The organism is Peribacillus sp. P4_B1 (genome assembly GCF_056402395.1).
On sequence record NZ_JBFUHM010000020.1, the window covers coordinates 1 to 57,671 of the forward strand.

General features: G+C 40.4%; 50 protein-coding genes, 4 tRNA genes and 1 pseudogene (1 of these 55 running past the window's edge). 7 read left to right on the plus strand and 48 right to left on the minus strand.

Going from position 1 to position 57,671, the window contains the following annotated elements; all coding sequences use genetic code 11:
• The 4 genes from AC1DVK_RS13345 to AC1DVK_RS13360 form a co-directional block, all read right to left on the minus strand.
• Positions 1–150, minus strand: a 150-nt coding sequence (locus AC1DVK_RS13345; protein ID WP_477626697.1) for a transposase, incomplete at its 3' end; no start/stop codon positions are given.
• A gap of 170 nt (positions 151–320) precedes the next feature.
• Entirely contained in the window at positions 321–770 is a 450-nt protein-coding gene (locus AC1DVK_RS13350) for a threonine/serine exporter family protein (RefSeq protein WP_176431972.1), read from the minus strand.
• 16 nt (positions 771–786) lie between these two features.
• Positions 787–1,542: a threonine/serine exporter family protein gene (locus AC1DVK_RS13355; RefSeq protein ID WP_477626662.1), complete on the minus strand. Its 756-nt coding sequence runs from the start codon at positions 1,540–1,542 to the stop codon at positions 787–789.
• A gap of 302 nt (positions 1,543–1,844) precedes the next feature.
• Positions 1,845–2,651 (minus strand): alpha/beta fold hydrolase, encoded by an 807-nt coding sequence (locus AC1DVK_RS13360; protein WP_089363730.1) that lies wholly within the window; start codon positions 2,649–2,651, stop codon positions 1,845–1,847.
• Positions 2,652–2,812: 161 nt separating this feature from the next.
• On the opposite strand from AC1DVK_RS13360, the gene AC1DVK_RS13365 reads away from it, so the two are divergent.
• Positions 2,813–4,081 carry a dicarboxylate/amino acid:cation symporter gene (locus AC1DVK_RS13365; RefSeq protein WP_410863829.1) on the plus strand — a complete coding sequence of 423 codons (1,269 nt, stop codon included), beginning with the start codon at positions 2,813–2,815 and terminating at the stop codon, positions 4,079–4,081.
• Between the two features lie 466 nt (positions 4,082–4,547).
• Here AC1DVK_RS13365 and AC1DVK_RS13370 read toward each other — a convergent pair whose 3' ends face one another.
• The 3 genes from AC1DVK_RS13370 to AC1DVK_RS13380 are packed head-to-tail and all read right to left on the minus strand — an operon-like array spanning position 4,548 to position 8,141.
• Positions 4,548–5,204: a hypothetical protein gene (locus AC1DVK_RS13370; RefSeq protein WP_477626663.1), complete on the minus strand. Its 657-nt coding sequence runs from the start codon at positions 5,202–5,204 to the stop codon at positions 4,548–4,550.
• Complete coding sequence (locus AC1DVK_RS13375) at positions 5,201–6,055, minus strand: ABC transporter ATP-binding protein (protein WP_477626664.1); 855 nt, start codon at positions 6,053–6,055, stop codon at positions 5,201–5,203. The genes AC1DVK_RS13370 and AC1DVK_RS13375 overlap by 4 nt, the downstream gene beginning before the upstream one ends.
• 10 nt (positions 6,056–6,065) lie before the next feature.
• On the minus strand, positions 6,066–8,141 hold the full coding sequence (locus AC1DVK_RS13380) for a hypothetical protein (RefSeq protein ID WP_477626665.1): 2,076 nt from the start codon (positions 8,139–8,141) through the stop codon (positions 6,066–6,068).
• A gap of 304 nt (positions 8,142–8,445) precedes the next feature.
• On the opposite strand from AC1DVK_RS13380, the gene AC1DVK_RS13385 reads away from it, so the two are divergent.
• Positions 8,446–8,682 carry a hypothetical protein gene (locus AC1DVK_RS13385; RefSeq protein WP_477626666.1) on the plus strand — a complete coding sequence of 79 codons (237 nt, stop codon included), beginning with the start codon at positions 8,446–8,448 and terminating at the stop codon, positions 8,680–8,682.
• Between the two features lie 587 nt (positions 8,683–9,269).
• Here the strand turns inward: AC1DVK_RS13385 and AC1DVK_RS13390 are convergent.
• The 4 genes from AC1DVK_RS13390 to gltC form a co-directional block, all read right to left on the minus strand.
• Positions 9,270–9,413 carry a hypothetical protein gene (locus AC1DVK_RS13390; RefSeq protein WP_477626667.1) on the minus strand — a complete coding sequence of 48 codons (144 nt, stop codon included), beginning with the start codon at positions 9,411–9,413 and terminating at the stop codon, positions 9,270–9,272.
• 122 nt (positions 9,414–9,535) lie between these two features.
• Positions 9,536–10,735 (minus strand): class I SAM-dependent rRNA methyltransferase, encoded by a 1,200-nt coding sequence (locus AC1DVK_RS13395; RefSeq protein ID WP_477626668.1) that lies wholly within the window; start codon positions 10,733–10,735, stop codon positions 9,536–9,538.
• Between the two features lie 110 nt (positions 10,736–10,845).
• Entirely contained in the window at positions 10,846–11,838 is a 993-nt protein-coding gene (locus AC1DVK_RS13400) for a PTS sugar transporter subunit IIC (RefSeq protein WP_089363738.1), read from the minus strand.
• 596 nt (positions 11,839–12,434) lie between these two features.
• Entirely contained in the window at positions 12,435–13,337 is a 903-nt protein-coding gene (gene gltC / locus AC1DVK_RS13405) for a glutamate biosynthesis transcriptional regulator GltC (protein ID WP_410863824.1), read from the minus strand.
• A 155-nt stretch (positions 13,338–13,492) separates the two neighbouring features.
• Here gltC and gdhA point away from each other — a divergent pair, with 155 nt between their 5' ends.
• Entirely contained in the window at positions 13,493–14,875 is a 1,383-nt protein-coding gene (gdhA, locus tag AC1DVK_RS13410; protein WP_317778326.1) for an NADP-specific glutamate dehydrogenase, read from the plus strand.
• Positions 14,876–15,146: 271 nt separating this feature from the next.
• Here the strand turns inward: gdhA and rbsB are convergent, their stop codons facing one another.
• From rbsB to AC1DVK_RS13470, 12 genes are all read right to left on the minus strand, one after another.
• Positions 15,147–16,067, minus strand: coding sequence for a ribose ABC transporter substrate-binding protein RbsB (rbsB, locus tag AC1DVK_RS13415; RefSeq protein ID WP_477626669.1), 921 nt, complete (start codon positions 16,065–16,067; stop codon positions 15,147–15,149).
• Between the two features lie 15 nt (positions 16,068–16,082).
• A complete protein-coding gene (locus AC1DVK_RS13420) occupies positions 16,083–17,027 on the minus strand; it encodes an ABC transporter permease (protein WP_477626670.1) in 945 nt (314 codons plus the stop codon).
• A gap of 1 nt (position 17,028) precedes the next feature.
• Positions 17,029–18,510, minus strand: a complete 1,482-nt coding sequence (locus AC1DVK_RS13425; RefSeq protein ID WP_477626671.1) for a sugar ABC transporter ATP-binding protein — start codon at positions 18,508–18,510, stop codon at positions 17,029–17,031.
• 18 nt (positions 18,511–18,528) lie between these two features.
• On the minus strand, positions 18,529–18,921 hold the full coding sequence (gene rbsD, locus AC1DVK_RS13430; protein WP_477626672.1) for a D-ribose pyranase: 393 nt from the start codon (positions 18,919–18,921) through the stop codon (positions 18,529–18,531).
• Positions 18,918–19,799 carry a ribokinase gene (rbsK, locus tag AC1DVK_RS13435; protein ID WP_477626673.1) on the minus strand — a complete coding sequence of 294 codons (882 nt, stop codon included), beginning with the start codon at positions 19,797–19,799 and terminating at the stop codon, positions 18,918–18,920. Before rbsK ends, rbsD begins: the two co-directional genes overlap by 4 nt.
• Positions 19,796–20,782, minus strand: a complete 987-nt coding sequence (locus tag AC1DVK_RS13440; RefSeq protein ID WP_477626674.1) for a LacI family DNA-binding transcriptional regulator — start codon at positions 20,780–20,782, stop codon at positions 19,796–19,798. The genes rbsK and AC1DVK_RS13440 overlap by 4 nt, the downstream gene beginning before the upstream one ends.
• A gap of 381 nt (positions 20,783–21,163) precedes the next feature.
• Positions 21,164–22,975: an IucA/IucC family protein gene (locus tag AC1DVK_RS13445; RefSeq protein WP_477626675.1), complete on the minus strand. Its 1,812-nt coding sequence runs from the start codon at positions 22,973–22,975 to the stop codon at positions 21,164–21,166.
• Between the two features lie 22 nt (positions 22,976–22,997).
• Positions 22,998–24,326 carry a lysine N(6)-hydroxylase/L-ornithine N(5)-oxygenase family protein gene (locus tag AC1DVK_RS13450; RefSeq protein WP_477626676.1) on the minus strand — a complete coding sequence of 443 codons (1,329 nt, stop codon included), beginning with the start codon at positions 24,324–24,326 and terminating at the stop codon, positions 22,998–23,000.
• A complete protein-coding gene (locus tag AC1DVK_RS13455; protein WP_477626677.1) occupies positions 24,301–24,885 on the minus strand; it encodes a GNAT family N-acetyltransferase in 585 nt (194 codons plus the stop codon). Before AC1DVK_RS13455 ends, AC1DVK_RS13450 begins: the two co-directional genes overlap by 26 nt.
• Complete coding sequence (locus tag AC1DVK_RS13460) at positions 24,875–26,677, minus strand: IucA/IucC family protein (protein WP_477626678.1); 1,803 nt, start codon at positions 26,675–26,677, stop codon at positions 24,875–24,877. Before AC1DVK_RS13460 ends, AC1DVK_RS13455 begins: the two co-directional genes overlap by 11 nt.
• A gap of 2 nt (positions 26,678–26,679) precedes the next feature.
• Positions 26,680–28,200, minus strand: coding sequence for a pyridoxal phosphate-dependent decarboxylase family protein (locus AC1DVK_RS13465; RefSeq protein WP_477626679.1), 1,521 nt, complete (start codon positions 28,198–28,200; stop codon positions 26,680–26,682).
• 7 nt (positions 28,201–28,207) lie between these two features.
• On the minus strand, positions 28,208–29,560 hold the full coding sequence (locus AC1DVK_RS13470; RefSeq protein ID WP_410863810.1) for an aspartate aminotransferase family protein: 1,353 nt from the start codon (positions 29,558–29,560) through the stop codon (positions 28,208–28,210).
• A 129-nt stretch (positions 29,561–29,689) separates the two neighbouring features.
• Between AC1DVK_RS13470 and AC1DVK_RS13475 the strand changes: the two genes are divergently transcribed.
• From AC1DVK_RS13475 to pepT, 3 genes are all read left to right on the plus strand, one after another.
• A complete protein-coding gene (locus tag AC1DVK_RS13475) occupies positions 29,690–29,869 on the plus strand; it encodes a hypothetical protein (protein ID WP_477626680.1) in 180 nt (59 codons plus the stop codon).
• Between the two features lie 463 nt (positions 29,870–30,332).
• Positions 30,333–31,814: an alpha-amylase gene (locus tag AC1DVK_RS13480; RefSeq protein WP_477626681.1), complete on the plus strand. Its 1,482-nt coding sequence runs from the start codon at positions 30,333–30,335 to the stop codon at positions 31,812–31,814.
• 179 nt (positions 31,815–31,993) lie between these two features.
• Positions 31,994–33,229 (plus strand): peptidase T, encoded by a 1,236-nt coding sequence (gene pepT / locus AC1DVK_RS13485; RefSeq protein WP_089363714.1) that lies wholly within the window; start codon positions 31,994–31,996, stop codon positions 33,227–33,229.
• Positions 33,230–33,294: 65 nt separating this feature from the next.
• On the opposite strand, the gene AC1DVK_RS13490 is transcribed toward pepT, so the two are convergent.
• Positions 33,295–35,364, minus strand: coding sequence for a catalase (locus AC1DVK_RS13490; protein WP_477626682.1), 2,070 nt, complete (start codon positions 35,362–35,364; stop codon positions 33,295–33,297).
• 296 nt (positions 35,365–35,660) lie between these two features.
• Positions 35,661–37,109, minus strand: a complete 1,449-nt coding sequence (locus AC1DVK_RS13495; RefSeq protein WP_477626683.1) for a DEAD/DEAH box helicase — start codon at positions 37,107–37,109, stop codon at positions 35,661–35,663.
• Between the two features lie 295 nt (positions 37,110–37,404).
• Here AC1DVK_RS13495 and AC1DVK_RS13500 point away from each other — a divergent pair, with 295 nt between their 5' ends.
• The gene (locus tag AC1DVK_RS13500) at positions 37,405–37,737 is read left to right on the plus strand and encodes a heme oxygenase (protein ID WP_061465896.1); all 333 of its coding nucleotides are present in this window, start codon (positions 37,405–37,407) and stop codon (positions 37,735–37,737) included.
• A 144-nt stretch (positions 37,738–37,881) separates the two neighbouring features.
• Here the strand turns inward: AC1DVK_RS13500 and AC1DVK_RS13505 are convergent, their stop codons facing one another.
• The 23 genes and pseudogenes from AC1DVK_RS13505 to rpsR form a co-directional block, all read right to left on the minus strand.
• Positions 37,882–38,175, minus strand: coding sequence for a hypothetical protein (locus AC1DVK_RS13505; RefSeq protein ID WP_477626698.1), 294 nt, complete (start codon positions 38,173–38,175; stop codon positions 37,882–37,884).
• Positions 38,117–38,411 (minus strand): annotated as a pseudogene (locus AC1DVK_RS13510) (transposase); the annotation flags it as partial. The pseudogene AC1DVK_RS13510 and the gene AC1DVK_RS13505, both read right to left, overlap by 59 nt.
• A 169-nt stretch (positions 38,412–38,580) precedes the next feature.
• A complete protein-coding gene (rlmN, locus tag AC1DVK_RS13515; protein WP_477626684.1) occupies positions 38,581–39,648 on the minus strand; it encodes a dual-specificity RNA methyltransferase RlmN in 1,068 nt (355 codons plus the stop codon).
• A gap of 60 nt (positions 39,649–39,708) precedes the next feature.
• A complete protein-coding gene (rlmH, locus tag AC1DVK_RS13520) occupies positions 39,709–40,188 on the minus strand; it encodes a 23S rRNA (pseudouridine(1915)-N(3))-methyltransferase RlmH (protein WP_089363710.1) in 480 nt (159 codons plus the stop codon).
• 212 nt (positions 40,189–40,400) lie between these two features.
• Entirely contained in the window at positions 40,401–40,526 is a 126-nt protein-coding gene (locus AC1DVK_RS13525; protein WP_477626685.1) for a hypothetical protein, read from the minus strand.
• A 258-nt stretch (positions 40,527–40,784) separates the two neighbouring features.
• Positions 40,785–40,946 (minus strand): CxxH/CxxC protein, encoded by a 162-nt coding sequence (locus tag AC1DVK_RS13530; RefSeq protein WP_089363709.1) that lies wholly within the window; start codon positions 40,944–40,946, stop codon positions 40,785–40,787.
• Positions 40,947–41,118: 172 nt separating this feature from the next.
• Positions 41,119–42,330, minus strand: a complete 1,212-nt coding sequence (locus AC1DVK_RS13535) for a trypsin-like peptidase domain-containing protein (RefSeq protein ID WP_477626686.1) — start codon at positions 42,328–42,330, stop codon at positions 41,119–41,121.
• A 270-nt stretch (positions 42,331–42,600) separates the two neighbouring features.
• Positions 42,601–43,395 carry an MBL fold metallo-hydrolase gene (locus AC1DVK_RS13540; protein WP_089363707.1) on the minus strand — a complete coding sequence of 265 codons (795 nt, stop codon included), beginning with the start codon at positions 43,393–43,395 and terminating at the stop codon, positions 42,601–42,603.
• Positions 43,396–43,401: 6 nt separating this feature from the next.
• A complete protein-coding gene (locus AC1DVK_RS13545) occupies positions 43,402–44,196 on the minus strand; it encodes a two-component system regulatory protein YycI (RefSeq protein ID WP_427088298.1) in 795 nt (264 codons plus the stop codon).
• Positions 44,183–45,514 (minus strand): YycH family regulatory protein, encoded by a 1,332-nt coding sequence (locus tag AC1DVK_RS13550; protein ID WP_477626687.1) that lies wholly within the window; start codon positions 45,512–45,514, stop codon positions 44,183–44,185. Before AC1DVK_RS13550 ends, AC1DVK_RS13545 begins: the two co-directional genes overlap by 14 nt.
• On the minus strand, positions 45,511–47,343 hold the full coding sequence (walK, locus tag AC1DVK_RS13555; protein WP_477626688.1) for a cell wall metabolism sensor histidine kinase WalK: 1,833 nt from the start codon (positions 47,341–47,343) through the stop codon (positions 45,511–45,513). Before walK ends, AC1DVK_RS13550 begins: the two co-directional genes overlap by 4 nt.
• Before the next feature lie 5 nt (positions 47,344–47,348).
• Complete coding sequence (yycF, locus tag AC1DVK_RS13560) at positions 47,349–48,056, minus strand: response regulator YycF (RefSeq protein WP_034316131.1); 708 nt, start codon at positions 48,054–48,056, stop codon at positions 47,349–47,351.
• 279 nt (positions 48,057–48,335) lie between these two features.
• The gene (locus AC1DVK_RS13565) at positions 48,336–49,754 is read right to left on the minus strand and encodes a peptidoglycan DD-metalloendopeptidase family protein (RefSeq protein ID WP_289319278.1); all 1,419 of its coding nucleotides are present in this window, start codon (positions 49,752–49,754) and stop codon (positions 48,336–48,338) included.
• 411 nt (positions 49,755–50,165) lie between these two features.
• Positions 50,166–50,238 (minus strand) — tRNA-Phe (locus tag AC1DVK_RS13570).
• A gap of 31 nt (positions 50,239–50,269) precedes the next feature.
• A tRNA-Asp gene (locus AC1DVK_RS13575) sits at positions 50,270–50,345 on the minus strand.
• A 22-nt stretch (positions 50,346–50,367) separates the two neighbouring features.
• A tRNA-Glu gene (locus AC1DVK_RS13580) sits at positions 50,368–50,439 on the minus strand.
• An 8-nt stretch (positions 50,440–50,447) separates the two neighbouring features.
• Positions 50,448–50,523: transfer RNA gene (locus AC1DVK_RS13585), tRNA-Lys, on the minus strand.
• 290 nt (positions 50,524–50,813) lie between these two features.
• Positions 50,814–52,106 (minus strand): adenylosuccinate synthase, encoded by a 1,293-nt coding sequence (locus AC1DVK_RS13590; RefSeq protein WP_061465905.1) that lies wholly within the window; start codon positions 52,104–52,106, stop codon positions 50,814–50,816.
• A 288-nt stretch (positions 52,107–52,394) separates the two neighbouring features.
• Positions 52,395–53,759 (minus strand): replicative DNA helicase, encoded by a 1,365-nt coding sequence (dnaB, locus tag AC1DVK_RS13595; protein WP_477626689.1) that lies wholly within the window; start codon positions 53,757–53,759, stop codon positions 52,395–52,397.
• A gap of 141 nt (positions 53,760–53,900) precedes the next feature.
• Positions 53,901–54,350 (minus strand): 50S ribosomal protein L9, encoded by a 450-nt coding sequence (gene rplI, locus AC1DVK_RS13600; protein ID WP_061465907.1) that lies wholly within the window; start codon positions 54,348–54,350, stop codon positions 53,901–53,903.
• Positions 54,347–56,317, minus strand: a complete 1,971-nt coding sequence (locus tag AC1DVK_RS13605) for a DHH family phosphoesterase (RefSeq protein WP_089363701.1) — start codon at positions 56,315–56,317, stop codon at positions 54,347–54,349. Before AC1DVK_RS13605 ends, rplI begins: the two co-directional genes overlap by 4 nt.
• Before the next feature lie 38 nt (positions 56,318–56,355).
• Positions 56,356–57,303 (minus strand): YybS family protein, encoded by a 948-nt coding sequence (locus tag AC1DVK_RS13610; RefSeq protein ID WP_477626690.1) that lies wholly within the window; start codon positions 57,301–57,303, stop codon positions 56,356–56,358.
• Positions 57,304–57,539: 236 nt separating this feature from the next.
• On the minus strand, positions 57,540–57,671 hold the 3' portion of the coding sequence (rpsR, locus tag AC1DVK_RS13615; RefSeq protein WP_053348323.1) for a 30S ribosomal protein S18. The gene runs 108 nt beyond the window's last position; 132 of the gene's 240 nt are visible here — the last part of the coding sequence; the start codon falls outside the window, past its right edge; the stop codon is at positions 57,540–57,542.

Genomic DNA, 57,671 nt, shown 5'->3' on the forward strand with positions numbered 1-57,671 from the left:
CTTTACCCAATTCGCTATTTGTGCATCACTTTTGATACCAAATCGCTCACGAAGCCGACGATATGACCAGCCTTCCTCCAACTTCAAACGAACAACTTCTCGCTTTAATTCTTCTGTATATGTTTGAAACGTTTGCCCCTTTTTTGCCATAGAAAAATCCCCTCTCAGATAGACTGTTAAGAACATTTTATCATGCTCTCTTTTTACTCTGTCTACCTGTAGGGGATAATACCATTCACCTGTTCTCCTTTCTCTTTTATTTAGGTTGAAAATTTTCAAAATCAGTAAGGAAAATAAAAGTAGATTCCTTTACAATTCATCTAACTTCTCAATCTTATCTTCCTTCTATTGTATTTCGTTACTAGCTGGTTCATGACTTCTGCAAAGATCAGCCCCATTGCTATCGCACCAGCCAGCATGAAAGCCTTGGCGGCCAATTGAACGGCGACATTAAAATCATTTACGACAAAATGCTTCATCGCATCATATGACAAGCCTCCTGGCACGAGGGGGATGATTCCCGATACATTAAAAATTGTGATCGGGGTTTTATACCTTTTAGCAAAATACTGGCTGATAACCGCAACGATAAATGCAGCCGCTAATGTTGCCATAATGCTGTTTATCTCATTTTTAACCAAAAAGAAGTATAAGACCCACCCTAACATCCCTACGCAACCACATTGAAACAATGAATTTTTCGGTACATTGAAGATCACTCCAAAGGCGGCTGAGGCAATGAAACTTGTAATAAGCTGTGCAAACATCATTCTTCCCCCTCTAAAATCATAAGAAAACAAACGCAGCCGATATTCCTGCCCCAATGGCTAATGCAGTCAAACCTGCATCCGCACCCTTGGATAGACCCGAAACTAAATGCCCTGCAATTAAATCCCTGGCTGCATTAGTAATTAACAGCCCTGGCACAAGCGGCATCACCGCTCCAATGATTATCGTGTCCAAATGACTTCCAACCCCAATATGGACAAAGAACATAGCCACTAAACCTACAACTAAAGAAGCTATAAATTCAGCAAAAAAACGAACTTCCAGTAACCAGTGCAAATAAAGCAGGCAAGAGAATCCCATTCCTCCAGCTATACAGGACCAGATGAAATCATTCCACTGTCCTTGGAACATGATTAAAAAACAGCCGCTCGCTATAAATGCAGCAAAAACCTGACCCCACATGGGATACCCCATCCCGGCCTTTTCGATTTCCTTTAACCGTAAATAGGCTTCCCCTGGTGACATTTCCTTGCTGGAAATGCTTCGGGATATACTGTTAACAAGCGTTACCTTATGTAAATCTGTAGATCGTTGGGAAACTCGAATTAATTTGGAGGCTGGGTGCATTCCATCCAGCGAAAAAATAATTCCTGTGGGGGTTGAAAAACTGTGGGAGTCACCGCATCCATACGCTGCAGCAATTCTAACCATCGTATCTTCCACCCTTGATGTTTCCGCTCCGTTCTGAAGCATGATTTTTCCCGCTAGTAAACATACATCTATAATTTCATTGTACGGTAACTGATCTTCCATTTTATCCTCTCCATCACTTTCTGCGTAATAACAGATAAACGATCTTACCAGTTTAAATCCACCTCATAATAGCCCAATTCCTCTGAAAAGGATATAAAAATATTACCAATTTAATTTATCAACACCATCTAATTGCGGTACATACAACCTTAGTACCATTATTCCCTTTATTTCTTGCTGAAACCGCTTGGTTAATAGAAAAATGCAATAGTATGTGAAGTATTTATAATAAAAAATGAATGCAGACACGGGGCCTGCATCCCTTTATAATATACTGTAATCATCCAATATATCCTGTACCTTCACACTCCTTTTTGTATAAAGCCATCTACGGTTTCATTAAACAAGTCGCTTTCTTCAATGAATGGACAATGGCAACTATCTTCAAAGATTACTAGTTCGGAATTCGGAATGTTTTTATGCAAATGTTCCCCTGCAGCTACCGGGATGACTTTTTCAAGCCTTCCAAAACAGAGAAGTGTGGGAACATTGATTTTTGGCAAGAATTCACGATAGTCGACAATCGATTGATCAAATAGAATGGCACTGGCAATGGATTCTGGCATTTTGGTCACTTCCCCGAGCATCCAGCTTGCATCCGCTACAGATAATTCATTTTTAAACATGGAGGCAAGGAAGCTTTGTAAAAATGGGGAACGGTTCGTTTGAATTTCAGTCATGAAGGCAATCAACGTGTCCATATCAAATGCGCCAATATTAAAGTCGGGCCACTTAAAATCAGAGGCCAATTCATCGACAATCACAGTTGAATGAATATTTCCCTCACCGAATTGCTTGAGATAATCCCAGACGACAAAAGCCCCCATGGACCAGCCTACGAGTATGACATCCTGTAATCCCAGTTTACCAATGAACGCATGAAGATCTTTTGCATAAGCGGAGACTGTATTCCCGTAATGAACATGATTTGACTGGCCATGGCTTCTTAAATCAAGTAAGATCGTTCTATACTTTTCTGAAAAGTACGGAACTTGCCTTCTAAAGAACCGGCTGCTCATCCACACACCATGGATAAAAATAATTGGTCTCCCCTGGCCCTTTTCTTCATAAAACAACCGAACGCCTTCTTCCACCTCAATAAATGCCATTCCATCCCTCCTTCACGATATTTTCAAATCCATTCCCTATTATTTATTGCGTTTCATCTTTTAACATTCCTTCCTATAAAAATATATTGTCAAACATCATCTTAGAGTTGATAATGAAGTATATTTTTATTGTATCTTCATCCTGAAAGGACGGAATTTTTATGAAGAGTTTTATCAAAAACTATCGATCCTCCTTAATACTGCTCACTGCCATTATTATCGGTGGGATAGCGGGCGTCGTTTTCGGTGAGAAAACCTCGGTCATACAGCCGCTAGGGGACTTATTTCTAAATCTTATGTTTACGATCATCGTGCCATTGGTATTTTTCAGCATTGCTTCAGCGATTGCCAATATGAGCGGAATGAAGCGTCTCGGGAAAATCATGGGCAGTATCGTTGTCGTCTTCCTGACAACTGCCGCTTTAGCTGCCGTCATTGGGTTTATTGGGACAACCATCATCAATCCCTTGGAAGGCACAGATACGACAGCCATTAAAGAACTGATGGAAAACAGTTCCTCTGAAGAGCACATCGAGAAAGTTTCTTTCTTCAGTCAACTGGTCAACACAGTAACCGTATCTGATTTCCCAGAACTGTTATCCAGAAGCAATATGCTTCAGCTTATCGTTTTCTCAGTATTAATCGGACTTTCCACTGCATTGGTCGGTGAGAAGGCAAGACCGATTACTGAGTTTTTGACAGCGGGTACAGCTGTCATGATGAAAGTCGTTAAAATCGTCATGTACTATGCTCCAATTGGACTTGGTGCTTATTTTGCTGCGATCATCGGGCAGCTTGGGCCGCAGATTTTAGAAGGCTATGCTCGCACTTTCATTCTTTATCTAGTTTTAGCTTTGATTTATTATTTTGGCTTCTTCACTTTGTATGCCTTTATCGCAGGTGGGAAAGATGGAGTTAACCTATTTTGGAAAAATGCCCTGGCACCTTCCATTACAGCCATCGCAACTTGTTCCAGTGCCGCGTCCATTCCAGTCAATCTGGAATCGGTCAAGAAAATGGGCGTGCCAAGGGATATAGCGGAGACTGTCATCCCACTCGGAGCCAACACTCATAAAGATGGTTCTGTATTCGGAGGGGTATTGAAAATCGTTTTCCTATTCAGCTTATTTGGAAAGGATATGACAAGCATTTCAAGCATTTTAAGTATACTTGCTGTTGCCTTTTTGGTTGGAGCCGTTATGGGCGCCATTCCTGGGGGCGGCATGATTGGGGAAATGCTGATTCTTAGTGTATTCGGCTTTCCTGTTGAAGTTCTGCCGATCATTGCGGTTATATCCACGATTATCGATGCTCCTGCTACACTGCTTAACTCAACAGGAAACACGGTTTGTGCCATGCTTGTCACGCGGCTTGTTGAAGGGAAAAACTGGTTGAAACGAGCATTCATTAAAGAAAATTCGGCGGTATGATTTTAAGATATAAGAACTGACTCCTGGTTAACCAAGAGTCAGTTTTTTCATTTTTTCTCTTTATAATGAAATTAGAATAAAAATCGTACATTCCAATCGTTGGTACACAAGGTTTTTGAATCCGGATTTTTGAATAGAAGTGAATGAAGATAACGCAGCCAAAAGATGTTACAACCGATCCGTAATCAGCAGCAGTTAGACGATATGAAATGGGCGTTGAGCGCCATTGTTCGGAGCGCGCAATTACATCCTGTTTGTCGTAGGCTGCGAGATCGGCCTGCGTTTAGGGGACATACTCAAGCTCACCAAGAAGCAGATCCTGGACCTTAACAACACAAGATTCCCCGGGTCAAGGAAGGGAAAACGCAAAAAATCCGCGATATATATATCGCCATATAGAAAAAGAACGAACCTTGTGGTATTAAAGTGTTCGTTCTTTTTTCTACATATATTCTAAAGTGAGAACTTATATCTTACGTTTAAATAGGATAACATGTCCTATAGTAGCTAGAATGATACCTATCACAATATTTTGTATAGATAAGCTAGTTATTTTGGAAGATACTTCCATATCAAAAGAGAAAGACATGACATTATATACTGGGAATAGATTACTTCCCAGTGTCCAATACTTCATTGCTATATACCCTACTATCAATAGTAAAGGGAAAATGATATTTCTAGACAACACCATGAGAGTGAAACCTAAGTAACTATATAATATAGTTTGGGGTATATATATAATGGATATATCCATTAGAGAAATATCTGGATACTGTAATGTAATAGTAACGAGAAGTATAAAGAACCCTATTAGAAAGAAAATAAAAAAGCTTGTTACTCTTATGATTCCGTGAAAGAACGATGATAGTGGATAGCTAAAGAGCACCTCAGATGCTCGATCTTCATAATAATCGAAGAATAAATACATAGACCACCATGCTGCAAAGGGACAAATAACAAATTCAATTATATTTGACGTGTGTCTAATCACATCTACACTTGAAGAGAAGCTAACGTAGATAATCCCCAATAAGATAACAAATAAAGGTGCATAAAAAGATACACCCATAGATTTAATTTCAAACTGCAGATCTAACTTTTTAGCAGAGTTCACTGTCATTCCCCTCTCCTAGTGAGATACAAGTAAGCATCTTCAATAGTAGGGGAAACTTCCGTTTGTTCCTCCTGTTCTTCTATAAAGTAGCGTACAAGGCACTTATCGTCTTGTTGCTTAAGAGAAATTACTTGATTCTGAATAGAATCTGCCTCTTCCATAGTTAGAAGCTCTTCCTTAATTTTCCCTTTAACTATTGCCTTTAAGTCTTCTTTTTTTCCTGTAAAGATGATTTCTCCCTGTTTTAAGATTCCGATATAGTCACATGTCATTTCTACATCTTCAACTATATGAGTAGAGATTAATATAGTTCGATTTCTCCCTAATTTTCTTAATAAATTTCGAAAACGTACACGTTCTTCGATGTCTAGTCCTACAGTAGGCTCATCAACAATTAATAGGGGAGGGTTTCCGAGTAAAGCTTGAGCAATTCCGACACGCCTAAGCATTCCTCCGGAGAGTTGCTTAATTTTCTTTTTCTTATGCTCTTGTAGATTCACTTCTTGAAGGAGTAAATCAATCTCTTTTTTTGCTTTTGATTTTTCGATCCCCTTTAGGACAGCTAAGTGGAGTAAGCACTCCACTACTGTTACATTTTTATATAAAGAGAAATGTTGAGGTAAATAACCGATATAAGAACGAACTACATTTTGATCATTCCACGAAAGATCGTCATTCATTTTAATTTCTCCACTATCAGCTGGCACTAAAGTTGTTAAAATTCTCATCAATGTAGTTTTGCCGGCACCATTTGGTCCTAGTAGTCCGAAAGAACCTTGGATATCAAATGTTAGGTTTTTCAGAACCTGTTTATTTTGATAAGATTTATTGACTTCTTTTAAGCAAATGCGTTCCATAATGTTCTCCTCATTTTGAATTTTCTTCTTTTAGAACGTCATATAATTTATTCCATTTTTGAGAAGTTGGATGTTGAATTAAAGAATACCATTCTTTATATACTGAGCTTTCAGGATTCAATGAATCCTTGTTTTTTAGCCATATGTTGACTTGCTCTTTTACTTTTTGTTTAGCTTGATTTTCTCCTATTGCATATCTAATGAGATAATCTAAAGAAGAAGACTCTACGCCCTCATTAGGAAGTTGAAGGGTATTATTTAGAGCTCTCCCATATACATTTGAGAATAAAATATTAAATTCAAAATCTTCTTTATGAGATGATACTTTAGTTTTTGCTAATACTAACTGAGGAGTAAAGTCTCCTAGATGATTAACTGTAAAGAATGGATCAAAAGGATATTCTATATGACTGAATCCCCAAATTAAATAGTCATTATTCCACCAAGTACCTTCTCCTGGCATACCATCACTTATGTTTTGATTTGGAACAAAATAAATGGTACGAGGAACAGTGAGATGATCATCCTTTAATGTAGTTTTCATCACCTTTGCAACATCGTTTAAATAGTTGTAAATGCTATCTGTATGCTCAAATTGTGATTCCCAAGTATTAGGGAAGATATATGTCACATTATTATCAATCTTAGATGATAATTGCCCAGATAATAAAGAGATACCATCGGTGGAAATTCCTTCCCAAGTTCCTTCTTCTGTTTTTGTTAAATTTGTATATAATTCTTTTGCACCTTTTACCTTAAGATGATATTCTTTCTTGTCGTTAGGTTGATGAGGTACTCGGTGTATGAAATGGTATTTCGTTATAATCTCAAAAGCTGGAAGGGAATTTTCGCTTGGTAACCAAGGCATATAATTTGGTAGATAAACAGCTTGAGAATTTCCAAAGTAGAGATTGGATTGTAATCCTTCATAGTTAAATTCTAGTATTCTATTGTCATTAGGTTTCCAAGTATTGTCTTCAAAATATAAAGTGACCGAGTCATTTTTTTGTTTAAATTTAATCTCTTTCCCATCCATCTTTACTTGATGAATATGTAACTCATGGAATAAGCCAAGTTTAATTTGTTTAATATCTTTTGTAGCTGTGCTAATTGCTTGTATTTTAACTGAAACATTGAGATTAGTTTTAGTACTTAACTCAATATCGTATTTTTTAAAACTAATAGGATCCCCAAATGAATCATTTACTGATATCTTATGTTCTCTATAATATCGATTTGTTGCATCGTCATCATCGGAAAGAACCTGAAGTGGCTGTAGTACATACGCAACGGAACCTACTAAGATAACTAGCATAGGTATTATAGAATAGTTCAATTGTGATTTAGATATTATCTTTCTCTTCTTCCATGTTAATAAGAATAGAATGGTTAACAATGAAATGATTAACAGCTTCTTATCCCAATGAATGGTATCTAATGAGAAACCGTATAAACTATTATAAGCTCTGGTCATGTTAGGTTCTCCCAAGTTTAGAATTTTATCAATTCTAAATTTGGAAGGGACCTCTCCTTCTGTATTAAACACAACGTAATTCAAAGGCATCGTGAAAACGTAGATAGTAAGTGCTATTAAATAAACGAACTTTCCTCTTATCCAAAGAGATAATAAATTTCCTAACAAGAACATTATGAAAGAGGACAATCCCCAATATAACCAAATATATTTTAACACCGATAAGAAATACGTTTTATTGTTAAAATCTTTTGTGAAAAATAAGTATAGATAAACAGCAAATAACAATACAGTAATTAACACTACTGAACTAAGAATGAGTAACCATTTTGCAAGTGTCTTATATAAGACTGCATTCTTTATAATGCTAAAAGTTTCATAAATTTCTTCTTTTTCATCAATTTTAGCTAAATATATGCCAATGAATAAATAGCAAACCATGAGAGCTAAAACTACAGGATTAGCAAATACTACTGACTGAGGATCATTTAATGAGCTATAAACGAAAAATAAAAATGATCCGTAAATAAGAATACCTAAGAATAATATAGGAACAACCCATGTACGGGCTAAAATTCTAAGATAAAATGTATAACAATTTATTAGTTTCAATTGTCTTTCACCCTTTCAAACTAGTTAAATAAAGAGACAATGTACAATTAAAACATATATTGAAAAATAAGTAAATTAAATGTTTAAATTTGGTATTTTTCGATATAAAGTATAGTTTGGAGGTGTAAGAATATAAAAAAAATAACAAAAATGGTATGTTCTTTAGCTATAGTACGTGCAATAAGTACTGCAACTGCTTATGCTGCTACTTCATCTGTTCATGTAGGTGGCAGTAATATATCCCCAACAGGCAAAAGGATTTCTGCTACTAACATAGGCCATACTGGAGAAAAATTTTGGAAAAGTGACTTGTGTTTCATACGCTAAGAAAGTAAGAGATTATCAACTTGATCTTACTATTAACTCAGCTACCCTGTATGCTGGGGATGATTTTTCTAGAAATGCTTCTCATGGTAATGGAAAATACTATGTAAAAGCAAAAGTAACTGGTGATGGAGCATATAATGCAAGTGGAGAAACTTCTGTCTTGGGCCAGATAATACCTAAGTTAGTACTTTCTTGCATAATAATTTCTATTTAATTTTAAAGATTGATTAATAGGTATTATTCTTTTACTTAATTAATTTTAAAAAATGACAGCTACCATTCTAGGTAGCTGTCATTTTTTTATTCCTTTCTGCCTGTTCAATGCCCTTCATAATGGCCTTATTAGGACAAAATCTATTTCTTGGGATATGAATCTGGTTATTAAATTCAGGAACTCTGGCTTCCATTTTTCCTAAAGTATTAAACTATTTTTCAAAGTCTGTTCTTCTAGAAATGCCTTCTTTTTTCATCGAATCTTGGTAGTTTTCACGTGCAGAAATAGCTTGGTCATACTCTTGTTTAGCCGAGTTTTGAAACAAGCATTTTCCCTTTCAAGAAAGGATTATTCTCGATTTTTTCAACAATGGCATGATGTTTTTTCAAGGTAGCCTTCAGCACGCTAACCGTGATCGGTGCTGATTTACACAATCCAATTCACCATGGAGCCTTTGAATTTCTTCTTTACGGTTATTCAGCGTTTTCTGGATTGATTCAAGAGGGACCACTTTATTTCCGTTCTCTTTATTAATTCTCACAAGCCTTGTAGCCGTTTGGAGCGCATTTCAAGCTCGACTTGTTTCTTTAATATTCGATTTCCTTAAGTTTAAAGGGGTTTGTAATCTCCGACTCATTGATGTTGCCTTTTCTGGTCCGTTGATCATGCTCACCTACTATGCAGCTCAATTTTTCATGGCTTACAGCATTCGTATGAAGCCTTCTTTCCATTTATCGAAAGGGTTGAAAAGTGAAGGGCCTATCCAGTAAATCCGAATATCCGTTCGTTCCACATGAAACATTCTCATGAAAAAAGGCATTCACAGCTCTAATGGAACTGTGGACGCCTTTCCTTATCCTTTAATTTTTTTAATGAAGACTACTTTTAAATAATTTCCTTCCTTATATTCCGTACTTGCTTTAAAATCAGCCGGCAATGAGAATTCTTCCATGAGCTCATATTTCCCATTCATCTCCCTGAAGGCAACATCAATGAAGCTCTTGAATTTCTTCATGTCAAACGTACTGCAATTAGTTGATGCGATAATGATGCCATTGTCTTCCGTAATGGAAATGGTATCCTTCAATAGATTCGTATAGTCTTTTCCGGCGCTGAAAGTAAACTTCTTTGACTTGGCAAAGCTGGGTGGGTCAAGGATGACCATTTCAAATTTCAAAGCCTTCTTCACTGCATATTTAAAATACTTAAATACGTCCATCACCACGATATTTTGAGCTTCAGGATCTATTCCATTCACACTGAACTKCTCGATCGTCTTTGGTAAACTGCGATTCGCCAGGTCGACACTAGTTGTTTTAACGGCACCGCCTAAAGCGGCAAACACGGAAAATGCCCCAGTGTAGGAGAACATATTCAACACCGTTTTCCCTTTTGCGTATTCATCCCGGATTTTCCTTCTGACATCGCGTTGATCAAGGAAGACACCGACCATTGCCCCATCATTCAGATAGACAGCGAAATGAACTCCATTCTCCTTTACAAGAAGCGGAAATGCCGGCTGTTCACCCATGACAAAGTCGTCTTCTTCTACATATTGCCCCTTCGTATCAAATCGTTTCTTCTGATAAAGCGACTTTACCTCGACCGTATTCTGCAGTGCCTTAATGATATAGTCTTTAAATGAATAAATCCCTTTGCTGTACCAGCTAATGACATAGTGACCATCATAATGATCGATGATTAAACCGCCAATTCCATCACCTTCCCCATTAAACAAGCGGAACGCTGTAGTCTCCGTATCTTCAAAAAAAGACTTTCGGAATTCATATGCCGCTCGGATTTTGCCATTAAAAAAGGTTTGATCAATTTTTTCATTTTCTCTTCGGGTCAATACCCAGCCATAGCCTTTGTTTTGTTTACCATAATAACCTTTTGCTAGAAAACGGTTATTCTCATCCACCAAACGCACTAATGATCCCTCTTCCTGAAGATCATTATGGTTGGCTATCGACTCTTTAACAATCAAGGGAAAGCCCTTGCCGATTTTACTTACGAACTTAGCTTTCACTTTTATATCTATTTCTTTTCCCATATATATCATCCTATCTTTGCAATTGCTTTCTTCCCCATTTTACCCTAATCCCTTTATAAATAAAAACGAGCCTTGTTCCGTCACAAGGCTCGTTTCTCCAAAATCTTTGATTATGATACTTCTAAATGAAGATCTCCCGGTTTTACTTTACCCATCATCTTCAATACTCGATGTAAGGCAAGGGTGATCACAGCTGGCAAGACCATGCCCACTGCCACATAAACCAGGAACGTGTACAACCCTTGACCCGTAATGATAGCAATCGGGGCAATCAATGAACTTAAGCCCATCCCCCCAAGCTCATACGGTACTTGGAAATCGAATGCCAACGTAGCGATAGGAGCACAAATGATTGCCGCTACAAATGGCGGGACGACATATAATGGTTTTTTGATTAAGTTAGGAAATTGAACTTTCGGCGTAACCACCATCTGTGCAAGGAATCCACCCATATCATTATCTTTATAAGACATGACAGTGAATCCAACAAATTGAACGGTACATCCGATTAAAGCAGCCGCGCTTGAAACAGGATCTAACTGTAGGGCAATAGCAAGAGCAGCGGAAGAAGCCGGTGTCATCAATAAAATGCTCCATACCAATGCAATGACCATGGAACCAATTAATGGAGAACCTTCAACCTGAGCTGTAATTTGACTGCTTAACCATGTCAGGAACGGTGTCGTAACAAGTGCTAGACCATATCCAGAAACCCCACCGACAAGAACAGCAGCCAATGGGATGGCCATGATATCCAACTTTGTTTTGCCTATTAGGCGCTTACCTACATAAGTTGCAATTAAGGCTGCCAGAACGGCACTTAGTGGCTGACCCGTAACAATCGTGAAGGCACCCTCAGCAGTTCTGTTGATGGCAGCACCGCCAACTGCACTTGAGGCCATGGCGCTAAAGATAATTAATGAATTACCTCCAAGCTGATAGGCGATACCTGCTCCTAAAGCTGGGGCTAGCAAGACCTTTGCGGCACCCCCTATTGCCAGGAGGACCTCCCAATCTAAATATCCCCCTATCGATTCAAACAATAACCCGATTCCTAATGTTACCAAAACTGCGTTGGCTATCCCTGTTGAAGCCTTGTACATTCGATCGCTGATGTATTCTTTCCTGCTCACTTTATCTCCACTCCTTATAAATTATCAGAATATTCAACTTAACAAAAAACCTATTATTTGGAAGGGTACACCAGTTTTTTTACTTTAGTGTCTTGTTACTAAGTTCACAAGCAAGGCTCAAACAATTCCACAAAATTAATCCCACTAACATAATAAGAGAATAATAATATGAAGTAATTCATATTATTAAATACTCATCTATTTCGCCGCTACCTATAATGTCTGTTCGTATAATAACACGAATTTTCTGATAATGTAAGAAGTGTTTTTATTCTAATAAAATAAAAACGCTTACAAAAAGGGGTATATATCACATTTTCATACAGTTAGGTCCAATATTGTATTATTTTAATATAAATTAATCCTTTTATTACTAAAACACTCTAAAATTCTGGTTTTAAGCCGGAATAGCTTATACATTATTCCAATATAGGTTTTTAGCATTTACAACTACAAATTATTCCTCTTTTTATAAAAAAAAGAGAATCCATTTAAATTGGATTCGCCTCTATACTATGGTATAAATGTGATCTTTCATAAAGAATCCCCAGCTTTTAAATTCTCTTCTATTGAAAACCTTCCAGAGTTGCAAAAGTGTCTCTCAGGAATCGATAAAATAGTTTCTCCGTTGGCATTAACTCCCTTTCAGTTGGAATAATAACACCTACAGCCCTAGTTACGGATGGTTCATCCAACGGCAGTCTAACTGTAAAACGAGGTAAGCTGTCAATCAGTGAGATTTCTGGTATTAAGGTTACGCCAAGTCCTGCTGCCACTAAACCTTTAATAGCATCAGTATCTTTTCCTTCAAATGCAACTTCTGGCTCGAAACCGTGCAGTTTACATGCCTTCATAACAATATCACGTAAAACATACCCCTTAGGATATACGATGAACGGATTTCCTTGAAGTTCATTTAAGTTTAATGACTTCTTCAAGGCCAAAGGATGACTTTCTGACAAAAGAGCGACCAAGTTCTCAATAAATAGAGTTTCTCCGTGAATTTTCTTTTCGTTCGCCGGTAGAGGTCCAATTAAGGCCATGTTAATATTTCCTTTTATAACAGAATCGATCAGGTAGCGATATGAGCCTTGTTTCAAAGTGAACTTCGCTAGCGGGTAAATCTCTCTGAAATCAGAAATAACCTTTGGCAATATATAAGAAGCTAAACTACTTGGAAAGCCAATACGAATTGTCCCTTTTTCCGGATTTAAGCTCTCAGCAAGCTCACGCTTTGAACGATCAATTATATCCATAGCTTGTTCCATATTCGCTAAAAATGTATGTCCTATAGGTGTCAGCTTAATCTTCCGGCCTTCGCGGATAAATAAAGGCACACCTAATTCCTCTTCTAAATTATAAATTTGACGACTTACTGCAGACTGGGCAACATGCAAAGCCACTGCTGCTTCCGTCATATGTTCACGCTTTGCGACTTCAATGAAATATTCGATTTGTCTTAATTCCAATGTAAGCTCCTTCTTTCATATCAAAACGGCATGTTATTTATCTAATATTCAGATTGTTTCTTTCAAATTTGAATTATATCATTAAAGTATCACATAAAAACGTATATATATATTCAAATATATTTTCATGCTACCAAAAAAGGGGAGAAAAGGTAATGACAACGTCACATGAAGTTGAGCAAGAGGAAATACAGGTCGCCAAAGAGTTTGTAAGTCAAGTATACGCACAGGTAAAGGAGCGTAATCCTCACGAGAATGAATTCCATCAAGCCGTAAAAGAAATATTCCTTTCATTAGTGCCAGTATTTTCAAAACACCCTATTTATATGAAAAGTGGGATTTTAGAAAGACTCGTTGAGCCAGAAAGAATGATTACCTTTCGTGTCTCTTGGGTTGATGACTTAGGAAATGTACAAGTCAACCGTGGATTCCGCGTGCAATTCAACAGTGCCATTGGGCCATTTAAAGGCGGTCTACGTTTTCACCCGACAGTAAACTCCAGTATTATCAAGTTCCTCGGTTTCGAGCAAATCTTTAAAAATTCTCTTACAGGACAGCCAATTGGCGGTGGAAAAGGCGGATCTGACTTCGATCCAAAAGGAAAATCAGACGCTGAAATCATGCGTTTTTGCCAAAGCTTCATGTCAGAACTGGCTCGCTATATCGGTCCGGATACAGACGTACCGGCAGGGGATATCGGTGTAGGAGCTAGAGAAATCGGTTATCTATTCGGTCAGTATAAAAAGATTCAAGGCAGCTACCATGCAGGTATTTTAACTGGTAAAGGCATAAGTTACGGCGGAAGCTTAGCCCGTACAGAAGCGACTGGATACGGAACAGTTTACTTTGTCGAAGAAATGCTAAAAGACAAAGGTTTACAATTCAATGGCAGCACAGTTGTTATTTCCGGATCAGGCAATGTATCCATTTATGCCATTGAAAAAGCTACACAGCTGGGTGCTAAAGTTGTTGCATGTAGCGACTCTAATGGCTATATATATGACAAAAATGGTCTGAACCTAGATACAGTTAAACGTTTAAAAGAAATAGAAAGAAAGCGTTTGAGCGAGTATGTCGATGCTCATCCCGAAGCTGAGTACAATGAAGGAAGCTATGGAATTTGGTCTGTACCATGCGATATCGCCCTTCCTTGTGCAACACAAAATGAAATTGATGAAGAAGCAGCAAAATTGCTTGTTAAAAACAACGTGAAAGCAATCGGCGAAGGTGCTAACATGCCATCGACTCTTGAGGCTATTGACGTATTCCTTAATAATGGTATCCTATTCGGACCAGCCAAAGCCGCCAACGCAGGTGGTGTTGCCGTTTCTGCACTTGAAATGGCCCAAAACAGTGCTAGAATGCCTTGGACATTTGAAGAAGTCGATACGAAACTACACGGTATCATGAAAAATATTTATAAAAACAGTGTAGAAGCAGCAGAAGCATATGGTGAACCTGGCAACTTAGTTGTCGGAGCCAATATTGCGGGATTCCTTAAAGTAGCAGATGCTATGCTGACTCAAGGCATACTCTAATAATAAGTTAAAAATAGGAGGCGGTCCCAACATGGGCCGTCTTATTTTTGGTAAAAGAGTGATTACATCTTTTTACAGTATCCTTATAGGAGTGAATGTTAAATTATGTAGCATGATTTCATGGGCTAGATTGATATTCTGCTTATTCAACTGGTTAATATGATTTTTACATTGTTTGGCATAAACTAATTTAATGCCAATAAATGAACCATTGATCTACAAAAAGAGGAGTGTCGGAAAAATTCTGACACTCTCACTGATTGCAAAACTATTATTCTTTAGTAACTAATTTCAATGGAACAGATATTTTTTCGTCTACCTTTTCACCTTTTAAGATCTTTTCAGCCGCATTAACCGCTTCTTCACCGATAAGTGCCGGTTGTTGGGCGATTGTAGCTTTTAGTTCACCGTTTTCAACCGCTTTCAATGCATCATCATTTCCGTCAAAGCCAACGACGATGATGTCTTTGCCTGCCGCCTTGATTGCTTCAATTGCTCCTAGTGCCATTTCATCATTATGGGCGAATACCGCTTGGATGTCTTTATTGCCTTGCAGAATATTTTCCATGACGTTAAGCCCTTTTGTCCGGTCGAATTCCGCCGTTTGGCTTGTCAGGACATCTAACTGCTTGTCCGCAATATTGTGGAAACCTTTCCCGCGTTCACGAGTTGCAGATGCTCCGGATACCCCTTCAAGCTCCACTACTTTCGCTTTATCGCCAAGCTCTTTAACTAGATATTCTGCAGCCATTTCCCCGCCAGCCACATTATCGGAAGCGATGAACGTTTCAATGTCGCCTTCGTCTGAAGAGCGGTCAATCGTGATAACGGGAATGCCCTCATCATTAGCATCCTGAACGGCTGAAGATATTGCCGCAGAGTCAGTTGGATTCACAAGAAGGACATCAACCTTTTGAAGGATTAAATCTTCAATTCCGCTGATTTGTTTTGCCGTATCATCCTGGGCGTCAACAACTGTGACTTTCATGCCCTTTTCTTTTGCCTCTTTTTCAATGCCATCTTTTAAGGAAACGAAGAATGGGTTGTTTAAAGTAGAAATGCTGACCCCGACTTTCACATCTTTCATGGAGTCTTTCTTTTCTTTTTTATCATCTGTTAAACCAGAGTCCATTGAACAGGCAGCCAAGACCATTAAAGAAAGAACCATGATGATCGATACTATTTTTTTCATTGATTACACCTCTTCTTATGATTTTTTACGGTCAAGTACGACCGCGATTAATATAACTGCACCTTTTACCACTTGCTGGTAGAAAGAGGATACACCAAGTAAATTCATGCCGTTATTCAAGGTACCGATGATCAGGACACCCACCAGCGTACCGAACAACCGCCCTTTACCGCCTGAAAGGCTCGTTCCGCCTAGCACCACGGCTGCAATGGCATCCATTTCATAGGATTGGCCTGCAGTCGGCTGTGCCGAATTCAGACGGGATGTTAAAATGGCACCAGCGATTGCCGCCATCGTACCGGCCAGCCCATAAATGGCCACCTTGACTCGGTCGACTTTAATCCCCGAAATACGGGAAGCCCTTTCATTTCCGCCAATGGCATATGTTTTACGTCCAAATGATGTTTTATGAAGCAGGAACCAAAGGATGAAGAAAGCGATGACCATCACCACTGCCGGTACCGGCAGTCCGAGGAAGTATCCTCTCCCAAGCATCTGGAACATTTCAGAATCGCCGATTCCAGTAATCGGCTTTCCATCCGTATACACAAGCGTTAATCCCCGGAAAATCGTCATGGTGGCCAGTGTCACGATGAAAGGGGCCATTTTTCCCTTTGAAACGAGAATCCCATTGATTACCCCCATTATTGCACCTAGGAGAATCCCTACTAATATAGCTAAAATCGGATCTAATCCCGAGACCATCATACCAGCCATAAGTGCGCTGGATAGAGCTAAAATGGAACCGACGGACAAGTCGATGCCACCTGTCAATATGATAAAGGTCATCCCAAACGCAATAAGTGCATTGATGGAGGTTTGACGCAATAAATTCAAAATATTATTCGGTTCCATGAATGATGGATTTAAAACGGTTATTACGATAAATAATAGAATCAAGGCGAGTAACGGACCAAATTTCTGCCAAATCCCGCTTTTCCCTGTAGCCTCAAGTTTCATCCTAGTTCCCTCCTGTCGCCAATGCCATAATTTTTTCTTGCGTCGCTTCCTGCTTTATCAATTCCCCAGAAATTTTACCTTCGTGAACCACAAGGATTCTATCACTCATTCCAACAATTTCCGGAAGTTCGGACGAAACCATGATGATGGCGATGCCTCGCTCCGTCAATTCATTCATCAATTCATAAATCTCACGTTTTGCACCAACATCTATGCCTCGGGTCGGCTCATCCATAATTAAAACTTTAGGGGACGTTCCGATCCATTTGGCTATTACCACTTTTTGTTGATTCCCTCCGGATAGATTGCCGATGACCGTTTCCGCAGAAGATGTCTTCACGTGAAGTCGCTTAATCATCATTTCGGCAAAGTTTTTCTCATCTTCCTTTTTTACGAGTCCGTTAGGAGCAAAACTCTTCAGATTCGGCAATCCGATATTTTCCCTTACTGAGAAGTCCAGGATCAACCCCTCTTCTTTACGATTTTCCGTAATGAAAGCCAGGCCGTGCCGAACTGCATCCGTTGGTTTTCGTATGGAAACTTTCTTGCCTTCAATGGTAATTTCACCGCCGTCTATTTGGTCGACACCAAAAAGGGCGCGCATTATTTCTGTTCTGCCTGCTCCCATTAATCCGGCTACACCCACAATCTCGCCTTGCCGAACTGCGAAATGGATATCTTCAAAAAGGCCCGTTTTAGTTAATCCTTTTACATCGAGGACTACGTCTCCAGGATTCGCTTCACGATGAGGAAAACGGTCCTCCAGCTCCCGTCCGACCATTTTTTGAACGACTTCATCGAAATTGGTATCTGCAATTTTTTTCGTATCGACTGTTTTTCCGTCACGCATAACGGTGATCCTGTCACAAATGGCAAATATCTCCTCCATCCGGTGAGAGATATAAACAAGTGATACACCCTTTTTAGTTAGTCCCTTCATCACTTCAAAGAGTTTTTCTATTTCTCTATCGGTTAGAGCTGCGGTCGGTTCATCCATGATGATGACCTCGGCATCCGTCATAAGCGCTTTGGCGATTTCAATCATTTGCTGTTCCCCGACAGAACAAAGTCCGGCTTCCTTATCAAGAGGAAGGGATATATTTAGTGTTTTAAAAATCTCATTTGCACGCGCTTTCATTTGTTTCGTCTTTAAGACACCGAAGGGATTCACCATTTCCCTGCCGATAAATAGATTCTCCAGCACGGTCATTTCGGGCCAAATATTCAATTCCTGACGGATAAAGGCCATTCCTGCCTCTTCGGCTTCCTTTGAATCCCTGAAGGAGGTTTCTTTACCGTTAATCTCGATCGTTCCTTGATCTTGTTTATGCAGCCCGGTCAAAATGTTCATCAAGGTTGATTTCCCTGCTCCATTCTCCCCCATTAGTGCATGTACTTCCCCAGCCTCTAAAGAAAAATGAACACCTTCCAATACCTTGTTTTGACCAAATGCTTTATAAATATTGTGCATTTCGATTTGCATGCTCATCATCTCATTTCTTTAAAAGAATACTCCAGACTGCAATATGCAATTTGAATATGGCGTCGTCTCCCCGGTCCGGATAATGGCTTTCGCGTTACTTGTCAGCCTTTTAAAATCCTCATGCGAAACATATTCAATCGCATCTCCGAATTGCTGCTCCATATATTGATGCTGTTCTGGATTTTTATCCTTCACTTCAGTGGCAGCGATAACTTTTTCAATAACCATATCTTCGTGAACGGCTCGAACGACATCTTGAAATGATGGTGTTCCAGTCGTCAATGCCAAATCTATCTTGCAAACTCCCACTGGCACCGGCAGCCCGGCATCACCTACGACAATATAATCTGTATGACCAAGGTCTGCTAGGACCTTGGCTATTGAACTATTGATGATTCCTTGACGTTTCATGCTAAGCCCCTTTCGACTTCTTTCCTTTGCGGCATGCCACCTTGAGCACCTAACTTCGTCACGGAAATGGAAGCTGCCCGGTTCGCGAATAACAAACATTCGTCAAAACTTTTTCCTTCCGCAACACCCACCGCAAAAGCAGCATTGAATGTATCCCCTGCCCCTGTTGTGTCCACCGCTTCCACTGTAAAGCTTGGAACAACCTTTTCTTTATGCCCGTCAAAATATCGGACACCATTTTTTCCTTCTGTAATGAATAATTTATTTGGATACTCAGTCAAGACTTTCGTTCGATCTCTCCCATTGAATAGTATTTCGAATTCATGCTCATTCGGTGTAAGGAAGGATGCCTGTTGAATGACAGCATCGCTTAGCTTGCGGGCGGGAGCTGGGTTCAAAAGTAATTTCTTATGAAGCGTGTTGCACAATTCAGATAGATATTCCACCGTTTCTTCAGGTATTTCCTGCTGAACCAGCACGATATCCGATTCCTGAATGACCTTTTTCGCCTTTTTTACATATTCAGGAGTAATGAAATCATTTGCACCTTTTACGACAATAATGCTGTTATCACCTTCTGAAAGGGTGATGTGTGCTGTCCCGGAAGCGGAACCTGTAACCGGTTCCACATACTCTGTGTTTACATGATTTTTTTTCAGGTTTTCTAATATGATCTCTCCATAGACATCATCACCTACACATCCAACCATCGATACTTGTGCACCAAGACGGGCCGCTGCCACAGCCTGATTGGCTCCTTTCCCTCCAGGAACCGTTATAAAAGACTCTCCTAAAACCGTTTCCCCAGCCATTGGCCGCTTTGCTGATGTCACCACTAAGTCCATTGAGGAACTTCCCACTACTGTAATTCTAATCATGTCTTCTCCGCCTTCCTTCTCGTTGTTTGTCTCTCCACAAAAGAAACAGGGAGCTTTTTGTGCGTTACTTCCAATTTTTCCTGATTGATCCTTTTAATGAGCATTTCCGCCGCTTGTGCCCCCATCTCATAGGCTGGCTGCCTTATTGTCGATAATGGTGGGTGCAATAACGATGTAAAAGCGATATCATCATAGCCGATCAATTGTATGTCTTCCGGAATCCGTATTCCCCGTTTTAAAATCTCCTGAAGTGCGGCAGCTGCAACGATATCATTACAAGCTATGATTCCATCCGTTTCCGGATATTGCTCGAACAGCTGTCCCACACAAATTTGGCCGCCCTTAAGGGTCAGAGTTGAATCCATGACTTGCACGTTCACTTCCGCTTGTTCCAATTCCTCCAATGCAGCCTTATATCGTTCATATACAGGCTTTATTTCGACAGGCCCCCTAATGAGGACAATATTCGTACTGCCTCTATCCAGCAATACGCGTGCTGCCAGCTTACCGCCTGTCTTTTGATCGGAATAAACGGCTGGTAATTTCTCTGCTGTACGGTCGAGAAGGACTACTGGAATATCCAGGTTATCGAAGTTTTCATTTGCTTCTTCACTAGTGGAAGCAATCATGCCCACTACATTATTCTGTAGAAAAGTGTCAATATATTCTATTTCTTTATCTCTCTTTTCATCGCTATTTCCAAAGATTAATCGATATCCAAATTGCTGCAGATAATCCTCGACACCTCTTGCCATTTCTGGAAAGAAGGGATTCGTAATGTCCGGCAAGATTAAACCAATCAATTTGGATTTACGTTTGTAGAGGGATCTTGCCACTTCATTCGGTTTATAGTTTAACTTTTCAACAGCTGCCATGACCACCTTTTTTGTGTCCTCATGTGCATAACCACTGCCATTCATCACTCTAGAAACCGTAGCAACAGAAACCCCAGCTTCCTTTGCAACATCCCGAATAGTTGCCAATATATCCACCTCAATACTCTTATGTAACCGTTTACACAATAGCTTATCACCAATTTATATGAACGGCAAGTCCTATTCCAAAGATAATTTTTAGGGAGTTTGAACCAAAGAGGATAACACAATCTTTTTGTTTGCTATTATCGCTCTATAAACTTTTTAACAAAATTGATTGGAACGGGTGTACGAGACTCCTGCGGGAAAAGCGCGTCTAGGGAGACCCCGCAGGCGTAAGCCGAGGGCTGACCGCTCGCGGAAAGCGAGTAACAGGAGCGGAAATCAACGGTCAAATTGTAAAAACTATAAAAAACAGTAGACAAACTCGATTTTCCTCGGGTTTGTCTACTGTCTGAAACTGGCTCAAAAGTCTGAGCAAGCTTAACTTTAAAGCGTTTTTGCAGGTAACTTTTCAAAAAGTGCATTATTCACATGCCCAAACTCAGATGCATGCGGACGGTCTTCACCATCGCTATAACCATATTGAAGCATCCGATTTCTATTCAGGCATAGTTTTGTCAATTTTGGCGCAAAGAAATTGAATGTATCGAAACGATCCTGTAGCATAGGGAATTTTTTCTGATGTGTATGGATTGTTTGAGCGACACCTTCCCAAAAGGCATTCTCATCCAAAAGGGACCTTTTCATCAGAAGTGTTGACAAGTATCGGAAATGACAGATGAATAGTCCCGTGAAAATGAATTGAACCAGCCCCTCGGGAGTCTCACTTCTTAGTACTTTCCTTAAATCATCAGGAAGGCTGCTTAATTCAGGAAGCGGCTGATCACTGACGTTTACATCATCTACAAAATCCTTGATGGCCAAACGGTGAGGCTTGTAATCCTTCAAGACTAAAATGGTGTTTTGGCCATGCGGCGAGAATACCAATCCATATTGATAGATAAAATGTAATAATGGTGATAGAATGACGTCGAATAATTGAGCTGTCCAGGCTTCTGCAGTCAATCCCGATTTTTCAATAAGGCTTTCCACATATGGTTTCCCTTTGCTGTCCACATGTAAAAGGGACGCAAGCGTAATGGGCTTTTCGTCTTCTTCCATATAACTGTAAATGCTTTCTCTCCAAATACCGCCCAGCATCTCTAAATATTGATAGGGTACATTCTCTAGCTTGGAATAATACGGGTGATCAACATTTAAACTGGCCACTTCACCAGGAAGCACCACTTTGCATTGTTCTTTCAAGAATGAATCATTTTCATAAATGTTCTTTATATACTCTGTGATTTTTGGCGCAATGACTGTGCGTTCCGCTGGTAATCCACGGTAGACTAGCGTATTTAAAATGCTCATTGGCAGCTTGACGTGGTGTTTATTCTTATTCGATACATTAACAAATGTCCGGATGGATTGTTGCGGCAGATACTCATCAGGACCATTTCCTAAAGCTACAATCAGCCCTTTAGCCAAGTCATCGGTAAAATTCTGGATGATTACATTCTTCCACTGCCATTCATGGACTGGGAGGTAGTAATAGTTTTCTGCCTTCAGCCCTTTCTCTGTCAATCTTTTTACAAATGATTTTTGGGTTTCCTCATCTAGTTCATTCTCCATCAATTGCTTATAGGACAACGTTTCGATGGAATTGAACTCACCCCTCGTTTTATGGACCGCAATCCATGATAACTGAACTTCCTTCTGGTTTTCTGGAGCAAACTTCAAGTAATCATCAAAACCGAAACCGATTCTTCCCTTGTTATAAGCGATCCAAGGGTGACCGCTCATTTCTCCTTCAAGTAACGCATAGTCCAGCTCGACTAAATCATCCGCGTCTTGTTCAGGTTTGGATAGCAATTGAAGGTCCGCAAGCAGCGTATGATGGAATTCTTTAATTAAATGTCCTGTTGTTTCTGCAGTCATCCCAATTAACGGCTGAATGTCTAAAATGAATTGAATAGCATCATTGGCCTGTGTAAAACCTTCCATTTCGCAGACCTGGATCGACTCAGCCTGTACTTCATAGCTGTCAAAAAGACGGGGCGAAGCCAAAAATTGATAAGATTTCCCCTCATTAATCTCTAACTCATATAGGTTTCCTGCTTCATTTTCTTTCAATACAGCTGGATGGATCATATCTTCATACATATACTCAGAAATCATCTTGGCCAGCAGGTTTTGGTTTACTATCGACCAATTTTTTTCAGAAATCGCCTGTTCCACTTCATTCATGAACTGCATATATTGCTCCCCTTTCCTTCTATTAGTAAGCCATGACTGGTGATTTTACACGGAATGACTGAAAAGCACCCTTTGGCTCGGATGGATAAACCTCTTTACCTGCCAATTGATTGATAATAATGGAATTTCGGAATGCCCCTAATCCTAGATCAGGTGCCCCCACGCCATGCGTATGTACCTCGCCATTTTGAATAAAAAGATGATTCGCTGTAGAGATGGTCGTTCCAACCCGATAGTCTTTCGTAATTGCAAGACGGCCTAAATCATCGCGGATTAAAAGCTCTTCCATGGTGTCAAGAAATGCCGGAACGGTCGATTTATAGCCCGTTCCAAAAACAACAGCCTCTGTATCCACATCAAATTCACTTTCTTCCACCCATTGTGAACATTTCAATGTCCAGCCATTTTCAGTTGGCTCTACGGATGCAACTTCCGTCATCGCCCTAAGTTCAATGGAAAGCTCTGCATTTCCAATCGATTTTTCATACATCTTGTCAAAAATCGCCGCAATTGTTGTCGCGCTGATTCCTTTATACAAGAGGTCTTGTTTTGGTAAAATGTCATCCTTCTTTTCCTGTGGCAGCCGATAAAAGAAATCAAGGTAATCCGGAGTGAAGTACTCCAACCCAAGTTTTGAATATTCCATAGGGAAAAACCCTTTGGACCTTGTATACCAGTTTAGCTGGTAACCATGCTTCTCCTGCTCATTCAGAAGATCTTCAAAAACCTCGGCCGCACTCTGTCCAGATCCGACAACCGTGATGGATTTTTTCTTCAGGACATTTTCTTTGTTCCGTAAATAATCGGCCGAATGAAGGATGCTCTCTCCTTTATATGGACTAAATGCAGACGGGACAGTCGGGGCACTTCCAATTCCCATGACTACATGGCGGCTATAATAGACTTCGATCTTTTGTGTTTGTTCATCCCTTACACTGATTTGATAGAAGGTTTCATCTTGATTCCCTATATACTCCACCGCCTCCACCGCTTTTCCAAAACAGCAGCTATCAAGTTGATTGGCAGTCCAGCGGCAATAGTCGTTATATTCTTTTCGTGGAATCAAGAATTTTTCAAGGAAGTAGAAATGATAAAGCCGGTCATGCTGCTGTAAATAATTCAGGTAACTATATCGACTTGTCACATCTGCCATGCTGACTAGATCAGCAAAGAACGGTACCTGCAGAGTTGTCCCCTCCAACAGCATCCCTTCATGCCAATTGAATTCCTGCTTTTTCTCAAAAAAGACGGCATTCAACTCCGGGGTTTTCTCCAAAAGGGCTGCAAGTCCAAGATTAAAGGGACCTATCCCTATCCCTACCAGGTCATAGATAGATTGTTGCTTCTCCATACTTCCACTTCCTCTCGAAATTCTCCCGTGTACATGCCATGAGTAATGCTGTTTTGTCAGGGAGCTCAATTTCTTTAATTGGGGTAAACCCACACTTTTCAAATAGATGAATCATCTTTGCGTTCCGGATATCCGGTTCTGCCATCACCTTTTTTGTTCTAGCAGTAAGTAGTTGGTATTTCACCATTGCACGTAAGAACGGCAAAGCCAGTCCTTTTCCAAGATAATCTGGATCACCAATGAGTAAATGAATGCCTTGATCTCCCTCTTCAGACTGATAATAGTCTTCGATGATATCGCCTTTTACCCAATACGATTCCCAATAGCTCATTGGGATTGAGTCCAGGCAGCCTAAATAGATTGTTTGGTGTGCATCAGCCAATGCCTTTTGCAAATGAACAGCAAATTTTTCTTTTGTGAAATTCAAATTCCAGTAGGGTATTACATGATCTTCATGCATCCATTTATGTAGAATATCTAAATCCCTCTCAAATTCAACTTTGACGAATGAAAGCTGTTGATTACAGTCCTTCAGCATTTCTTCATAACTATTTTTCATGGACGGCTAAAACCCCCTGCGCGAATGGATTTTCAATGGTCGTATAAACGGATTGCGTCTCAAGTGAACCAACAAGTTCATCCATATCATGAAACCGCGTCAGTAAATTAGCCTTACAAGATAATTCCCGGGCATGAAGCAACCTTGCAATAACTCGATTCAACCCCTCATCCCCGCTTTCCCTGCTGCTTGTTTCCAGTTGTTCCTGAACGAGCTGTAACAGGGTTTTCTCTGATACTAACCCTTCCGTACCAAAATTATTGATCAAGCCTAATAAGTGATTAAAAAAGAAATAGTATTGCAGTCTCTCTTCAGCGACTTCATCAGAACAAATCGTGAAGCTTTTTTCACTGAGTTCAGGCAGGATCTTCAACAGCCTGTCTACTTTGGACTCACAATAGTAATACCCTTGATTATCGCGATAATAAAAAGTGGATGGATACCCATCTTGAAGTTGAATGATGGAATTTTGTTGATGGGCTTCTAAAACGATTCCATACACTTCAAATAGCCAAAGCATCGGTTTTAATGTCATTGAAAGATAAGTTTTGAACCAATCCTTACTTACCTCTTCGGTACTGCGGTTTTCATCAGCTGATAATTTGCGGATGATCGCTCCAAGCCTTGATGGTGCACCATAGGCATTATCCTGGCATAAGCCTGCAATCAGGCTTGCTTGTTCATTGTTTTCATAAAAAGGGTTTTCCCGGATATCAACATCGAACCCTGATTCTTGTTCTGTTGTTTTGATCGTTAGATAAGCAGGGTCCTTAATAATACGGAAGGAAGGATACTGTTCTTTTAGCATGTCTCCCACTTTTGAATCGATTAATTTAGCGATTTCCACACCACGATCAAGTTCTTTTTGCAGATTTGCACGTAACGAATTCGTGATTTTGACCGGAACGGAAAATTTGTACATATATCTCGATGTGGCACTATATACCGTTCTAAAAGAAGAGGTAGCCGTGAATTTTTTCCCAAGCGGTCCCACGTAAATTAGTGTTCCTTGCTCGATAAGCCTTTTAACTTCTTCTTTTTCGATAAGCACTTTTGCCTGGAGCGGATGTGCTGGGATAATGCTATACCGGCTTTCCGTTTGGCAATACGTTTCACGGAATTCACTGGAAATCTCCAAGTCACCGGCTAGCTCCTGTTTAATGATTTCACTTGCCGATCGGACTTCACTGGAATCTTGGATGACGATCGAAGGCTCTGCCAGGAAGTAGTGCAGCTGAAACTCACCTTTTAATTCGGGTGAATAGATCCATTCATCTTTTTCTGAAATGCCCTGCTTACTTTTCGGTGTAGGATGGAACAGGTGCCCAAATAATAGCGACTGCTCCGCTTCGATAAAGGTAAAATCAGGACTTTGAAGCGCATCAATGTCTTCTGTCCTTGCTTCCACATACCGTTGGATATTTTGGCTGCTCAGGATGACACGCAGCATCAATTCATCTTCACTATCCGTCCTGCCCTGCTCATTCAATAATTCTTTAGAAACAATCGAGACCATCGTCACATAATCTAATTCACGTACTTGTTTGGATGCATTTTGGTAGTAAATCGGGAATGTAAAAATATGACGCCCCGTTTCCGACCAATATTTCAATGGAACTAGCAATGCAATATCTTGGGATAAGAGATTACTGACTAATAATGAATCCGGAATAGAACCCTCCAAATCAGGCCAGTTCTTCGTTTCCTCCAAACTGCAATTTCCAGTTTCCCGGAAATAACAATTCAGAAAGCTTTGCATCGTCGCCCTTTCAGCTATCTGCTTACCATTCATCTTCATTCCTCCATCATCTTGAACATTTCACCTAATACCCGGATTTCGTCTAAAATTCCCTCAATGTGTTCAAGCCTTGTCATTGGATTCAATAGTGTCATTTTTAAATACACCTGTCCGTCAAAACGCGTTTTTGCTAAAAATGCCCGTCCGCTTTTCAGTAATTCTTGCTGAATCTGTTTATTTAATAGATTTACTAACCGATCACTTTCTCCCTCGGGATTATAACGGAATACAACCGCATTCAATTCAGGGTCTTTATTTAATACACTGAATCCTTCCGCTTGATCGATCTTCACAGCCACTTCACGTGCAAGGTGACAAGTATAGTCAATCATTTCGGCAAAGGTATCCAGTCCGACAACCTTCAATGACATCCAAAGTTTCAGTGCATCGAACCTTCTCGTCGTTTGCACCGATTTATTGACTAAGTGAACCATGCCCTCCGCTTCATCTTCCTGTGGATTCAAGTAATCGGCGTGATGCTGGATATATTGAAATGAGTTGGTGTCCGATACAAGAAATGCACCACAACTGATGGGTTGGTAGAATAATTTGTGAAAATCAACCGTAATCGAGTCTGCCAGTTCAATTCCGCTGATTAACTCTTTGTAATCCTTACTTAAAATCATCGCGCCGCCATATGCAGCGTCCACATGCAGCCATATCCCATTCTTCCTTGCTGCTTGGGATACTTCATGTAATGGATCGATTGAACCGAAATCCGTCGTTCCGCAAGTAGCAACGATAGCAAATGGAAGTAAACCCTGTTCCTCTAAACGCAGTAACTCGTTGTTTAATTCACCCATAGACATACGATGATTTGAATCCGTTTTAACCGTGATCACTGCCTGTTCTCCAAGCCCCAGCTGTGCCGCTGATTTACGAACTGTAAAGTGGGCAGCCTCGGAGCATAAAATCCGCAATTTTTTCGCCTCGACCGGCAAGCCATGCTGTTGAACATCCACATCCCAGTAACGCTTACAATAAGCGTCCCTCGCCAATAGCAGTCCCATATAATTAGATTGGGTTCCACCGCTTGTGAAAATCCCATCCGCTTGTTCAGGCAACCCTACCTGACTGCACAGCCAATCTATTAAATGCTCTTCAACGAAGGTTGCCGTCGAGCTTTGGTCCCATGAATCCATGGATTGATTCAACGTACCGATAATCATTTCGGCAGCCACTGCAGGTATCAGTGTCGGGCAATGCAAATGTCCGATACAAGTAGGGCTGTGTACATTGATGCTGTCATTAATAACAAACTCTGCAAGCTCAGCAGCTACTGCTTCCATTGTCTCCCCTTTTAAGGAAGCGAGGGTCACCTCGTTTAACCTTGCTTCTATTTCATTCGGTTTTTTCCCAGAGTAAGCCAGATTGTTCCCCTTTAAAAAATTCGTCAGCTTTTTTTCTATGATTTTTAATGACTGGCTATAGTTATTGAAACCTTCTTCGTTGTTCAAAAATAATGGAGAATAGGCAAAATCAGTTTTTGTTTTAGTTTTAGTTATCATTTCGATCATTGATCATTCACCCTCTAGCAACAGCTGCACGAACAGCCTGTTCAAAAATTGCAGTGGCTTCATAAAGCTGGGATTCCGTTACGATCAATGGAGGCAAGAACCTCACTACACTTCCATGTCTGCCGCCAACTTCCAAAATCAACCCTCTTTGAAAACATTCCTGCTGAATGGCACTGGCAAGTTCCGAATCAGCTGGATGGCTTCCGTTCGCATTTTGCGGTTCTTTATGGTTGACCATTTCCACACCGACCATTAATCCACGGCCTCTAACATCCCCGATTTGCTGAAAATCCTTTTGCAAATCTCTAAGAATATTACTTAAGGTTTCTCCCATTTTAGCGGCATGATCCACAAGATTCGTCTCTTTCATATACTTTAAAGTTGCTGTTCCCGCTGCCATCGCCAATTGATTTCCACGGAACGTACCGATATGTGCACCTGGAGACCATATGTCCAACTCTTTGTTATAAATCACAACCGATAATGGAAGACTCCCCCCTATTGCTTTTGATAAGACCAGAACATCCGGAATGATTCCTGCATGTTCAAAGGCAAACATTTTCCCTGTCCGGCCGATACCGGATTGAACTTCGTCGATAATTAGCGGAATTCCCTTCTCTTTTGTTATTCTTCTGATTTCCTTAAGCCATGGAATTGGAGCGGGAATGGAACCACCCTCTCCTTGTACTGCCTCTAAAATCATTCCTGCAGGTGCCAATAAACCGGACTCAGGATCGTTTAGTAGATTTTCGATATACTGACTACTGATTTTATGGCTCTCTTCTCCGCCAATTCCAAAGGGACAGCGATATTGATAGGGATACGGCAGGAAATGTACATCCGGCATTAACCCTTGTATTTTTTCCTTTGGTTTTGTATTACCGCTGATTGACATGGTTGCATGGGTTGCCCCGTGGTAAGCCCCTTGGAAGGATAAAATGCTTCTGTTGCCTGTGGCTGTTTTAACTAATTTAAGCGCTGCCTCAATGGCATCTCCGCCAGTAGGACCACAGAATTGAATTTTTGCGTTTTTTCTGAATTCTTCAGGCAGGCTTTCAAAAATTTCATCAACGAACTGCTCCTTGATTGGTGTCGTAAAGTCCAATGTATGTAAAGGCCGTTTATCCTTAAGAACTTTTTCCATTGCTTCAAGCACAGCCGGATGATTGTGTCCGAGTGCTAATGTTCCAGCGCCGGCAAGAAAATCAATATATCTTTTTCCGTCCATGTCCGTTAAATAAATTCCCTCCGCTTGATCGATGGCCATGGGTAATCTTCTAGGATAAGATCGGGCATTTGATTCCCTTGTGTTTTGTTGTTCCAGTAATTGATCATTTTTTGTAAGCATGTTCGTTACCATAGTGAGCCTCCATGTATTAAATTAATTGAGAATAATTATCATTATCATGCAATTCATTCTACTGATAATGATAATTATTCTCAATAAGTAAATCCGCTCATTTTTCTTCTAGTAATTTCCAATAAAATTATGAAAAGGTTAAAATTGGGACTTGATCCCTATTTATACATTAAACAGAAAATTAATCTTAAGGTTTTATATAGTTGTGTTTCTAAGCTAAGTGAAGATGAAAATTATGAAAATGAGGAGTCACCAAAGAATGGTTTGAAGGGTGGCGGGAATGGCTTTTTGACAGTAACCACAACTTAAAAAGCACCTTACATTATTGTTATTTATTAACGTTAGTCATGTTATTCCATAAAGGGTCCTATAATGGAATATGCGAAAGTGCTAAGTTCTTTTAAAATGATATTTTTTAAACAAATATTACCAGTTTAGAATAATAGGGATTCTTTTTTATTGAATTGGCGTAAAGCCTTCCATTACTTTCGCCGATGACTTTAGACCAAAACCTTAAACTATATCGTTTTCCGCCTTCCTTATACTTTAACCGGATTATTCCGCCACCTTTTATTAATTTTTAGCTGCTAATCAATATAAAATATCCTTACTTGGTATAAAATAGTAAAATAGAGAGGTAAATGAACCTCTATTCAGAGGGATTGTTTACTTGTTTATCATTTGAAATTAGAGGGTAAAGATTTTCACTATTACTTTATCGATCGTTCAGCTTCAATTTTGTCAAAACGTGTCGGTGTCAGGGGGGAAACGGATGAAAAGAAATCATACGATGATGCAATTTTTCGAGTGGCATCTTGAGGCGGATGGTTCTCATTGGGACAGATTGAGGTATGCAGCCTCCAAGTTGAAGGATACAGGAATTGATTGCGTTTGGCTTCCGCCAGTTACCAAAGGGCAATCCATTGGGGATAATGGATATGGAATATATGACGGATACGATTTGGGGGAATTTGACCAAAAAGGAACCGTTCGTACCAAATACGGGACAAAAGATGAATTGCTTCAAGCGATAGCCACCTGTCATAACTACGGACTTTGCGTATATATCGATTTAGTCATGAACCACAAAGCAGGAGCTGATGGAACCGAAAAATTTGAAGTCATTGAAGTCAATCCGGACAACCGCATGGAAGATATCTCAGAACCATTTGAAATTGAAGGCTGGACAACATTCGATTTTCCAGGCCGTAAAAATCAATACTCTGATTTTAAGTGGAACCATACTCATTTTAATGGTACGGACTATGATGCCAAAAACGACAAGATGGGTATTTATCGGATTACAGGGGAAAATAAGCATTGGAATAAGCATGTCATCGATGAATTCGGCAACTATGATTATTTAATGTTTGCCAACATCGATTACAGTCTGCCAGAAGTTCGTCAGGAAATGATTAGCTGGGGAAAATGGATGGTTGATACGTTAAAGTGTGATGGTTTTCGTTTGGACGCCGTTAAACATATTGATTATGAATTCATCAACGAATTTCTAAAGGAACTCATTCCTTATACAAAGGAACATTTCTTCATGGTCGGCGAATTTTGGAAGGCGGATGTTAAAGCTTGTCAAACTTACTTAGATCAAACCAATCATGACCTCAACTTGTTCGATGTTTCCCTGCATTATAAATTTCACGAGGCTTCAAAAGCAGGAACTGACTTCGACCTCTCAACCATCTTTGATGATACCCTCGTCCAAACCAATCCGGCACAGGCCGTGACTTTTGTCGACAACCACGACTCCCAACCTCATGAATCACTGGAGTCTTGGGTAAAGGACTGGTTTAAACCATCGGCATATGCACTTATCTTGCTTAGACTTTGCGGTTATCCCTGTGTCTTTTACGGGGACTATTATGGAATCGGCGGGCCTTCTCCGGTACCTGGAAAAAAGGATATTCTAGATCGCCTACTATATGCCAGGTATGAAAAAGCTTACGGAGAACAGACCGACTACTTTGATGATCCAAATACGATAGGATGGGTCCGGCACGGAGTTGAAGAGCTAGAAGGCTCGGGGTGTGCCGTCATTATCTCCAATGGAGATCACAACAGTGAAAAAAGGATGTTCGTCGGTGAACATCGAGCTGGTGAAACCTGGAGTGATTTAACCTATCATAGAGATGACCACATTATCATTGAAGCAGATGGTTTCGCGACCTTTCCCGTTCATGGGAAAAGCGTATCCGTATGGGCATTAAATGATGTACCACTTAAAACGACACCACTCTAAAATGAGATAGCAAGGAACAGCATGTCGTTTGGAGATGTGCTGTTCTTTACTGATGACATCGCCCTTGAAAACCCAGGAGTATCATTCCTTCACAATGCAATTGGATCGTTACCCACGGAAAGATAATTTTTCCATTCGAAGCAATCATGGTAAGATAAGGGAAAAGGAGTTGAAGGAACGTGAAAAATGAAATCATTGAAAGATTCACTTCTTATGTTAAAGTGGATACCCAATCGAATGATGCAAATCCCTCATGCCCCTCTACACCTGGACAGTTAACCTTGGCAAATACATTGGTCCAGGAACTTCAATCAATTGGGATGAAGGAAGTCACAATGGATCAGAATGGTTATGTCATGGCTACCTTGCCAGCCAATTCAGATAAGGATGTCCCAACAGTTGGATTTTTGGCTCATATCGATACAGCTACGGATTTCACTGGGAAAGATGTAAAACCGCAGATCGTTGACAACTATGATGGTAAAGATGTTACTTTACATGAAAAATTGGATGTCATCCTCTCACCTGATGATTTCCCTTCGCTTAAGAATTATGAAGGGCATACCTTGATAACGACGGATGGTACAACCCTGTTAGGAGCGGATAATAAGGCTGGCATTGCCGAAATCATGACTGCCATGGATTATTTGATCCAGCATCCGGAAATCAAGCATGGAAAAATCCGTGTTGCCTTTACTCCCGATGAGGAAATCGGCAGGGGACCCCATAAGTTTGATGTAAATGCGTTTAATGCCCAATTTGCCTATACCGTGGACGGTGGACCGCTTGGGGAACTTGAATACGAGAGCTTCAATGCAGCATCGGCCAAAATCCTGATTAAAGGGACGAATATTCACCCTGGTACCGCTAAAGGAAAAATGGTGAACTCAGCTAAAATCGCCATGGAATTCCATAATAAGCTCCCAGTGGCAGAAGCACCGGAATATACGGAGGGTTACGAAGGATTTTATCATCTGATTTCATTTCACGGTGATGTGGAAGAGACCAAGCTTTCTTACATCATCAGGGATTTCAACCGCCAAAAATTTAATGATCGTAAGGAATATATGACAAAAGTCATCGAAGATTTAAAAGAAAAATATGGGCAAAAGCGTATCCAGCTTGAATTACACGACCAATACTTCAACATGAAGGAAAAAATTGAACCCGTGAAGGAAATCGTGGATATTGCCCATGAAGCAATGGAGAAACTCGGTATAAAACCGATAATCTCACCTATACGCGGTGGTACTGATGGATCTCAATTATCGTATATGGGATTGCCGACACCTAACATTTTTACGGGCGGCGAGAACTTTCATGGCAAGTATGAATTTATTTCCGTCGACAATATGGTACTGGCCACAAAGGTGATTGTTGGCATTGCCTCGCTCCTTGAAGAAAAAGCGAAGTAGCTTGATACGAAATGACTTTATTGAAAAACCCCCCGACTTCATGTCTGGGGGTTTTTCATCCAATATTAAGCGCGACTCCAGTGACGGTGCTTGGCAATTGCCTCGATAAAGGCAGTACCACTATTATTGTCCGTAACAGCTACAATGCCTGAGGCTGGATCATTGGAAACGATGCCTGCCTTCGATAAGATCTCGGCTCCTTCTTTTCCTGCACCAATCGCTTTGAAATGATTGTAGGCTTCATCAACAAAGTAAATTGGTTCCTTGGATGCCTTTAAAGCATCGACACTCTCCTGGCCTCCTGCCACATATACAGCATCGAAAAGTACCGAATCGGCCGTCAGGAATGTCTGATTCACCTCGGCCTGCTGTCCTTCAGAACTTGTAATCACTCCACGATTAAGACTGATGATTTCAGTAGTTATACCTGCTGATTTAAATGATTCCAAGACTTGATTAACCTCTGACCCGTTGAAACCATCTGCAGCCAAGATGGCCACTTTTCTTGATACGGCCGTGTTCACTTTCATTTGCTCCTGGCTTAAAGCCGGAGAAGCTAAATCCATCTTGACTTCACTCTTGTTTGTTGGAGGATTAACTCCCACTCCAAAAGCGATTGTTTTTGCCAGTTCGACATCAACATTGCTGAACATCTCGACAATTTGCTGCTGAACGTCCTTACTTTTCACTTTTCCCACTTCAAAGTGGAAAGCCTGAATAATATGCTCTTTCTCCACTTCCGTCATGCTATTCCAGAATAGTTTAGCTTGGCTGTAATGATCCTTGAAGCTTTCACTGCGTTTACGGACCTTCCTGCCATCGACTTTTTCCTGATAATGTGCATAGCCGCCTTCCTCTTCTAAAGCAGGTTCTGGAGAGTTACCTGCAAGGGAATTTTTGTGGTAGCTGACCGGTCCGGGATTTATTGACATTCGGTGCATGCCATCGCGTTGATTATTATGAACGGGGGCAACCGTCCTATTAATCGGAAGCTCATGAAAGTTTGGGCCTCCTAATCGGGATAGCTGGGTATCGGTGTATGAGAACAAACGTCCCTGAAGCAGCGGATCATTTGAAAAATCAATACCCGGTACAACATGCCCCGGATGGAAAGCTATCTGTTCCGTCTCTGTAAAAAAGTTATCTGTATTTTGATTCAAAACCATTTTCCCGATTATTTTCACCGGGATTTGTTCTTCCGGCCATAGTTTAGTAGGATCAAGGATATCAAAGTCGAATTTGAATTCATCTTCTTCCTTAATCATTTGCACGCCGAATTCAAATTCAGGATAATTTCCAGTATCTATTGCTTCCCACAGATCTTGACGGTGAAAATCAGGATTTTTCCCTGCAATTTTCTGCGCCTCATCCCAGACAAGGGATTTAACTCCCAGTACAGGCTTCCAATGGAATTTAACGAAATGGGCCACACCTTCTTCATTCACAAAACGGAAAGTGTGGACCCCAAACCCTTCCATCATCCGGAAACTTCTTGGTATGGCCCTATCAGAAAGATGCCACATGATCATATGTGCCGTTTCTTCATTGTTGGCGACGAAGTCCCAAAAGGTATCATGGGCAGACGCGGCCTGAGGTATTTCATTATGAGGCTCCGGTTTAACCGCATGAATTAAATCCGGGAACTTAATGGCATCCTGGATAAAGAATACCGGAATATTATTTCCGACCAGATCATAGTTTCCTTCCTCGGTATAAAACTTTGTAGAGAATCCCCTGACATCACGAACCGAGTCTGCCGATCCGCGTGAACCTGCTACCGTGGAGTAACGAACAAATACTGGTGTCTTGACTGAAGGGTCTTGAAGGAACTTTGCCTTTGTATATTCGGCCATCGGCTCATATACCTGAAAATATCCATGTGCTCCGGAACCACGCGCATGGACAATCCGTTCAGGAATACGCTCATGGTCAAAGTGAGTCATTTTTTCACGGAAATGAAAGTCCTCCATCAAAGTTGGACCACGGGTTCCCGCTTTCAAAGAGTGTTCATCCTCTGAAATGCGCAAACCTTGGTTAGTCGTCATCTTTTTCCCGTTGTCGTCCACTCGATATTGTTCCAACTGCCGTTGCTTACTTTGTTCATCGATTCTTCCGTTTTCATTTTCTTTTTTCATCCTTTTCATTCCCCTCCATGTCTTAGAAATTCAGTTTAATTCGTGTTGTATGTACTTACTTTAAAATTTGAAACAATTGTGTAATCCTTCCTCATATACCACTCTCATTTGACGGCTAAACAGAATTCAGAAAAAGATCCTTCCCGTCTTCAAAAAACAAAAAATCCCCAGTTTTGAATCACTGGGGACGTAACGTAATATTCTTTAGGTCAATTTTTCATTATATTAAAATACAAATAAAAAAAGAAGCGGAAAGACAGATTTTCATCTTCCCGCTTCTTTTTTATTCGGCACCTTTAGTTCTTAAAGGCCTCTGATACCTTCAAAAGTTTTCCTTTTACTTTCGTATTTTTCATCACTTTCAAGACAAGCGGTCCCTTTTCATTTAATATTTCCACATAAGAAACATTATCCTGAATCGTAATGATCCCGATATCCTCAGCATTCACTCCATCAATCTTTGCGATAGTTCCGACAAAATCAACAGCCCTGATTTTCTTTTTCTTTCCGCCATTAAAATACAGCTTCATGATTTGTTTATTCAATTTTTCACTTCTATCTTTTTTTATCTTTGGACGAGCTTCCAGTTTTGCTTCGAAATCCATTTTTTTATTGGAGACATCCTCTTTTGATGGAACGGGCATCCTAGGGATTTCAAAACCGATATATCCTTGAATCTCAGTAAGGAATTTATCTTCGTACGGCGTCACAAAAGTAATGGCTTTTCCTTTTTTACCTGCACGGCCCGTTCTTCCAGTTCGATGTACGTAACTTTCCTTTTCCAATGGCAGGTCATAGTTAATCACATGGGTTATATTGTCGATGTCAATTCCGCGTGCAGCAACATCTGTCGCAACCAAATAGCGGAATTCACCTCTTCTGAATTCATTCATCACTGCAAGACGATCTTCCTGAAGCATGCCGCCGTGAATCATATCACAAGGATATTCCTGATCCATTAGCATTTCACATACTTGGTCGACCCTATCTTTCGTCCGACAGAAAATGATGCAGCTATCGGGGTTTTCCGTGATGGTTACATCTTTAAGCAGGGAAAACTTATCATCCTCTCTCACTTCAATAAGAGCATGTTCAATTTTTTCGGTCGTTAACCCCTTAGCCTTGATTTCAATATCCAAAGGAGCTTTCATATACTGCTTACAAAGCTTTTTTATGCTCTCAGGTAACGTAGCGGAGAACAGCATGGTCACTCTTTCTTTAGGAAGCTCTTTAATGATGGCCTCCACTTGTTCAATGAAGCCCATATTCAGCATTTCATCCGCTTCATCAATAACTAAATGAGTTAAACGTTCCAGGACGAATGTCCCTTTCTCGATATGATCCAGAACACGCCCCGGGGTTCCAACGACTACATGGCTCTTTTGTTTCAATTCCGCTTTTTGCAAAGCGAATGGATGTTTTCCATAAACCGCCGTTGCCTTTATCCGTTTAAATCTGCCTATATTCGTAATATCCTCTTTTACCTGTACAGCAAGCTCACGTGTCGGTGTTAAAATAAGCGCCTGAGGCTTATTCTCCTCCCAATCGACCATTTCGCATATCGGTATGCCGAATGCAGCGGTCTTGCCACTGCCTGTTTGGGATTTTACGACAAGATCCTGCCTTTTCAATGCCACTGGAATCACTTCGCGCTGTACTTCGGTTGGACGTTGGTAACCCAGGCTTTCTAATGCCCTTACAATTTCATCACTTAATGTATAATCATTAAAATTCAATTCATTCATATAACAGCCTCTTTTGTTATTTAGTATCTTACATTATTGTTTCCATAATCATAATTTCCTTATACAATGTTCTATTATACGCGATATGAAACGATAAACCTTGTAATAACCAAATTCAATTGACTTATTTCAATATAATGAAACCTCATCATCATTAAAAAGGTTGGTCATTCCGGATTCAATGATCTTGATTAATCAAAATGGACCCTGCTTCTTTCAATATGCTAAAATATGTATGACATTAAAGCGGAAACAGCGTAGTTTAAAAGCCGATATCCAAAAGGAGTGCTGATTTATGATAATCGTAACGAATAGAATCAGAGTCAAAAAAGGTATGGGGGCAGTCATGGCCCCAGGATTCACTGCTCCAGGTCCACTTGATACTACGGAAGGCTTCGTAAAAGTTGAAGTATTATTAACGCAGAACTTATCGGATCACGATGAACTAAGCGTTAACATGTACTGGGAAAGCCTTGATAACTTTACTGCTTGGAGAAATAGCGATGCATTCAAAGCTGCACATAAACGGCCTGAACCAAGTTCCGGTGAAGCTAAAAAAGAATCTCCAATTCTAGGCAGCGAGCTAACTACGTATGAAGTCGCCTCGGTAAAAGAAATAGCTAAATAATAAAATCACACCAAAAAAGGCCGCGAAATATGGAGGCTGCTGAAAAGCTCACGTTTTTCTAACTAGTACGGTAAATCAACCTAAAAAAAGACGATTCTCATTCGATACTTGAATGGAAATCGTCTTTTTTTGTGTGTCACTTTTTTACGTCATTAATTTCAATATTCTTTTCAAGTTAACGGTGAAAATAGCCATTGCTCCTTGTAATTCCATGCCAAGTAGACCCGGGGATTTTGCAACATCATACCCGTGTCTGTGTTTTGATTCATTGTTTTTCGCTTCTAGTTTATAACGTTCCTTTGATTTTTCTTTAAAATACTCACTTTCCTGGAATGTAGCCTGTTCTGTATGTTCATTGGATTTAATACTGACAGAATAGGTCTTCTGGAGCCATGCCGAGGAAATATTTAAAGGACATGTCATACCTGGAACGCTCAACTATATCCACATCTGATAGGTCATGAATGGTCTTGAGCAGCAAATATTTATACATACGTATTGGATCGACAGCATTCCTACCGTTATACAAGACAGTAGTTGTCCCTCAATTCTTCCAACACAAAAGAAAAGTTAATAAGTTCATTGATCTTGCGTAACATGTTATCCTTTGGAACCACTACATCATAAATGGCCATATATGGACTAAAAACCATAGACGTTTGTTTTTGAATCATCGTACTCACCCAAATAAATTTTTTACCTTTGATTATAAAACAAAAAAGGTAGATCTCCTCAGAATAAACTGAGAAAATCCACCTCTATTGGCCCGAGGGTCCTTTTTCAGTGCCCTCGAAATATGCGGCCTCTTTTTAATGGGGTTTATGGCTTGGTCCACTTGGTAAATTATTGGGCTTCAGCTTTCTTGATTTGTTTGCTTCTTAGCTGTCCGCAAGCTGCATCAATATCTGTTCCATGTTCTTGGCGGATTTTACAATTTACGCCTCTCTTTTTCAGCGTATCATAGAACGAGAGAACGGACTCTTTTTCACTTCTTTGGTATTGACTATGCTCATCTACAGGATTATATGGAATCAGGTTGACATAGAGCCGATGTTTTTTGTCGTCAAGAAGGGCGGCGAGTTGCTCGGCTTCTTCTTGATGGTCATTGACATCTTTCAATAGGATATATTCAATCGTAATTCTCCTATTCGTTTTCTCTAAATAATAATCAAGAGATTTCATTAATTTTTCTATCGGAATACCTCGGTTTATTTTCATGATTCGTGTCCTGAGTTCATTATTCGGCGCATGTAATGAGATGGCCAAATTCACCTGTAATTTAGTATCGGTGAATTCATAAATCTTGTTGGCAAGACCGCTCGTCGAAACAGTAATCCGCCTAGCAGCGATAGCAAGACCCTTATGGTCCATGAGCACCTTCAAAAAGTCTATCATATTTTCAAAGTTATCGAACGGCTCACCAATACCCATTACAACAACATGGCTTACAACATCCTCTTGTTCCAATTTATCTAGATGCAATTGAACGTTCATGATTTGTTCCACTATTTCCCCGCTGGATAGATCACGGCTTTTGGCCAATAATCCACTGGCACAGAAACTGCAGCCAATATTGCAGCCCACTTGGGTGGTGACACAAACCGAAATTCCGTATTTATGTCTCATCATAACCGTTTCGATAAGGTTTCCATCCTGTAATTTAAACAAGAACTTGATCGTACCATCTGCTGATTCTTGCTTAACGTGCTCAGTCAAAGTCTGGATGACAAAGTGCTCTTCAAGTAATTTTATACACTCTTTATTAACATCCGTCATTTCAGAGAAACTCGTCACACGTGTTCTATAAAGCCACTCCCAGACTTGGGAAGCTCTGAATTTTTTATGGCCATGGTCCAAAAGCCATGCTGTTAATTGTTCGAATGTTAAACCATAAATGGACTCTTTATTCATTCGTTACCCTCTTTTCATTTCATTAAGTTTTAATTTTTACATTCCCCGGGATTAACTCTTTCATTTATGATATGGTTCATTTCTATTTATCCGAAAAGCCCGATATATTTGCTCCAGCAGAACTAGTTTCATTAATTGATGCGGAAAGGTCATTTTAGAGAAGGAAAGGGCATAATCACTTCTTGAAACCACCTCAGTGCCAAGCCCAAGAGACCCGCCAATAATAAAGGCAATTTTGCTCTTTCCATAAGTGGCGAGCTGATCGATTTGAGTGGCCAACTGCTCGGAAGTAAGCTGTTTTCCATTGATTTCAAGCGTTATTACGTAGGTGTCCGGGCTGACTTTGGCCAGGATGCGTTCACCTTCCTTTTGCTTTACGATGTCCATGTCCGCAGCACTCAGGTTCTCTGGAGCTTTTTCATCCGGTACTTCAACAAGTTCTATATTAGCATAGGCACTTAACCTTTTTGTATATTCTGCAATTCCTTGCTTTAAGTATTTTTCCTTTAGCTTGCCAACAGTAATAATCGTTATTTTCATATATATCCTCTAACTTTCATTATGTTTTTACTTTCAGTTGTTGGATTTTTGCCTATCTTATATCATACCTTAGAGTGACCTATAAGCAAAACAAGCATATCCTTGCCAATTTTTAATGGAGGAGTTCCATGGCCCTTAAAGTAAAAACCGCTGCCCCTGAAAGCGGCAACGGTAACCTTCATTTATTTTGGCTGTTTTCACATACTTTGTTGCTATTTACCAGGTAGTAGTTGGGTTGATTTCTCGCTTTCCGCGGGGCGGGCGGTGAGCCTCCTGCTCCCGCAGGGGTCTCGCACTTCCGCTCCAATCAACCTTAAATAGTTTCGTTTTAAAAACAACAATCTTTACGAAAAGAGCCTTTATTTTTAATGTTCATCGTGAAAATGTGGATGGTCCCATGTTCAGCTTCGATAAGGATTATGATTGATTTTCCCAAGGGTCCACTGTCCTAAATGGCCATTATAGTGTATACAAAAATGCCTTTATCAACAATAATTCTACCCTCCTCGGAAAATGTTAAGAACAGGTTACAAACATGTTATCCACAATAGTTATCCACATATCCACAAAATCTATCCACATCTTGTATGGGAATATTAGTTCCCTACTAGATATATTGCCACGTTTCGACAATATTCACAGGTTGTTGATAACTGTTTTTCTTCAGAAACCAGCGTTAAAACAGGATATGTTTCACATTCGTATACCACTTCATCCAGCGCCATGTCCACGTGTTCCTGACAGCAATATAATTTCATCTTTCATTTCTCCTTTCTCACTCATTACTCCAAGTGCTTATTCCAATTATCCACAAGTTACAGTGAAATCTCTAATTTCAGTATATATCCACAGGTAATCGTAACAAAAAATAAGAAAATCACAAGGAAATATAAAAGACAGGAAGCAATGACTGCCCCCTGCCTTTCCGTTTTAGATTTCGCTGCTTGAAAGCTTGACTTCCGTAGTTTCTTTCTTTCCGTCACGGTAATAAATGATTTTAACTTTATCACCGATTTTCTTATCAATGTAAAGGTATTTCCTTAATTCCACGACGTCATGGATCTTTTCATTATCCATTCCCACAATGACGTCAAATTCCTTCAATCCTGCTCTAGATGCAGGAGAGTTGCTTTGAACGCCTGTTATTGCAACACCCGCAGTAACTTTCCTTGGCAACTTTAATGTATTTTTCTGATGGTATTGGGAAATTTCCTTTACGGATGTTAAGTTCACACCCAAGTATGCACGTTTCACTTCACCAAATTCCTCAATATCATTAATAATTGGAATAACTGAATCAATTGGAATGGAAAGACCGATTCCTTCCACCGCATTTTCTGCTATCTTCATGGAATTTATTCCGATGACCTGCCCTGACATATTAACGAGTGCTCCTCCGCTGTTGCCTGGGTTAATCGCCGCATCGGTCTGGATGACCTCTGCATTCCAATCGACTTGTCCGTCCTCATTGATATCCACGTCTATCGTACGCTCCAAACCGGAGATGATCCCTTGTGTGACTGATCCGGAGAATTGGAGGCCTAATGGGTTACCGATGGCAATCACGGGCTCACCTGGTTTCAATTTACTGGATTTTCCGAATTCAGCAATGGTTTTGATTTTATCACCATTCACGACAATGACCGCTAAATCGGTCCATGGGTCACTACCTTGTAGTTTAGCTGGCAATTTAGTGCCATCACTTAATGTCACTTCCAATTCATTAGCGCCTTCAATGACGTGGTTGTTCGTGACAATATAGGCCTTGCCCCCGTCTTTTTTATAGACGACACCAGAACCAGTGCCAGCTTCAGCTTCGGCTGAACTGTCCTCGGCCCCTTGACCCCAGAAGTTCGTTTTCTGAATGTTAGAGATGCCGACCACTGCGTCGCTGGCCTTACCTACAGCATTGGTGACGGCACTTGTTACATCTACAGTAAGGTTTTGCTGGGACTGCTTAGTGGACTCACTCCCCGTTGATTTTTCCCTTGTAGTTTCGTTATTTAACAGTCCACTTCCCGGAAAAAATAATAAAATAAGTAAAGCCCCAATGATGGCGCCTCCCAAGCCAGCTAAAAAATAGCTCGCATTGCTCTTTTTCCGTTTATTTTGGTTCTCATCATTCTGATCATAATAACCCAAGACCGTTCCATCCTCTCATTTTAGGAATGAATTATAGCAATTCTATTGTTTGGTATCCTCCCTCAATTATACTCATTTACCGTAAATTTTCTAAAAAAATGTATGCTTTTATTTAAAGGGAAATTTAAAATTGACCAGGTTCAGCCATTTTCTTTTTCCTATACAGTTCTAACCAAACGATACCCCTTTTAATCCGAATAGTAACTTATGAATCGAAATTTTAAAAATAAAAAGGAATGAACAAGGTATCCCTCATCCATTCCTTTTTATTTATAACGTAACAAGTTCCGTTGGTCTTTTTGGATCAGTATCATATAAGGAGAATTGATCACCAACGATGATCCCCTTTGTTTTTAAGGTCTGTTCTACCGACATTCTTGCTAGATCCTTCATATTGTTATCAAGACTTAAGTGAGCCAAATAAATCCGCTTGGTCTTATCACCGGCCACTTCACTCATTGCAAGGGCTGCATCTTCATTACAAACATGGCCAACATCACTTAAAATCCGGCGCTTAATGCTCCATGGATATTTTCCCATCCTCAACATGGACACATCATGGTTACTTTCGAATACATATGCATCGGCATTCGAGATGATTCCTTTCATCCGATCACTTACATACCCTGTATCAGTGATGACCACTAGTTTTTTGTCTTCATGATGAAAGGCGTAAAACATCGGCTCTGCCGCATCATGAGAAACACCAAAAGATTCTATATTAAGACTGCCGAACGTTTTGACCTGTTCCATTTCAAATGTGAATTTTTGTTCGGTTGCAATTTCACCGATTGATCGTTCCATGGCATTCCATGTCTTTGCATTCGCATAGATCGGGAGTTTATGTTTTCTGGCAACCACGCCCAGACCTTTAATATGGTCGCTGTGTTCATGGGTAACAAGGATACCGGATAACTTCGACATATCACGGCCTATATCCTGAAACAATGCTTCCAAAGCCTTACCGCTTAAGCCGGCATCGACAAGGAAAGATTGATCCTCCGTTTCCACGAATAAGGCATTTCCTGTACTCCCGCTTGCGAGAACACTAAAATGCATAGTCATCTATACTCACTCCAGTATTTTTTCTTCTGTATTTAATTCAATGACCTCTCCATCAATAGCATTCACGAAGAGATCCGTTTTGTCGTTAAGGACCACCCACCATGTTGGCACAAGTAAATGTGATACAGATGTCGTCTGCAGCGAATTATAAAAACCTAGTTTTACATTCGTGACTTTGCTTTTGGGATCAATATCACCATTATCATATAATGCTCCAATAGCAGATAAAGCAGGTATCAATTCCTTGGGTTTATTGAATTTTTTAATCCCCTCTAAATACATCTGTTCATAGGAGACGATTTCACCCTTTTTGTTCAGATATAAAGTGACCTTCCCCTTACTATTGTTATAAAACATCTTTTTATCTGCCACTTGATAGCAGATGATGGTTTGATTGATTTTATCATAGCTCCAAAAGTGATAGTCATCTCCATTTAATATATACTCCTTCAGGAATATATCAAGGTCTGCAGCATGAATTTCCGCTTTCATGCTAACCGGTGTTTTAAATGTACCTACGAGCTTCTTATCATCGATGATTTTTGCTTTTTGATTTTTCAGGTCCTGTATATCTTTCTTCTCGAAAGTCTTGCTTTGGGCAATCAGGAATTGATCCAACTTTTGTTTCGGAAGTGGGGTTTCTATTGAAATCTCATCTTCTTTCAAGAGTTCATCTATTGAAGACTCCGTGAAATTTTCTATTTGGTTGTCATTAATCTTTTCCAGGAATTGATAAAGAAGAAAAATATTCAAAATGAAAAAGACCATGATGAAAATTGACTTTGTATTATTCCAATCCACTTTGATCGCCTCCCGTATCTCCAGGCACAATAAACCATTTATCGCCGATACGATAATACCAAGTGGGTTCAAGTGTAACTAGTGTGACAAGTTTGGAATCCAGGGATTTATGCAGTTTATAGCCAATCGAGATGTCCTCCACGCTCTTAAAGTCGATATTATCTTTCGATTTCAACTGATTCAAGACTTCTCTACCACTTGGTAAAGTCTCTACCGATTCGTCTGACGGGAGGACTGAGGCAAGTGAAAAGTACGGGCGCTCGTAGCTATATATTTCTTCTTTCCCCCAAATTTGCTCGATTTCAGTCATTCCGGATTCATTGAAGGCCGGATAACCATTTACGAATAAGCGGAATACCACTCGTTGCTCATTCTCCGACATATAAGCAAAGCGATAATTATTATCTTCCCAACCAGCATGATCATTGATGAAATCAATGCTCTTTTGCAGAAGGTCACCGGAACTGACAAGTAACTTGTCCTTTTGTGCCGGATTGATATAAGAAATTAGGTAATTCTCTTTATTGATCGTCATCAGTCTTGTTCCATCCGTGTATTCCTCACCGGCGGAAACGGGTTCCTGGCGTACATACTTCGGATCATTAAATAACGCATTTTTTAGATTTCCAATATCCAAATTGTCGATATAATATTGAAGTCTGTTGACCTTAATGGATTTTTCCGGAACGAACAACGTCCTTTTGCTGTTTATGGTTTCGGCCGTGTATTCAGGGTGCTTACTGTAAGAACCCGTATAAAAATCATCCATGAAATCTCTTAGTCTTTTAGAGTCGACCATACCTTGATAGATCTTCTCTTTATCGTAAGAAACAAAATAAACGGCAGATTCATTACCGCTGATATCCTTTTGTTTAATGATGATCCGATCAAATGAAAAGCTAGGCACTTCCTTATCCGTAATATTCAATACCGTTTTATAGAGGGAAATGGGCACATCATCGGAAAATTCGATTTCAATCGACCCATCTTCATGGACAAAGTCATCAAATTTCCTTTGCAGCCTTTTTACGGATATCTCTTTTACGCCGGTAAAACTCCATTGCGAAAATTCTTTTTCCATTTTATTTATTTCCACCGGATCGGAAGTCTGGAAATGTCGCCCATTGCCATGAAAAAGGATACTTACTGGTTTAACTACATCACTAACAATCTGGACATCGCTTTTAATCTTTATATAATTCGATCGGTCACCAAATTTATCATATTCAGGCTCATACGTCCAAATGCTCCAAGTCAAAAAAATGCTTGTCCCAACCAAAATAATCAGTATGATACTTTTTGCACGTTCAAAATTCATGACCAATCATCCTCTTCTTCCTGTTCGTAAGGAAGTGTAAAGAACACCGTAGTTCCTTTTCCATCCACACTTTCCGCCCATATTTTCCCGCCATGCGCCACGACCATTTCTTTTGCGATCGCTAAACCAAGCCCGGTCCCGCCCAAGTTCCTCGACCTTGCTTTATCCACACGGTAGAAGCGGTCGAATATTTTATCAATGACGTTTTTCGGGATGCCCACTCCTTGATCTGTAATGCTCACAACGATAAAGCCATCCGAAGCCCTGACGCGGAAAGTCACTTGACCCCCTTCAGGTGAGTACTTCAACGAGTTGGAGATTACATTATAGAGAACCTGGGTGATTTTATCTTCATCAATATCCACGAAATAAGCTTCCTTGGGCAAATCACGCTTAAACGTGATGTCATCATTTTTCGTCATTTCAAAACGATCGATGATATGGTCATAGAATTTATTGAAATTCACCCAGCCCGTTTTAAGCCTGTAATCTTTACTATCCATTTTCGAAAGCTGTAACAGATCATTAACAAGCCTGATCATTCGCTCCGTTTCATTTTGGGTAACACTTAAAAAGGATGGAGCGATTTCCTCGTCCTTCCAAGCACCTTCAGCCAATGCTTCCAGGTAACTCCTCATCGTCGTTAGCGGAGTTCGCAGTTCATGTGATACGTTGGCAACAAATTCCCTGCGTTCGCCCTCGATTTTTTCCTGCTCTGTTATATCATGCAAAACAGTAATCAAACCATTAACGAATCCCGTTTCCTTTTGAATGACCGAAAAGTTCCCCCTCAAAATGAAAGGTCGATTTTTTTTGCTGTAATCAAGGATGACGGACTCTCGCTCTTCCAGTAAATCCTCAAATTTAAACTCTTCTTCAAGACCCAAAACCTCGATGATCGGTTGGTTCATGACGGTTTCACGCGAAACATTCAGTAATTGTGCCGCCGGTTCATTAATCAAGTTCACCCGACCGCGCCTATCAGTTGATATTACACCGTCCGTCATATTGGAGAGGACGGATGAAAGCTTACGGCGCTCTCCTTCTGTGCTTGATTGCGACTCTTGAAGCTTTTTAGTCAAATTATTGAAAGTGACGGCAAGCTGGCCAATTTCATCATCGCCATATACCCTTACTTTTCTTGAGAAATTCCCTTTCGCCATCACCAAGGCCTGTTTTCTCATATCCGACATGGGTCGAGTGATCGTTCGTGCGAGCAGGATCCCCAAGATGGCCGTAATGACCAAGGCAATGGCCGTACCCGTCATGAAAATACCATTGATTTCATCCATCTGTTCAAAGACATTCTCCATCTCTGCTATTACATAGACGGCGCCAATGACCTCCCCATTCGCTTCAATGGGTGTCGAAAGAACCCAGAGCCGCATGCCGGTTTTCTGATCTCGAAATACGTCACTTTCTTCTTTTCCATTAATCAGCGTATTTTTAATAAGGACTTCCGTTGTCTTCTTCCCTACAATATCCTGGTTACTTGGGTCTGAAGTTCCAATCACACGCCTGCTGCGAGTGTCAATGACACGTACTTCCGAAATATCATTCGAAGAATTATCCCGGTCTTTCAATATCATATTAATCGCATCTTCGAGGGTTGGATCTTCCTCTCCCCTCTCTTTTTCCATTTCTTCACCAATACTGTAGGTAAGCAGGTTAACGTGACCTTTTATTGATTTCGTGAAGTTCCCGACAAGATTTTCTTCCAATTCCCCAACAAAATATACCCCGATTATCTGCATCGCTACAAAAATGAGCAACACATAAATCAGAACAAATTTAAAATGGATTGAGCGAAAAAAACCAACCTTTTTCATAAGAACTACTCCTGTTCAGGGTTACGCAGGTAATAACCGACCCCTCTTCTAGTTACAATCCAACCAGGATGGCTTGGATTGTCTTCAATCTTCTCACGAAGACGTCTGACCGTTACATCGACTGTCCGTACATCACCAAAATAATCATAGCCCCACACGGTTTGTAATAGGTGCTCCCTTGTCATGACCTGACCGATATGCTTCGCTAAGTAATGAAGCAATTCAAATTCGCGATGAGTTAATTCAATCGTATCGCCCCGTTTGGATACCACATAGGCATCCGGATGGATGGTGAGCGTTCCTATCGTAATTTCCTTCGGTTCATTTTCTTGATCTGGGACCGGGACCGCTTGCTGACGTCTTAAGTTCGCCTTAACGCGGGCAATTATTTCCCGGGTACTAAATGGCTTTGTGACATAGTCATCCGCACCAAGCTCTAAACCTAAGACTTTATCTATCTCTGAATCCTTAGCCGTTAACATGATGATTGGCGTTTCATACTTCTTCCTTACTTCCCTGCAAACTTCCATCCCATCGCGCTGCGGTAGCATGATATCAAGTAAAATCAAATCAGGTTGCCGTTCTTCTACCATTTTGAGGGCTTCATTGCCATCATAAGCACAAAAAACTTCATAGCCTTCCTTTTTTAGATTGAATTGTAATATATCGGCAATTGGCTTTTCATCATCCACTACCAGAATCTTCTTATCCATGTGCTTATCTCCTTTTTAATAACTAAACTGAATCTATTAAAAACCGTGTCCTTATCCGGGACTTTATTCACTTTTCCTTCTGCTTGCACCAATCTAGCATCCCAGTTCAACAAATTTATATATATATACCCAATAAAAGGGACCGAACACCGGAATGAAAGCGAATTGTATCTATTCTACTTTATCATTTTATAGGCATTAAATCACCTTTTTCCTATTATTCTCATCTATCTGTGAAGCAGAAGAAGTCCTCGAATATTTTTCGAAGACTCCCATCGATTACTGACTTATATAGTTTAGCGGATTTACAAGAGAACCGTTTTTATATATTTCAAAATGGAGGTGGACACCTGTGGAGTGCCCTGTTGAACCCATCATGCCAATTTTCATGCCCTTCTCAATCTTTTGTCCAGCTTTTACATTTATTGAATCCAAATGGGCATATACTGTCTTATACCCGTTATTATGATTGATCGTTATCTTATTTCCATACCCTCCGGAGTTTCCAGCAGTCTCGATTATCCCATGATCCGCTGCCGTTATGGTCCTGGTGGTTGGCCGGGCAATATCGATACCTTTATGAAGTTTCCCCCAGCGCTGCCCCTGCTTGCTGGAAATATAGCCCCCATCTGCAGGCCATGAATATGTACCGCTCCCCTGTGAAGGAACGACCTTCGTGCCTTTTCTAGTGACTTCCATTTTGGCTTTTTCCGTGTTTTCTTTTTTTACGATCGTTTCACTGATTTTCTTACCATTTGTTTCAGATACTGCATATGTGAATGCCTGAACCCCCTCATTGCCAATTTGTTCAGTAATGAGTTCACCCTTGGGAAGTTCGTCATCCTCCTTCACTTTCTTTTCGAAAGGAATCCTCTCTTCCTTTAATACTTCTCTTTCCACCATTACGTTCACATAGGGCGTAAGCTGGGTCACATAGAGATGCTCGCCCTTTTTAAGCCCTTTGCCCTCATCCTGTCCTGGATTTAGCTCTAACAGTTGATCCAGGTCCATATCATGCTGATTGGCAATTGCTTCAAGATCCTCATCTTCCATAGCCTCATAAAGCGTCTTTTCTTTCTTTCCTTCTTCTATCATGGAAATGGTATCATCGACGGTCTTGATTTCAGCTGGATCGATCATTGATTCTTTAAACGTAACGGGAAGTGAAAACTTGATGTCCAGAATTCTACTTCCTGGTTCTTTTAACGGTTTTGCACCCGTTTCGTTTCCTTTTTTACCTGTTTCATATTCAGCGTATTCCTCTTCATTTACATATAATAACTTGATTTTTTCCAAAACGTCCTCAGCATCATCCCTTGACGCAACATAAGCGACCGCCTGATTATCTATGTCGATTTCATACGCCTTTGCTTTCACATTGAGCTTTTCTTGAATATGCTTTACAGCCTGATCTTCTTTTACTTCTTCATCAAATACCTCTTCAGGTACATATGACAGCTGCGACTCCCTATCGAATGTATAGTCTGGATAATCTCTCTGTGCTGCTTTTACCTTATCGGCTACGATCTCCTCTATTTCCGTTTCATCCGTCACACTTCCGACGAACTCATCATTAAGATAAACATGCTGAATGGTGTCAGTTTTCGATATCCCTGCGGCCGTTGCCATATTTCCAGCAAGCAATAAAATGACCGAAACCATCAACAGGATGATCCCCTTACCTTTTGAGCTAAACATATATTGTCCTCCTTAACGGCTCAGTCACCAATTAAGAAACTAATCAAATTTATTTTGAGATTTATTAGTCCAATTTAAATATCCACTTGCATATGACTGATTTCTATTATGATTTTTCACTCATAACTCTACCATAATAAAAAAAAAAACAAGAAACAGTCGTGATAATGTAATAGAACTGTATAAATGGTGACAACAAGTACCAATAAATATGCTAATGAGGAAGATTCGATACATTTCGAAATAAGGAGTGGACGTAAGCCCCGTAAGGATAAAAGCAGTTTATATGCCAATTTGGGTGAAATTGGTATGTTACAAATCGTTAACAATTCATTAACAAGATTTCATTTATAATACATCTGGATGTAAAACAAAAAAAACGCCCTAAAGGAAAGGCGTTTTTAAAAAGGATGGCTCAGGACGGAATCGAACCGCCGACACAAGGATTTTCAGTCCTTTGCTCTACCGACTGAGCTACTGAGCCAAATATTCTATTTTAGAACAAAAAAATAAAATGGCGGTCCCGACGGGAATCGAACCCGCGATCTCCTGCGTGACAGGCAGGCATGTTAACCGCTACACCACGGGACCAGTAAAGAATTATATAAAGAAGTGACCCATACGGGATTCGAACCCGTGTTACCGCCGTGAAAGGGCGGTGTCTTAACCGCTTGACCAATGGGCCGAAAAAAATGGTGAGCCATGAAGGATTCGAACCTTCGACCCTCTGATTAAAAGTCAGATGCTCTACCAACTGAGCTAATGGCTCGTTCTAATGAAATGTAACTTTTCAGGATGTTTCACGCCTCAATGCAGCTACTCGCTTGATGCTGTTAATGCTTGTTCTATTGTGACGACGCTTTTGATAATATCATGGTTATCATAGTTTAGGCAATAGTTTTTTTGAAATAAAATTATTTTTTTTTATCTTTTTCCTTTTTCCTACTGTTTCAATCCATTCTTCCAATATCCCAGGTCTCTCGATTGTGACATCAGAATGCAGTGATTGATTCCAATAATGAAGAAGAGCCGGCTAAAAAGCCAGCTCCATTTCATCAATTACGCTAGACGCCAAGGGCTTCTCACGATATTTGTTTGGTTGCGGTCAGGACCGACAGAAAAAGTAGTCAAAGGAATGCCTACCAATTGAGATACGCGCTCTACATAGTGGCGAGCGTTCTCTGGAAGCTCATCCAATGATTTGCATCCTGTGATGTCTTCTGACCAGCCTGATAGCTCTTCATAAACTGGTTTACATTCGCCAATCGCTTTTAATGTTGCTGGAACCTCATGAATGATTTCGCCTTTGTATTCATAAGCTACACAAATTTTGACCGTATCAAGACCTGATAACACGTCAATCGAGTTCAATGATAAATCGGTAATCCCGCTGACACGGCGTGCATGGCGAACGACAACTGCATCAAACCAGCCTACACGGCGCGGCCTGCCTGTAGTTGTACCATATTCACGGCCAACTTCACGGATTTGGTTGCCGACTTCATCATGCAATTCTGTAGGGAAAGGACCATCGCCCACACGGCTTGTATATGCTTTACATACTCCAACCACATGATTGATTTTTGTAGGACCTACGCCAGAACCGATCGTAACGCCACCTGCAACAGGATTAGATGAAGTGACGAATGGGTATGTTCCTTGATCGATATCAAGCATCACACCTTGTGCCCCTTCGAATAATACCCGTTTTCCTTCATCAAGTGCATCGTTCAATACAACGGATGTATCACAAACATATTTCTGCACTTGTTGTCCGTACTCATAGTATTCATCCATGATATCTTCGATTTTGAAACCTTCCGTTTCATAGAAGCGTTCGAACATACGGTTTTTTTCGACAAGATTTTGAGCCAATTTTTCCTCAAAAATTTCACGGTCCAAAAGATCTGCCATACGGATTCCGTTACGAGCAGCTTTGTCCATATAAGCAGGGCCGATTCCTTTTTTTGTCGTTCCAATTTTATTAGCGCCTTTACGGTCTTCTTCGACTTCATCCAATTTGATATGGTAAGGAAGAATGACATGTGCACGGTTAGAGATACGAAGATTATCCGTACTCACTCCATGACTATGTAAATAAGCAAGCTCCTCTACAAGAGCTTTTGGATCAACCACCATACCATTTCCAATGACACAAATTTTATCACTATAAAAAATCCCTGACGGAATTAAATGCAGTTTATAGGTAACGCCATTAAATTTTATTGTATGCCCTGCATTATTCCCACCTTGATAACGAGCGATGGCTTCCGCATTCTGGGATAGAAAATCTGTTATTTTACCTTTACCTTCGTCTCCCCATTGTGTACCGACTACTACAACTGATGACATCTGAATAAAGCACCTCCAAAGGTTCACGTAATACCGATTATTTACCGGTTCTTATCAAACAAACCTATTTTATCAATAATCCAAAGTGGAAGTCAATACAAAATCCGAACGTTACACATTTCAAAAAATACTTCGTTCGTAAATATGAAAAAAATCTTTCCGTTTTCAAAATTGGTTTTGGATTGTCAATCCTTATTCTACCCTTTGATTTCTTTTATTATTATCACCAGTCCCTTTCTTTTTCCAAAATAAAAACAGCCCGCCATTGCATGAATGGCAGGCAGTTCCCTATGCGCCGGGAGACATCGAATCATCATCGAAACGGCGTTCGAGGTTAACGAATTTATTATATTCTTTCACGAATGCAAGCGAAACCGTGCCTACTGGACCATTACGCTGTTTCGCTATAATGATTTCAATGATATTTTTATTCTCGGATTCTTTATCATAATAATCATCACGGTATAAGAATGCGACGATATCGGCATCTTGCTCGATACTCCCGGATTCCCTGATATCAGACATCATCGGACGCTTATCCTGGCGCTGCTCCACTCCCCGCGATAGCTGGGAAAGGGCTATGACGGGCACTTTAAGTTCACGAGCGAGCGCTTTAAGTGAACGTGAAATCTCGGATACCTCTTGCTGACGGTTGTCGCCTGAACGACCATCGCCTTGAATTAACTGCAGGTAATCGATCAATATCATGCCAAGCCCATGTTCCTGCTTCAAACGACGGCATTTCGAACGAATTTCACCAATCCTCACACCTGGCGTATCATCGATATAAATGCCGGCATTCGACAAGCTTCCCATCGCCATCGTCAATTTACGCCAATCCTCATCCGTTAAGGAACCTGTCCGTAAATTCTGAGCGTTGATATTTCCTTCAGCACAGAGCATACGCATAACGAGCTGCTCTGCACCCATTTCAAGACTGAAAATCGCTACATTCTCCTCCGTTTTGGTCGCAACGTTTTGAGCGATATTCAATGCAAAAGCGGTTTTACCAACCGAAGGGCGGGCACCCACTATGATGAGGTCATTACGTTGGAACCCTGCTGTCATTCGATCCAGTTCAGCAAACCCTGTCGGTATTCCCGTGACATCCCCTTTACGGGTAGTCAAAATTTCTATGTTATCGTACGTCGCAACCAATACATCCTTAATATTTTGAAAAGACCCGGAATTCTTACGCTGGGCCACTTCCATGATCGTTTTTTCTGCTTCCCCGAGCAGCTCCTCGACCTCGTCCTCGCGACTGTAGCCTTCCTGAGCGATGTTGGTCGCTGTCCTGATCAAACGACGCAGCAATGACTTCTCCTCGACGATGCGAGCATAATATTCAATATTGGCCGCGGTAGGTACCGATCCGGCCAATTCACTTAAATAAGAAACTCCGCCAACCTCTTCAAGGTTTTTTGTCGCAGCCAATTCCTCTGTCACCGTAATCAAATCGACAGCTTTTCCTTCGTCATTCAAATTAAGCATCACATTAAAGATTTTTTGATGAGAGCTTCTGTAAAAATCCGCCGGAATCAAAACTTCCGATGTAACGGTCAATGAAGAGGGCTCAAGAAAAATGGCTCCTAGCACAGCCTGTTCGGCTTCTATATTTTGAGGGGGAATCCTATCCTGAAATTGTTCTATCATATCTTAAAACCTCCCATTCTAAGAGGATACCATTTATATGTTTCTAGTAAAAAAGAAAAAAAGTGAAAGGACAACATGCCCAATCACATTTTTCGTCTATCTCTATTTTATCAATTTTTCACAGATATGAAACAGCTAAAATTAGTTAATTTCTTTCACATGCACAGTCAGTGTCGCAGTGACTTCAGGGTGAAGCTTGACTGGAAGCTTTGTATGCCCTAAAGTGCGGATGCCTTCAGCAAGCTCCATTTTACGTTTATCAACCTTGATACCGTGTTTTTTCTGAAGCTCCGATGCAATTTGTTTAGTCGTGATGGAACCGAATAAACGCCCGCCCTCACCGGCTTTGGCAGATAGTTCAACCGTTAGTTTCTCCAGCTGCACTTTCAATTCTTCAGCATGCTGCAGTTCTTCTGCTGCAAGTGATTCTTCTTTATTTTTCTGGGCTTCCAATGTTTTTACATTTGTATTATTTGCTTCAACGGCCAATCCTTGTTTTAGCAGGAAATTATGTGCATAACCATCTGCAACATTTTTAACTTCCCCTTTTTTCCCTTTACCTTTTACGTCTTTCAGAAATATTACTTTCATTCTTTTTGTCCCCCTTCTAAATATTCATCTATAGCTGTTTTTAATCGACTTTCTGCTTCATCAATGGAGCATGCCTGTTGAGTAGCGGCATTTGTTAAATGTCCGCCTCCATTTAACATTTCCATGATTACCTGTACATTGATATCACCAAGCGATCGCGCACTTATGCCTACTGTATCATCAGATCGCTTAGCCATTACAAAGGAAGCAACAACGCCATCCATGGTCAATAGGGTGTCCGCAGCCTGAGCAATGAGCACCTGATTGTGGACCTGATCGGTTTTTGCCGAGGCAATTGCAATTCCCTTTTTATAAAAGATAACTTCTTCAATGAGCTTCGACCGTTTAATATAGGTGTCAACGTCTTCTTTTAAGAACTTCTGGACAAGTACCGTATCAGCTCCATGTGCCCTTAGATAAGAGGCTGCATCGAAAGTACGTGAACCTGTTCTTAAAGTGAAGCTTTTCGTATCGACAATGATACCTGCAAGTAGCGCCGTTGATTCCAGCATATCTATCTTACTGCGTTTCGGCTGATATTCAAGCAGTTCGGTCACAAGTTCTGCTGTTGAAGACGCATATGGCTCCATATAGACGAGCAATGAGTTTTTGATGAACTCCTCACCCCGGCGATGATGGTCGATGACTACAACCTTATCGATCCTATTCAATAACCGCTCTTCAATTACCATAGAAGGTTTATGTGTATCGACCACAACCAGCAATGTCTCATCCGTAATCATTTCAAGAGCATCATCAGGAGTTATAAACCGGGCATAAAGCTCTTCTTTATTTTTGATTTCCTCCATTAAACGAAGTACACTGCTATCAAGCTGCTGGGTGTTAATTACAATATAGCCTTCACGTTCATTCATTTGGGCAACTTTCAAAATGCCGATGGCTGAACCGATTGCGTCCATATCCGGGTTTTTATGGCCCATGACAATGACTTTATCACTATCAAGGACTATATCCTTCAATGCATGGGAAATCACACGTGCACGGACCCTCGTGCGTTTTTCCATCGGATTGGTTTTACCCCCATAGAATTTCACTTTTCCATTCGCTTGCTTGATGGCTACCTGGTCACCGCCCCGTCCTAAAGCGAGATCCAAGCTGGACTGTGCAAGTGTACCCAGTTCCGGTAAGGATGACACTGCCGAGCCGACCCCGATGCTCAAGGTCAATGGTACATTTTGCTTGGCCGTCGTTTCCCTGATTTCATCCAAAATCGAGAATTTCCCCTTCTCAAGTTGCTGAAGGATATGCTCATTAAAGACAGCGATGAATCGCTCCGAGGAAACCCGTTTAAAGAAAACGCCATTATCCCTTGCCCATCTATCAAGAAGTGAGGTAACCAAGCTATTAATGCTGCTTTTACGCTGATCATCCATACCCTGTGTCAAATCATCATAGTTATCAAGGAGAATGATCGCAATTGCCGTTCGCTCATCTTCATATAGTTTCTCGATTTCCACTTGCTCCGTCACATCAAAAAAGTAAAGAAGCCTTTCCTCTCGCTTATGGACCACTTTGAATTTCCGATCGTGGAGCGTAATTGTCTCTGTCTCGATCTCTTGCTTAATTAACGGAACGATCGAGTCCGCAACATCGTATAGCGATCTTCCCGCCAAGGAGTCTTCACTAAAACACGAAGCCAGGAATGGATTGGTCCATTCAATGTAATAATCCTCATTAAAGAGCATGATCCCAATTGGCATTTCCAATAACGCTTCCTCACCGACCTTTTTTAAACGGTAAGATAAAGTCGTTATATACTCTTCTGTCTTACGTTGCTTTTTTTCTACCATTCTTAATGTTAAATAAAATAAACCAGCAAGAATCAATAAACCAACAAGTGCAATAACCCAATTATAATAAGCCAGTACGCCCAAAAGTAACACGCCCGCGGCCAGCATCCCATACACTGGGGACTTAATCGAGTATTCTTTCAAATAAGATGGCATAGTTTCAGCTCCTAAAAGCATCTGTTTTACAAAAAAGTCTATTCCTTTTTCTTGATCGTCTCCCTAAAAGGAAATCCTAAATCTATTATACCTAAAAATCGTACGGCCGTTGTAACAATCGGAATCGGCAGCAGCAAAGAAAAAACCACGATTAAAACAGGTATGGCTTTAGCCCATGACTTCACATGAGCGATATAAAATATCAGGGAATATCCTTGTAATAAAATGAAGAACTGCAGGATGAAAAATAGGTTCGATATGGCCATATATACAAAACTATTCTTGTCCGTATTCACAAAAAGAGCAAGAAGCATCGTAATTAAATAATACCATAAAAGGCTTTTCGGGAGTCGAAGATCTCGAAAATGAGGCCATTTTAGCGTCTTATCGCTGAACCTCTTCACAATGGGATGTGCAGCAAAGAAAATCAATAAAACCATGCTGACTGATATCAACACGAATAAACTTGGCATCAGCGTGTTTATCATATCGATTGATTCATACATCTGCTTTTTGACTTGTTCCGTCGGTGCCTGTCCTAAAGAATCCATGATGTCGATTGTTTTTTTTATAGACCCTTCAGCCATATTCATCGATTCTTCTATGTAATTAACATCCGTTATTAACACTGAAGCTGCATATATTAATAAAATTCCTCCCAGGAAGACAAGGACTGCACTTATGAACATAGGTGCCATCGGTTTGTCCTTTTTCAAAAAATAACCGATCGCAATTCCCGTTGCCCCCATAAGCAAGGTAAGCGGGACAGACAATATCGTCCCGATGAGGATCGACAATAGTGAAGCAATGAATAGGTAACCGAGGCTCCACGATAACTTTTGTTTGATTGTGACCAGTATGAATGGAATGGGTAAAAAGAAAATAGTGAAGATACCCACTAGCGGGACTCGAATGGTGATGAACAGTAAAATGCAATATAGTGCCAAAAGGGCTCCACCCTCCGCAATTCGTCTCCCGTTATTCATTTTTTCACCCCCCCGTTAATATTAAAATTAATGTCTTATCTTCATATTGTATCCGTTACGGCCAGGATATTTCAAACATCACATTCTTTTTTAGGATATGATTATTTTTTGTAAGGAAAACACCTTTTTAAATTCCTTTTAAAAATAAAAAAACCGCAATTCAGCGGTTTTTCAGCATAAGATCCTAACTTATAAAAAAAGGCACATTAAGGAAAACTCCTCAATGTGCCAATTTATTATTCACCAGATACATATGGAAGTAATGCCATAGTACGTGAGCGTTTAATAGCAATCGTTAATTTACGTTGATATTTAGCGCTTGTGCCAGTTACACGACGTGGTAAAATTTTACCGCGTTCTGAGACGAA

What these genes read in the sequence shown, in the direction of transcription:
- yycF (WP_034316131.1), bottom strand. Translation starts at nt 48,056, where the DNA reads ATGGATAAGAAGATTCTGGTAGTGGATGATGAAAAGCCAATTGCCGAT.
- AC1DVK_RS13420 (WP_477626670.1), bottom strand. Translation starts at nt 17,027, where the DNA reads ATGAAACTTGAGGCTACAGGGAAAAGCGGGATTTGGCAGAAATTTGGT.
- dnaB (WP_477626689.1), bottom strand. Translation starts at nt 53,759, where the DNA reads ATGATAGAACAATTTCAGGATAGGATTCCCCCTCAAAATATAGAAGCC.
- AC1DVK_RS13365 (WP_410863829.1), top strand. Translation starts at nt 2,813, where the DNA reads ATGAAGAGTTTTATCAAAAACTATCGATCCTCCTTAATACTGCTCACT.
- AC1DVK_RS13500 (WP_061465896.1), top strand. Translation starts at nt 37,405, where the DNA reads ATGATAATCGTAACGAATAGAATCAGAGTCAAAAAAGGTATGGGGGCA.
- AC1DVK_RS13425 (WP_477626671.1), bottom strand. Translation starts at nt 18,510, where the DNA reads ATGCAAATCGAAATGCACAATATTTATAAAGCATTTGGTCAAAACAAG.
- rbsB (WP_477626669.1), bottom strand. Translation starts at nt 16,067, where the DNA reads ATGAAAAAAATAGTATCGATCATCATGGTTCTTTCTTTAATGGTCTTG.
- AC1DVK_RS13400 (WP_089363738.1), bottom strand. Translation starts at nt 11,838, where the DNA reads ATGTACAAGGCTTCAACAGGGATAGCCAACGCAGTTTTGGTAACATTA.
- AC1DVK_RS13480 (WP_477626681.1), top strand. Translation starts at nt 30,333, where the DNA reads ATGAAAAGAAATCATACGATGATGCAATTTTTCGAGTGGCATCTTGAG.
- AC1DVK_RS13490 (WP_477626682.1), bottom strand. Translation starts at nt 35,364, where the DNA reads ATGAAAAAAGAAAATGAAAACGGAAGAATCGATGAACAAAGTAAGCAA.
- AC1DVK_RS13590 (WP_061465905.1), bottom strand. Translation starts at nt 52,106, where the DNA reads ATGTCATCAGTTGTAGTAGTCGGTACACAATGGGGAGACGAAGGTAAA.
- AC1DVK_RS13475 (WP_477626680.1), top strand. Translation starts at nt 29,690, where the DNA reads ATGAAAAGGTTAAAATTGGGACTTGATCCCTATTTATACATTAAACAG.
- AC1DVK_RS13450 (WP_477626676.1), bottom strand. Translation starts at nt 24,326, where the DNA reads ATGGAGAAGCAACAATCTATCTATGACCTGGTAGGGATAGGGATAGGT.
- AC1DVK_RS13350 (WP_176431972.1), bottom strand. Translation starts at nt 770, where the DNA reads ATGATGTTTGCACAGCTTATTACAAGTTTCATTGCCTCAGCCGCCTTT.
- AC1DVK_RS13470 (WP_410863810.1), bottom strand. Translation starts at nt 29,560, where the DNA reads ATGGTAACGAACATGCTTACAAAAAATGATCAATTACTGGAACAACAA.
- walK (WP_477626688.1), bottom strand. Translation starts at nt 47,343, where the DNA reads ATGAAAAAGGTTGGTTTTTTTCGCTCAATCCATTTTAAATTTGTTCTG.
- rbsK (WP_477626673.1), bottom strand. Translation starts at nt 19,799, where the DNA reads ATGATTAGAATTACAGTAGTGGGAAGTTCCTCAATGGACTTAGTGGTG.
- AC1DVK_RS13610 (WP_477626690.1), bottom strand. Translation starts at nt 57,303, where the DNA reads ATGAATAACGGGAGACGAATTGCGGAGGGTGGAGCCCTTTTGGCACTA.
- rlmN (WP_477626684.1), bottom strand. Translation starts at nt 39,648, where the DNA reads ATGAATAAAGAGTCCATTTATGGTTTAACATTCGAACAATTAACAGCA.
- rlmH (WP_089363710.1), bottom strand. Translation starts at nt 40,188, where the DNA reads ATGAAAATAACGATTATTACTGTTGGCAAGCTAAAGGAAAAATACTTA.
- AC1DVK_RS13360 (WP_089363730.1), bottom strand. Translation starts at nt 2,651, where the DNA reads ATGGCATTTATTGAGGTGGAAGAAGGCGTTCGGTTGTTTTATGAAGAA.
- rplI (WP_061465907.1), bottom strand. Translation starts at nt 54,350, where the DNA reads ATGAAAGTAATATTTCTGAAAGACGTAAAAGGTAAAGGGAAAAAAGGG.
- AC1DVK_RS13355 (WP_477626662.1), bottom strand. Translation starts at nt 1,542, where the DNA reads ATGGAAGATCAGTTACCGTACAATGAAATTATAGATGTATGTTTACTA.
- rbsD (WP_477626672.1), bottom strand. Translation starts at nt 18,921, where the DNA reads ATGAAACGTCAAGGAATCATCAATAGTTCAATAGCCAAGGTCCTAGCA.
- AC1DVK_RS13495 (WP_477626683.1), bottom strand. Translation starts at nt 37,109, where the DNA reads ATGAATGAATTGAATTTTAATGATTATACATTAAGTGATGAAATTGTA.
- AC1DVK_RS13390 (WP_477626667.1), bottom strand. Translation starts at nt 9,413, where the DNA reads ATGGAAAGAAGGCTTCATACGAATGCTGTAAGCCATGAAAAATTGAGC.
- AC1DVK_RS13445 (WP_477626675.1), bottom strand. Translation starts at nt 22,975, where the DNA reads ATGCAGTTCATGAATGAAGTGGAACAGGCGATTTCTGAAAAAAATTGG.
- AC1DVK_RS13455 (WP_477626677.1), bottom strand. Translation starts at nt 24,885, where the DNA reads ATGAAAAATAGTTATGAAGAAATGCTGAAGGACTGTAATCAACAGCTT.
- gdhA (WP_317778326.1), top strand. Translation starts at nt 13,493, where the DNA reads ATGACAACGTCACATGAAGTTGAGCAAGAGGAAATACAGGTCGCCAAA.
- AC1DVK_RS13370 (WP_477626663.1), bottom strand. Translation starts at nt 5,204, where the DNA reads ATGACAGTGAACTCTGCTAAAAAGTTAGATCTGCAGTTTGAAATTAAA.
- AC1DVK_RS13465 (WP_477626679.1), bottom strand. Translation starts at nt 28,200, where the DNA reads ATGATCGAAATGATAACTAAAACTAAAACAAAAACTGATTTTGCCTAT.
- AC1DVK_RS13530 (WP_089363709.1), bottom strand. Translation starts at nt 40,946, where the DNA reads ATGAAATTATATTGCTGTCAGGAACACGTGGACATGGCGCTGGATGAA.
- AC1DVK_RS13460 (WP_477626678.1), bottom strand. Translation starts at nt 26,677, where the DNA reads ATGAATGGTAAGCAGATAGCTGAAAGGGCGACGATGCAAAGCTTTCTG.
- AC1DVK_RS13605 (WP_089363701.1), bottom strand. Translation starts at nt 56,317, where the DNA reads ATGCCATCTTATTTGAAAGAATACTCGATTAAGTCCCCAGTGTATGGG.
- AC1DVK_RS13540 (WP_089363707.1), bottom strand. Translation starts at nt 43,395, where the DNA reads ATGACTATGCATTTTAGTGTTCTCGCAAGCGGGAGTACAGGAAATGCC.
- AC1DVK_RS13550 (WP_477626687.1), bottom strand. Translation starts at nt 45,514, where the DNA reads ATGAATTTTGAACGTGCAAAAAGTATCATACTGATTATTTTGGTTGGG.
- AC1DVK_RS13565 (WP_289319278.1), bottom strand. Translation starts at nt 49,754, where the DNA reads ATGTTTAGCTCAAAAGGTAAGGGGATCATCCTGTTGATGGTTTCGGTC.
- AC1DVK_RS13375 (WP_477626664.1), bottom strand. Translation starts at nt 6,055, where the DNA reads ATGGAACGCATTTGCTTAAAAGAAGTCAATAAATCTTATCAAAATAAA.